General features: G+C 56.4%; 46 protein-coding genes, 2 tRNA genes, 1 other RNA gene and 2 pseudogenes. 13 read left to right on the forward strand and 38 right to left on the reverse strand.

Annotated elements, in window-relative coordinates; genetic code table 11:
• The first annotated feature begins 493 nt into the window (after positions 1 to 493).
• The 4 genes from cbiQ to H5U02_03035 all read left to right on the forward strand — a co-directional run bounded on the left by cbiQ (position 494) and on the right by H5U02_03035 (position 3,880).
• Positions 494 to 1,354 carry a cobalt ECF transporter T component CbiQ gene (gene cbiQ / locus H5U02_03020; protein MBC7341414.1) on the forward strand — a complete coding sequence of 287 codons (861 nt, stop codon included), beginning with the start codon at positions 494 to 496 and terminating at the stop codon, positions 1,352 to 1,354.
• Between the two features lie 8 nt (positions 1,355 to 1,362).
• Positions 1,363 to 2,265: an ATP-binding cassette domain-containing protein gene (locus H5U02_03025; GenBank protein MBC7341415.1), complete on the forward strand. Its 903-nt coding sequence runs from the start codon at positions 1,363 to 1,365 to the stop codon at positions 2,263 to 2,265.
• A 533-nt stretch (positions 2,266 to 2,798) separates the two neighbouring features.
• Entirely contained in the window at positions 2,799 to 3,440 is a 642-nt protein-coding gene (locus tag H5U02_03030) for an energy-coupling factor ABC transporter permease (protein MBC7341416.1), read from the forward strand.
• Between the two features lie 158 nt (positions 3,441 to 3,598).
• Positions 3,599 to 3,880, forward strand: a complete 282-nt coding sequence (locus H5U02_03035) for a PDGLE domain-containing protein (GenBank protein MBC7341417.1) — start codon at positions 3,599 to 3,601, stop codon at positions 3,878 to 3,880.
• 86 nt (positions 3,881 to 3,966) lie between these two features.
• Here H5U02_03035 and H5U02_03040 read toward each other — a convergent pair whose 3' ends face one another.
• From H5U02_03040 to H5U02_03110, 15 genes are all read right to left on the reverse strand, one after another.
• Positions 3,967 to 4,335: a NifB/NifX family molybdenum-iron cluster-binding protein gene (locus tag H5U02_03040; GenBank protein MBC7341418.1), complete on the reverse strand. Its 369-nt coding sequence runs from the start codon at positions 4,333 to 4,335 to the stop codon at positions 3,967 to 3,969.
• A gap of 62 nt (positions 4,336 to 4,397) precedes the next feature.
• Entirely contained in the window at positions 4,398 to 5,279 is an 882-nt protein-coding gene (locus H5U02_03045) for an Mrp/NBP35 family ATP-binding protein (protein ID MBC7341419.1), read from the reverse strand.
• Positions 5,280 to 5,410: 131 nt separating this feature from the next.
• Positions 5,411 to 6,280 carry an ATP-binding protein gene (locus tag H5U02_03050; protein ID MBC7341420.1) on the reverse strand — a complete coding sequence of 290 codons (870 nt, stop codon included), beginning with the start codon at positions 6,278 to 6,280 and terminating at the stop codon, positions 5,411 to 5,413.
• A complete protein-coding gene (locus H5U02_03055; protein MBC7341421.1) occupies positions 6,252 to 7,169 on the reverse strand; it encodes an ATP-binding protein in 918 nt (305 codons plus the stop codon). The genes H5U02_03050 and H5U02_03055 overlap by 29 nt, the downstream gene beginning before the upstream one ends.
• A 175-nt stretch (positions 7,170 to 7,344) precedes the next feature.
• Entirely contained in the window at positions 7,345 to 7,746 is a 402-nt protein-coding gene (locus H5U02_03060) for a DUF5320 domain-containing protein (protein ID MBC7341422.1), read from the reverse strand.
• A 92-nt stretch (positions 7,747 to 7,838) separates the two neighbouring features.
• Entirely contained in the window at positions 7,839 to 8,267 is a 429-nt protein-coding gene (locus H5U02_03065; protein ID MBC7341423.1) for a NifB/NifX family molybdenum-iron cluster-binding protein, read from the reverse strand.
• Positions 8,268 to 8,598: 331 nt separating this feature from the next.
• A complete protein-coding gene (locus tag H5U02_03070) occupies positions 8,599 to 9,522 on the reverse strand; it encodes a class I SAM-dependent methyltransferase (GenBank protein ID MBC7341424.1) in 924 nt (307 codons plus the stop codon).
• Between the two features lie 80 nt (positions 9,523 to 9,602).
• On the reverse strand, positions 9,603 to 10,145 hold the full coding sequence (locus tag H5U02_03075) for a cob(I)yrinic acid a,c-diamide adenosyltransferase (GenBank protein MBC7341425.1): 543 nt from the start codon (positions 10,143 to 10,145) through the stop codon (positions 9,603 to 9,605).
• A 417-nt stretch (positions 10,146 to 10,562) separates the two neighbouring features.
• Positions 10,563 to 11,402, reverse strand: a complete 840-nt coding sequence (locus H5U02_03080) for a formate dehydrogenase accessory sulfurtransferase FdhD (GenBank protein MBC7341426.1) — start codon at positions 11,400 to 11,402, stop codon at positions 10,563 to 10,565.
• A gap of 673 nt (positions 11,403 to 12,075) precedes the next feature.
• Positions 12,076 to 13,011, reverse strand: a complete 936-nt coding sequence (locus H5U02_03085) for a pyruvate ferredoxin oxidoreductase (protein MBC7341427.1) — start codon at positions 13,009 to 13,011, stop codon at positions 12,076 to 12,078.
• A gap of 11 nt (positions 13,012 to 13,022) precedes the next feature.
• Entirely contained in the window at positions 13,023 to 14,204 is a 1,182-nt protein-coding gene (porA, locus tag H5U02_03090) for a pyruvate ferredoxin oxidoreductase (GenBank protein MBC7341428.1), read from the reverse strand.
• A 25-nt stretch (positions 14,205 to 14,229) separates the two neighbouring features.
• Positions 14,230 to 14,535 carry a 4Fe-4S binding protein gene (locus tag H5U02_03095; protein ID MBC7341429.1) on the reverse strand — a complete coding sequence of 102 codons (306 nt, stop codon included), beginning with the start codon at positions 14,533 to 14,535 and terminating at the stop codon, positions 14,230 to 14,232.
• Between the two features lie 31 nt (positions 14,536 to 14,566).
• The gene (locus H5U02_03100; protein MBC7341430.1) at positions 14,567 to 15,154 is read right to left on the reverse strand and encodes a 2-oxoacid:acceptor oxidoreductase family protein; all 588 of its coding nucleotides are present in this window, start codon (positions 15,152 to 15,154) and stop codon (positions 14,567 to 14,569) included.
• A 686-nt stretch (positions 15,155 to 15,840) separates the two neighbouring features.
• Entirely contained in the window at positions 15,841 to 17,031 is a 1,191-nt protein-coding gene (locus tag H5U02_03105; GenBank protein MBC7341431.1) for a LysM peptidoglycan-binding domain-containing protein, read from the reverse strand.
• Between the two features lie 122 nt (positions 17,032 to 17,153).
• Complete coding sequence (locus H5U02_03110) at positions 17,154 to 17,474, reverse strand: carboxymuconolactone decarboxylase family protein (protein MBC7341432.1); 321 nt, start codon at positions 17,472 to 17,474, stop codon at positions 17,154 to 17,156.
• 85 nt (positions 17,475 to 17,559) lie between these two features.
• On the opposite strand from H5U02_03110, the gene H5U02_03115 reads away from it, so the two are divergent.
• The gene (locus H5U02_03115) at positions 17,560 to 18,078 is read left to right on the forward strand and encodes an AAA family ATPase (GenBank protein MBC7341433.1); all 519 of its coding nucleotides are present in this window, start codon (positions 17,560 to 17,562) and stop codon (positions 18,076 to 18,078) included.
• Between the two features lie 48 nt (positions 18,079 to 18,126).
• Here H5U02_03115 and H5U02_03120 read toward each other — a convergent pair whose 3' ends face one another.
• From H5U02_03120 to H5U02_03150, 7 genes are all read right to left on the reverse strand, one after another.
• Entirely contained in the window at positions 18,127 to 19,065 is a 939-nt protein-coding gene (locus H5U02_03120; GenBank protein ID MBC7341434.1) for a methylenetetrahydrofolate reductase, read from the reverse strand.
• On the reverse strand, positions 19,062 to 19,733 hold the full coding sequence (locus H5U02_03125) for a methylenetetrahydrofolate reductase C-terminal domain-containing protein (GenBank protein MBC7341435.1): 672 nt from the start codon (positions 19,731 to 19,733) through the stop codon (positions 19,062 to 19,064). The genes H5U02_03120 and H5U02_03125 overlap by 4 nt, the downstream gene beginning before the upstream one ends.
• 131 nt (positions 19,734 to 19,864) lie before the next feature.
• Positions 19,865 to 20,287, reverse strand: a complete 423-nt coding sequence (locus tag H5U02_03130; protein MBC7341436.1) for a hydrogenase iron-sulfur subunit — start codon at positions 20,285 to 20,287, stop codon at positions 19,865 to 19,867.
• 3 nt (positions 20,288 to 20,290) lie between these two features.
• Positions 20,291 to 24,874 (reverse strand): FAD-dependent oxidoreductase, encoded by a 4,584-nt coding sequence (locus H5U02_03135; protein MBC7341437.1) that lies wholly within the window; start codon positions 24,872 to 24,874, stop codon positions 20,291 to 20,293.
• A gap of 245 nt (positions 24,875 to 25,119) precedes the next feature.
• Positions 25,120 to 26,064, reverse strand: coding sequence for a CoB--CoM heterodisulfide reductase iron-sulfur subunit B family protein (locus H5U02_03140; protein ID MBC7341438.1), 945 nt, complete (start codon positions 26,062 to 26,064; stop codon positions 25,120 to 25,122).
• Positions 26,065 to 26,139: 75 nt separating this feature from the next.
• Positions 26,140 to 26,766 (reverse strand): 4Fe-4S dicluster domain-containing protein, encoded by a 627-nt coding sequence (locus H5U02_03145; protein MBC7341439.1) that lies wholly within the window; start codon positions 26,764 to 26,766, stop codon positions 26,140 to 26,142.
• A 283-nt stretch (positions 26,767 to 27,049) separates the two neighbouring features.
• Positions 27,050 to 27,334 carry a hypothetical protein gene (locus H5U02_03150; protein ID MBC7341440.1) on the reverse strand — a complete coding sequence of 95 codons (285 nt, stop codon included), beginning with the start codon at positions 27,332 to 27,334 and terminating at the stop codon, positions 27,050 to 27,052.
• Positions 27,335 to 27,743: 409 nt separating this feature from the next.
• On the opposite strand from H5U02_03150, the gene ccmA reads away from it, so the two are divergent.
• Both ccmA and H5U02_03160 read left to right on the forward strand, forming a co-directional pair.
• Complete coding sequence (gene ccmA, locus H5U02_03155) at positions 27,744 to 28,520, forward strand: heme ABC exporter ATP-binding protein CcmA (protein ID MBC7341441.1); 777 nt, start codon at positions 27,744 to 27,746, stop codon at positions 28,518 to 28,520.
• A 5-nt stretch (positions 28,521 to 28,525) separates the two neighbouring features.
• Positions 28,526 to 30,175 (forward strand): hypothetical protein, encoded by a 1,650-nt coding sequence (locus tag H5U02_03160; protein ID MBC7341442.1) that lies wholly within the window; start codon positions 28,526 to 28,528, stop codon positions 30,173 to 30,175.
• Between the two features lie 24 nt (positions 30,176 to 30,199).
• On the opposite strand, the gene H5U02_03165 is transcribed toward H5U02_03160, so the two are convergent.
• The 12 genes and pseudogenes from H5U02_03165 to hycI all read right to left on the reverse strand — a co-directional run bounded on the left by H5U02_03165 (position 30,200) and on the right by hycI (position 37,369).
• Positions 30,200 to 30,466, reverse strand: a complete 267-nt coding sequence (locus H5U02_03165; GenBank protein ID MBC7341443.1) for a pro-sigmaK processing inhibitor BofA family protein — start codon at positions 30,464 to 30,466, stop codon at positions 30,200 to 30,202.
• Positions 30,467 to 30,550: 84 nt separating this feature from the next.
• Positions 30,551 to 30,856 (reverse strand): YaaL family protein, encoded by a 306-nt coding sequence (locus tag H5U02_03170; protein ID MBC7341444.1) that lies wholly within the window; start codon positions 30,854 to 30,856, stop codon positions 30,551 to 30,553.
• A gap of 95 nt (positions 30,857 to 30,951) precedes the next feature.
• Positions 30,952 to 31,551, reverse strand: a complete 600-nt coding sequence (recR, locus tag H5U02_03175; protein ID MBC7341445.1) for a recombination protein RecR — start codon at positions 31,549 to 31,551, stop codon at positions 30,952 to 30,954.
• Positions 31,552 to 31,602: 51 nt separating this feature from the next.
• Positions 31,603 to 31,920, reverse strand: a complete 318-nt coding sequence (locus H5U02_03180) for a YbaB/EbfC family nucleoid-associated protein (protein MBC7341446.1) — start codon at positions 31,918 to 31,920, stop codon at positions 31,603 to 31,605.
• A 369-nt stretch (positions 31,921 to 32,289) separates the two neighbouring features.
• The gene (dnaX, locus tag H5U02_03185) at positions 32,290 to 34,206 is read right to left on the reverse strand and encodes a DNA polymerase III subunit gamma/tau (GenBank protein MBC7341447.1); all 1,917 of its coding nucleotides are present in this window, start codon (positions 34,204 to 34,206) and stop codon (positions 32,290 to 32,292) included.
• A gap of 114 nt (positions 34,207 to 34,320) precedes the next feature.
• Positions 34,321 to 34,586, reverse strand: an RNA gene (ffs, locus tag H5U02_03190) — signal recognition particle sRNA large type.
• A 14-nt stretch (positions 34,587 to 34,600) separates the two neighbouring features.
• A tRNA-Ser gene (locus H5U02_03195) sits at positions 34,601 to 34,692 on the reverse strand.
• Positions 34,693 to 34,875: 183 nt separating this feature from the next.
• Positions 34,876 to 34,968 (reverse strand) — tRNA-Ser (locus H5U02_03200).
• A gap of 31 nt (positions 34,969 to 34,999) precedes the next feature.
• Positions 35,000 to 35,473 carry a nucleoside deaminase gene (locus tag H5U02_03205; GenBank protein ID MBC7341448.1) on the reverse strand — a complete coding sequence of 158 codons (474 nt, stop codon included), beginning with the start codon at positions 35,471 to 35,473 and terminating at the stop codon, positions 35,000 to 35,002.
• Between the two features lie 324 nt (positions 35,474 to 35,797).
• Positions 35,798 to 35,992, reverse strand: a pseudogene (locus H5U02_03210) (transposase).
• A 50-nt stretch (positions 35,993 to 36,042) separates the two neighbouring features.
• The gene (locus H5U02_03215) at positions 36,043 to 36,585 is read right to left on the reverse strand and encodes a heme NO-binding domain-containing protein (GenBank protein MBC7341449.1); all 543 of its coding nucleotides are present in this window, start codon (positions 36,583 to 36,585) and stop codon (positions 36,043 to 36,045) included.
• A 331-nt stretch (positions 36,586 to 36,916) separates the two neighbouring features.
• Positions 36,917 to 37,369 (reverse strand): hydrogenase maturation peptidase HycI, encoded by a 453-nt coding sequence (hycI, locus tag H5U02_03220; protein MBC7341450.1) that lies wholly within the window; start codon positions 37,367 to 37,369, stop codon positions 36,917 to 36,919.
• A 67-nt stretch (positions 37,370 to 37,436) separates the two neighbouring features.
• Here hycI and groEL point away from each other — a divergent pair.
• Positions 37,437 to 38,282: pseudogene (groEL, locus tag H5U02_03225) on the forward strand (chaperonin GroEL).
• Positions 38,283 to 38,387: 105 nt separating this feature from the next.
• Here groEL and H5U02_03230 read toward each other — a convergent pair.
• Both H5U02_03230 and H5U02_03235 read right to left on the reverse strand, forming a co-directional pair.
• Positions 38,388 to 38,903 (reverse strand): 4Fe-4S dicluster domain-containing protein, encoded by a 516-nt coding sequence (locus H5U02_03230; protein MBC7341451.1) that lies wholly within the window; start codon positions 38,901 to 38,903, stop codon positions 38,388 to 38,390.
• 55 nt (positions 38,904 to 38,958) lie between these two features.
• On the reverse strand, positions 38,959 to 40,224 hold the full coding sequence (locus H5U02_03235; GenBank protein MBC7341452.1) for an NAD(P)/FAD-dependent oxidoreductase: 1,266 nt from the start codon (positions 40,222 to 40,224) through the stop codon (positions 38,959 to 38,961).
• 377 nt (positions 40,225 to 40,601) lie between these two features.
• Here H5U02_03235 and bioF point away from each other — a divergent pair, with 377 nt between their 5' ends.
• The 5 genes from bioF to bioB all read left to right on the forward strand — a co-directional run bounded on the left by bioF (position 40,602) and on the right by bioB (position 45,853).
• Positions 40,602 to 41,777, forward strand: coding sequence for an 8-amino-7-oxononanoate synthase (gene bioF, locus H5U02_03240; GenBank protein ID MBC7341453.1), 1,176 nt, complete (start codon positions 40,602 to 40,604; stop codon positions 41,775 to 41,777).
• Between the two features lie 117 nt (positions 41,778 to 41,894).
• Positions 41,895 to 42,755: a 6-carboxyhexanoate--CoA ligase gene (locus H5U02_03245; protein MBC7341454.1), complete on the forward strand. Its 861-nt coding sequence runs from the start codon at positions 41,895 to 41,897 to the stop codon at positions 42,753 to 42,755.
• The gene (gene bioD / locus H5U02_03250) at positions 42,725 to 43,462 is read left to right on the forward strand and encodes a dethiobiotin synthase (protein ID MBC7341455.1); all 738 of its coding nucleotides are present in this window, start codon (positions 42,725 to 42,727) and stop codon (positions 43,460 to 43,462) included. Before H5U02_03245 ends, bioD begins: the two co-directional genes overlap by 31 nt.
• Positions 43,463 to 43,488: 26 nt before the next feature.
• Positions 43,489 to 44,856 (forward strand): adenosylmethionine--8-amino-7-oxononanoate transaminase, encoded by a 1,368-nt coding sequence (bioA, locus tag H5U02_03255; GenBank protein ID MBC7341456.1) that lies wholly within the window; start codon positions 43,489 to 43,491, stop codon positions 44,854 to 44,856.
• A 31-nt stretch (positions 44,857 to 44,887) separates the two neighbouring features.
• Positions 44,888 to 45,853 carry a biotin synthase BioB gene (gene bioB, locus H5U02_03260; GenBank protein MBC7341457.1) on the forward strand — a complete coding sequence of 322 codons (966 nt, stop codon included), beginning with the start codon at positions 44,888 to 44,890 and terminating at the stop codon, positions 45,851 to 45,853.
• A 61-nt stretch (positions 45,854 to 45,914) separates the two neighbouring features.
• Here the strand turns inward: bioB and H5U02_03265 are convergent, their stop codons facing one another.
• Together H5U02_03265 and hypA are read right to left on the reverse strand one after the other, a co-directional pair.
• Positions 45,915 to 46,430, reverse strand: a complete 516-nt coding sequence (locus H5U02_03265) for a hypothetical protein (GenBank protein MBC7341458.1) — start codon at positions 46,428 to 46,430, stop codon at positions 45,915 to 45,917.
• Between the two features lie 19 nt (positions 46,431 to 46,449).
• Positions 46,450 to 46,791 carry a hydrogenase maturation nickel metallochaperone HypA gene (hypA, locus tag H5U02_03270; GenBank protein MBC7341459.1) on the reverse strand — a complete coding sequence of 114 codons (342 nt, stop codon included), beginning with the start codon at positions 46,789 to 46,791 and terminating at the stop codon, positions 46,450 to 46,452.
• Positions 46,792 to 47,048 lie beyond the last annotated feature (257 nt).

The following is a 47,048-nucleotide window of genomic DNA, read 5'->3' on the forward strand; positions in this document are numbered from 1 at the left end:
CCCCGGCCCGGTTGGCGCTCAGCCAGAGTCGAACCAGACAAGGCAGGTCGCTCCACCTTAACTTCCATGTTGATCATCTCGACCTAATTCGACTCAGATTGCTTACATGATTTTAACACAACCATTGAGCTTGAGAGCGACATCCAGCAGAAATTTCTTCGTAAAATGGCTGGCAGGCGGAAGGAATTTCAACCCAGCTGGAGAATATCATATTACCAAACCAGGCAAAGGGATTGCCTGAGAGCGGCTGAAGCCGCTAGAGTCAGGATCATGGGGCTTGAGAAACCGATAGTCAGCGCACCCGGAACATAGCTGCAAGGGCCGGCGGTAGCGGCTAGCTAATGCGCCAGGGTCCGCACACCGGGAGCATAGCTCAAAAGGGAGTTTTGGCAGACAATTACATAGGTTAGTACTCGGCAACCATGGAGGTGCCATTTTCCCGAAGGGAACGGGGCCACCATGGTTTTTGTTTACTCATCTGGAGGAATAGGCAATGGGTTATCCGACACTTGATCGCTATGCTGAATTGGATTCGCCCATCCACCGCCTTGACCCTAGGGTCAAGTGGGTAGCAGCATTGGCGCTGGTAGTAACCATCGTCACCTTGCGCTCATGGTCATCCCTGCTGACAGCCATTGTTGGGGTCGTGCTGATAGCCTGGGTTTCGCGCCTACCGGTAACCTATATACTCCGGCGCTTGCTTCTAATTCTCCCTTTTGCTGGAGTAGCTTGGCTGCTTTTGCCTTTCATTGAACCGGGAGCAATGGTCCTACGGGTATCTGTGCGGGGCCTCTTCAGTTTGGCTATTACTTACCAAGGGCTAGAGCACGCGGCCATCCTTTCCCTGCGAGCGGCCGGGGCCGTCATGGTCTTGACTATACTTACTTCTACTACTAAGTTCCAGGCGCTGGTCCGCGCCCTTCGGGACCTCAAGGTTCCCTCCTTAATGGTGTCCCTGCTGGAGTTTACGGTGCGCTACATTTTCGTGTTGGCAAGCGAGCTCCAGCGCATGCAGAGGGCGCGCAAGGCCCGCGGGTTTGTGCCCCAAAGCATCTTTCGTCCCCATACTTTCCGGACCCTGGGGCAAACCATCGGCCTGTTGCTATTGCGCTCGTTGGATCGAGCCGAAAGGGTGCACCAGGCCATGCTAGCTCGGAGTTTGGCCGGAAGCAAAGCTACGATGCCAAGATCTGAACTAGCTCCTCGCCCAGGCATGAGTGCTTCTTCGGTTCGGACCGCTGCACCGCTGGCAGCTTGGCAGCTGCTTAGCCGGCAGGACTTGCTCTGTATTCTGGTGGTTACTGGCTTGATATTCTTGTTGGTAGGTTGGGATCGAGGGGGCTTGATGCTGTGAGCGCCGCCATGCCCTCAACCAACCATGCTAAAGCCGACCAAGGCCAGGAAATTGCTATTCAGGTAAGGGACCTACACTACCGTTACCGGGGCGGGCACGAGGCTTTGCGGGGCGTATCCCTGACCATTAAAAAGGGTACTCGGGCCGTCTTCTTAGGCCCCAACGGAGCCGGGAAATCGACTTTGCTCCTACATTTCAACGGCACCTACTTGCCCTCTCAAGGTCAAGTGGAAGTATTCGGCCAGGAGATCAATACCCGCACGGAAAGCTGGGTCAAGAGCCAGGTGGGCTTGGTTTTCCAGGATCCCGACGACCAAGTATTCTGTTCCACCGTAGAAGAGGATATCGCTTTCGGACCCACCAACCTAGGCTGGACTCCTGAGGAGGTACAAAGGCGGGTACAAGAAGTGGTGGCGGCCTTGGGGCTAGAGAAGCTAGCCCCAAGGCCGCCCCACCAGCTGAGTTACGGCGAGAAAAAGCGGGTAGCCATTGCTGGCATCCTGGCCATGCAACCTCAAGTGATAGTCTTTGATGAGCCCACCGCTTTCCTGGATCCAAAGAGCCGGTTGGCTGTCTGGAAGATCATGGACAGCCTAAGCAACCAGGGAAAGACGGTGATCGTGGCTACCCACGACGTTGATTTGGCAGCCGAATGGGCCGAGCAGGTATTCGTGCTCAAGGAAGGGAGGTTGTTGGTAAGCGGAACCCCGGACATCCTTACCGATCGGGAGGTGGTCGAGGCAGCCGATTTATCTTTCCCCACCGTTACTGAGGTGTTCCGCCGGGCCGGGCAGCTAACTGCCAGCGCTCCCCAAGATCACGGGTTGAAAACCATGGGGGCAAAGAACCTCCCCAAAACCATTGCCGAAGCTGCCCAGTTGATTGCCGGCCTCTTGGCCTCGCTGCCATAGGTGCCAGCCAAGGGCTCGCCCGGGCTGAACTTGACAACCTCGTGCTCGTCCCAAGCCGGGCAGAGTTGACGGTGCTCGCCGATGACCAGCGGAACCAAGCGAAGGCCAAGTATCGCCAACGTAAAGAGTAAGGATACCCCGGTGGGGCGGAATGCCAACCTAGGAAGGCTCGGTTAGCGCTACCGGGCCAGCAGCCTAAACCGAATATAATCCGGACTGGTAACCATGGAGGTACCGCCCTTCCCGGGGAGGGAAGTCGCTTGCCCATGGTTTTTTTGTACACAGCCTGTGCGGCTACGATACCCCAGCCGCACAAGCGGAGAACGAAAAAGGCACGTAGGGGGCTGGTCCGGAAGTGACATTAAGGCGACAGCCACGCCCGGGTAACAGCGAAAACGGAGACGGGGCAAACCAGCTACGGACATAAAGGTCCAATTGGTCGGGAAGCTCGCCGGCAGTTGAGGCAGAGCGGAGGAACAGCGGACCGGCCAGCCGAGAGCAGACATATTCTTCTTAAGAGGAGGGCAAGAGAAATGCATATTCCCGATGGTTTTATTGATCCCAAGACCTGGATCTCATCAGCAGCTGTCAGCGCCGGGGTGTTAGGGTATGGGCTGAGAAAAACTAGGGAAAAGCTGGGGGACCGGCAAATCCCTACCATGGGAGTAATGGCCGCCTTCATCTTTGCGGCCCAGATGGTCAACTTCCCCATCATCGGTGGCACTTCCGGCCACCTCATTGGCGCCGTCCTAGCCGCCATAGTCTTAGGGCCATGGGCTGCTTCCATAGTCATGACCACCATTTTAGTGATTCAGTGCCTGGTTTTTCTCGATGGCGGGCTCACCGCCCTGGGAGCCAACGTGCTCAACATGGCCATAATCGCGGTCTTTGGAGGTTATTATACTTACCGGTGGCTAACCCGGCTCATCAAATGGGAGAGATCTTGGTTGCCCGCTACCTTCATCGCTTCCTGGCTCTCGGTACTCTTGGCCGCTAGTGCTTGCGCCCTGGAACTGGCTTGGTCAGGAACTGTTCCCCTGAACGTAGCCCTGGGAGCCATGCTCCTTTGGCACCTTTTCATTGGTTTGGGTGAGGCTATCATTACTACCGCCATCGTCGCCTATTTGGTCAACGCCCGCAAAGAACTGGTTTTGGACCATAGCGCTAAAGTTTGAGCAGGAGCACCGTTTGGTCTTCTTACCAACGACGCCGGCCGAGCTTTCGGGTAACCTGGCCAAAGCCAAAGGTCGACACAGCACCAATCTAGCGCTGAGCGGAGAAGGCGGGTGCCAGGCAGCGCGTTCAATTAACTTCTTTGCGAGAGGTGGTTAAGTTGAAAAGATATATCTGGATTTGGTTGGTGGTGGCTTTAGCCGTGGGCGCACTGCTTTCTCCCTTTGCTTCGCCCAACCCGGACGGGCTGGAGAAAGTAGCTGAAACCCACGGGTTCATCGATAAAGGCGTAAGCTTGATTGCCGCTCCCATCGCCGATTACCTGCTACCAGGAGTAGCGAACGAAAAAATTGCCACGGGATTGGCCGGCATAATCGGGGTACTGATAACCTTTGCAGCTGTATATGCCATCGGCAAGGTGGTGACCAAGCCTAAAGGTTGACGGAAAGGCCGCGGCCCTACCCACGGGGTGGGGTAGGGCCGCAGTCGATTGCACCGCGTCATCTGGCCAGCTAGGGGTGATGAGGCTTAGCAACCGTGCTGGCAGTTGTGGTGGTGGCTGCTGCCACCGTGGTCACAGCTACTCTCCCCAGGCTCTAAGGTTCCTTGAAGATAGGCACGAATGACATCGTCCACCGGCCCGGCTACGCCTAGGACAGTATCAATGTTGTGCTGGCTAAAAAGCTCCTGAGCACGCGGGCCCATACCCCCGGCAATAATGCAGGTGACCCCTAAATTGCTGAGGTACCCGGGCAGGAAACCTGGCTGATGCCCGGGGTTGGGGATTACCGTTTTGCTGATAATATTGCCGTTTTCCACTGTAAACAAGGTATACTCCGGGCAGTGGCCAAAATGCTGGGAAACCAGATTACCCTCCGATGCAACTGCTACTTTCATCCAACTAGCCTCCTCAGAGAAAACATTCATTTCTAGCCGGAGCCTGGCGTATGGGGTAACCCTCAGTGAACATTGTTTTCCAGCGCTTCCACGACCTCGGGCATTTGGCCCTGGTATTTCTCGATTTCCCCCTGGTCGCAGAGGGCAGCCAATTCAGGGTCCAAGGGGAGGCTACCTAGGAAAGGTACCCCGGCGGCCCGGGCCACTTCCTGGGCACGGGAAGGTCCAAATACGTGCAGTACCTCTCCACAGTGGGGGCAAGTAATGTAGCTCATGTTCTCCACCAAGCCTAAAATGGAGACCCCCATGGCCTCTGCCATCTTCATGGCCTTCTTGACCACCATCACCGCCAGCTCCTGGGGTGAAGAGACAATGACCACGCTGTCCAACGGCAGAGACTGCATTACCGTCAAGGGAGCATCCCCCGTGCCCGGGGGTAAGTCCACCAGCAGGTAATCCAATGGACCCCAAACCACATCGGTCCAAAATTGTTTTACGGCACTAGCAATCAGCGGTCCCCGCCAAATCACCGGGTCATCCTCGCGGGGCAGGAGCAGGTTTAAAGACATGATCTCGATGCCGCTCTTGCTCTTTACCGGAAGCAGGCCAAATTCAAAGGATTCGGGCCGGTCCTTGATCCCGAATATCTTGGGAATGCTAGGGCCAGTTATGTCGGCATCCAGCACCCCTACCTTGTAACCCTTACGGGCTAGGCTCACGGCGACAAGGGAGGTGACCGAGGATTTGCCTACCCCACCCTTGCCGCTCATGATGGCCACCACGTGGTGAATATCATTCATCTGGTTCTGGGGTAGTTTGCCCGGAGCTGCTTCTTGACTAGCCTGGTTATGGTCGGCCGCTTTGACCGAGCAGCCGCTTTCTCCACAAGTGTTGGAGTCGCAGCTGGTAGCGCTGCAAGCCGTGTTATTACCGTTGTCCGCCATTTCCTAGTCCCCTTTACGCCATCTGGTATTGGCAGAGCAGTACTAGTCTGTCCGTACCGTGCCTCTACTACTATAGCCAAGCTAATGAACATATGTCAAGATACAATAAACGGGCAAGCAGATGTCCCCGCTCAGGCCAAAAGCCGAGCTTGAACCTCCGCCCACATGGCCTTAATCTGGCGGGAAACCTCCCGATCTTGGTAGTCCTTATGAACTACCACCGGCTGGCCGGCTACCATGGCTTTGACCACTGCCAGATCCACCGCAATCTTCCCGACTACTTCTATCCCTTGCTCGCGGCAGTATGCTTCGATCCGCGCCGTATTTTCCAGGCAGAGATCGTAGCGATTAATACATACTAAAGCCCGCACCCCAAAGTGCCGACAGACGGCTAACACCCGTTCCAGATCGTGTATTCCCGACAGGGTCGGTTCGGTTACTATCAAAGCCATGGAAGCTCCTGAAAGCGATGAGATCACCGGGCAACCAATTCCTGGAGGACCATCGGTGATAATCAGGCTTTTTCCTTGGGCTTCTGCCAGCTCCCTGGCTTTCTGCCTTACTAAAGTAACCAGCTTGCCAGAGTTGGCCTCACCTATGCCCAGCCTTCCGTGCACTAAGGTGCCATAAGGAGTATCGGAGACCATGCACTGCCCGGATATGACTTCTTCCATGCTTATGGTTTCCGTTGGGCAGATGTGATAGCAAACCTGGCACCCTTCGCAAGCAGTAGGATCCACTTTAAAGTCTCTGATGGCTTCGAACCGGCAAAGGGAAACACACAGGCCGCATTGTAAGCAATCTTCTTCCTTGATAACTGCCACTCGCGAAGCCCGGAAAGGCTCCGCCTCCTTCAGCGTGGCCTCCAACAAAAGGTGTAAATTGGCCGCGTCCACGTCGCAGTCAGCCAGTACTGCTCCGGAGTTAAGCGCCGCCAGCGAGCCAACCATGGAAGTCTTTCCGGTTCCGCCTTTACCGCTTATGACTACCAGCTCTCTCACCTTTCCCACCCTGCTTTACCACCTTCTCATACAAGGCCACGAATTGGGATTCCCAGGCCCGGTTATGGAGGACTATAGCCTCTCCCCGAGCATAAAAACGGGCCAGCTCCTGGTCCCAGGGTATGCGCATTAGGATCGGCAGATCTTGCTCGTGGCAATAATGTTCCACTCGCTCATCTCCCAGGTCAGCTCGGTTAATCACTACTCCACAGGGAACAGCGAGCCTGCGGAGCATCTCCACCGCCAGGACTAAATCATTGAAACCAAAGGGCGTGGGCTCGGTAACCAAAATGCAAAAGTCCGCTCCCCTGACGGTTTCGATGACCGGGCAGGAAGTTCCCGGCGGAGCATCCAGAATAGATACCCCGTCCGGCTTCACCTGCTGCTTTACCGCCCGGATTGCCGGGACTGCCATGGCCTCCCCTGGGTTGAGCCGGCCCTGGATTAGTTCCAAAGGGTCCCCTCCCTTACTAGACCCAACCGGCGCTCCCTGGTCAACCAACCCCACCTCAAGGACTCCAATCGGCCGCTCAACCTCCTTTATGGCCCCCCGAGGGCAAAAGCGCGCGCAGCCGCCGCACCCGTGGCACAGCTGGTCAAATACCAACACTACCTCCTTGGCCACGGCTATGGCATTGAAAGCGCAAACTTGAGCGCAACGCCCGCAGTAATCGCATTTTTCCCGGTCGACCTCAGGCACCGGGATGGACACGGGCCAAGATTGCCTTACCTTCGGCTTGAGAAAGATGGCGGCGTTGGGTTCTTCTACGTCACAGTCCAATAATTGAATAGGCAACAAAGGCCGGGAGCGCCATAAGGACAGGGCTAGGTTGACAGCCACCGTCGTCTTGCCCGTGCCGCCCTTTCCGCTGGCAACCGCAATTCTCATGGGCTTTCCACTCCGCACCGCAAATAACCATCTGCTCCATCCATGCGTCTTTTGTAGGTAGTTAGGAGCCCAGGGCTCTTTAGTCTGCTTTCTCGGCTCGATACTCAGGCCTTTAGCTGCTGGCCCTGGTCTACTGGACTTTGGTCCCTCGCCCCAGGCCCCTAGCTAACCAGCTCTACTCTCCTTCTTCCTGGCCCTTGGTTTCTTCGGACAGCTCCCCCAGGCGCTTCTCCAAAGCCTTCATCTGCCGGCTTAGTGCCTGCATCTGGTCTTTCAAGAAAGCCTTTTCCTGCTCGGTATCAGGAACGGCACCTGGACCCGCATAGGGACCAGCGTAGGGCGAGTAGGGTCCGTAGGCGGGATACGGTGGATATGCCCAAACCCAGCCTGGCCAGGCACAGCGCAGACCTAAACCACGACCACGGCCTCGACCCATCCCTAGCCCTCGGCCGAACCCAAAACCCCAGCCAGCTACGGGGTTCGCGAAGCCTGGCACCGGATAACCGGAACAATATCCGGCTGCCCTGCCGGTTCTCGGTCCCATTCCCCAAGGACCAGTCCTATCTCCTCTAGGCATATTTATCACCTCCTCCAAAGCCACTTTCTCGTTGGCCACCATCCCGAGCGCTTGGCCCTGCCAGGCAGTTTGCCCAATTGGTCTCGCCTGGTTCAGCTTCGACCGAAGCCGGTCCTGCCCCGGCCCCTTTGTGCACCCCCGCCTCCAGAGCCCCGGCCACCCATGCCAAAATGGGTACCTACGGTAGATTCCGGAACTGGCCTCAGGCGACGCTCATTAAAGGCCACCGCCGTATCGCGGACTGAGCCATGACTGGCGTTATAAACTTGAATCCCCGCTGAATTCAGCACCGCCATGGCATTAGGACCAATGTTACCGGTGGCCACCGCATTGGCGCCCAGATCCACTACCAACTGGGCAGTTTGGATGCCAGCTCCCCCGCTGGCATTGGCCCCAGGATTGACAATGGCCTCCCAGGACCCAGTATCGAGATCTAGGACGACCAAATAGGCGCACCGGCCAAAGCGGGGATCAACCGGAGATTCAAGTTGACTGCCCTGAGACGTAACCGCTAGTCTCACCGTTTTTGTCCTCCCTTGCTTACCCGGCTGTTAGCCCAAACGGTTCCCAAGCCGGCCAAGATCAAGCCTAGCTTGCACTAGTTATTCTGTTCCTATGCCCAAAACCATTTTATTATGGTAGTGGACATATGTCAATAATGGAATTTAAAAATGTGGAAGGTGATAAAGGTTATAAGCCCATAAAGCTTATAATTACTAGGATTAGCTATAGACAGCGGTTACTAGATGCGGGTTTTGGTAAGCGCTCACGGTTGCCAGCACGCGCGACCGGATGGAGATAGTCTAGAACGTGAACCTGGTTTTGGTGAGTGCTTACGGTTGCCAGCACACCTCAGGTGCGGCGAAACTCTACGTTGCAGCTAACCTGGGCAAAGGTTTGCCGGCGCAGCCAGCTCACTTGGCCATTGCGGGCCAGTTCCTGCACCAGTTTGCGAATCTCCTGGTCGACTCTGGCATCGATTTCCATGAACGGCCACAAGAAATCTCTGAGTTCATTTTGGACCTCCTCTATGCTCTCCTCCCGATTCACATTCCACTCCTGGAATTCAATGGTCGGGTGATACCCCCAAGCATAAAGAAGATGGAAAACATAAAGGGCATCGCGGGAATAGGCAGGCATTTCCTTCCCTACTACCCGGCGCCAAAGCTCCTGGTGGATAGGATCCCGGCGCTCGCTGAAGCTAGCATAATAGATGGCATGCCGGCAGGCCTCCAGCATCTTTCTCAAGGTAGGCACGTCATGGATGGCAGGAGTCAGGGGAGCCAAAACCACATCGAAGCGCTTCCGCCAGCCCAGCTCATCCAGGTCTACCTCTTCCCAAGCCAAGGCCACTGGTTCAATATTACTCACCTGTTCAGCCGCCATTCGCTCCTTAAGAAAATGAAGCATCCTTACCGAAGGGTCAAGGGCCACCACTTGCTTAGCCCGCCGCGCCAACAGCAAGCTGTAATTCCCCGTTCCGCAGCCAATGTCTAGAATCTCAAGCTCATGGGCCGGCCTCAGTCCCTCCTGGTGACCTAGCCAATGGATAATATGGGCAGCCCGCTTTTTACCCTCCTCGCTGGCGGTCCGGCGGGCAAAGTGATCGGCTCGATGATCCCAGTAGGCTACCCCCGAGCGCTCGGGACGCTCAAGGCTAAAAAGGGTACGCGAGCGCTCCGCTTGCCAGGCCCGTTCCCAAAAGCCGGCGTCCATTAAGACATCACCACCAGCCAGCGCTACTTTCCCCACATGGTCTTTTTCTACTAACTGCATCGGCCTCACCCTTCCTACTTGGTGCTAACCCATTGCCGCTTGGTGAAAAGGTCGTGGTCCCCATTTGATCTGATCCCAGCTCAGCGTTCGATGCCAGGTCGAGCTTCTACCCCCTGGTGATAGTAATGTTTAATTTCCAGCATCTCCGTCACCAAGTCGGCCTTAGCCACCACCTCGGGCGGAGCGTACCGGCCAGTAAAGATTATTTCTACCCCATCGGGTTTAGCCTGCATGATTTCTAGCATCTCTTCAGTTGTAAGCAGGTGGAAGTAATGGGCAGTGTTGATTTCATCAAATATCACGATATCATATTCCCCGGAAAGCATTGCTTCCCGGGCTCGCCGCAGGCCTTCCTTAGCCATACGGACATCTTCTTCGGCAGGGGGATTCTTGACATGAATGAAAGTATCTTTGCCGTACTGCTCAATAACTATGTAGGGAGAAACCATGGCCGCCGCCTTAAGCTCGCCGTATTGCTGTCCCTTCATAAACTGCCCAATGTAGGTTTTTAGGCCTCGGCCCATGGCGCGAAAGGCCAGCCCCAATGCAGCCGTAGTTTTCCCCTTGGCGTTACCGGTGTACACCTGGACATAGCCTTTTCCCAAAGGGTTGTCCTTGACCATTGCACCTCCCACCTCACTATCTTTAGTCTCTCCGACTAACCCTTCCCCAACTCCCTAGACCTTCCGTCCCGGCTGCCTGAATCAGTTGGATTCCGGCTTAGGTCCTTTCAATAACAGAAAAACCACGTTAGGTTGTGCCAGCTCCTTACTGGGTGCAAACCTCCGTGGCCTGCTTCAGATACGCATATCATATTCGGCAGCCAATCTTAATCTCCTTCTTAAGTTAGATTTAAAATCGTAACCTTCGTAATTCGGTCCGCTCGTCTTCCTTGCCTTAACCTGCTGACCATATGGACGCTCTTGATCTGTAGTTCCGAAACCTCTCAGACGCTACGGTTTCCAATGTCGGCAGCCCCGCAAAGGTTCCAGCCACTATAATTACTACCACCCAAATGTAAGCTTGAATCAGTTCATCGTTTACCAATTGGGCCCGGGGAATAGGTTACTGGTCTCCGTAGCCAAGCGCCAGGGGTGGGTATGGATAATTAGGGATTGGCCCCGGAGATACCCACCAATAGTTAGGCGGCACGCTTGGGCGTATTCCACGGCCAAGGAAGTGGGCGACGAAAAGGATAAAAGGATGGGAATGCCCACCCGGGCCGCCTTGGTGACCATCTCATAGCTGGCCCGGCCGGTGGTGACAGCAATCAGCTGGTCCAACGGTAAACTCCAAATCAGGGCATGGCCGATGACCTTGTCCAGGGCATTGTGCCGGCCAATATCCTCGTGCAGTACCAACAGCTGGCCGCAGGCATCAAACAGGGCGGCGGCGTGCACTCCACCGCTCCCCCGCTTGACAGTCTGGTGGGTAGCTATTTCCCGGCGTAGGCCGGATAGAACCGCGGGGCGTACCTTGAGGTTGCTTTCCACCCACAGTCGCCGGGATCCCGCCTTTTCCACGCCGCTATCAGCATAGGTAGGCCCCTCCCCGCTTCCGGCCCCATCACCAGCTAGGGAACCATTCCTTGCTCTGAAACCAGCCTCAGCTTCTGCCTCGGGCCCAACCTCAGCTTGGTCCCCGGCGAGCGCCCCAGCCTTAGCCCCAACCTTACCTGAGGCCTCGGTCTCAGCTCCAATCTCCAGCCCTGGCCCAGCAAGAAGTCCAGTGGACGGCCCGCTCTCCCGGGCCCCATCCCCCAGGCCGCCCGGTCCTGACTTAAAGGTCTGGGTGCGCCCGCAGCCAGATCGCAAAAGCAGGGTCTGATAGTCTTCCACAACTTGCTGGCGGCCGGTGACCCGGCGTGCCAGCACCCGCACCCGGTTAGCGTCCTCAGCCAAAGTATCCTCAGCCAGAACATTCGCCTGCTCAGCCCCGAGAGCCGACCCCTGAGTCTCTGCCAAAGTAGCATCGGGGCTGACTTCGGCTGGAGGTTCCCCGCAGTGGTGCACCAACAGAATATCCTGGAAGCCCCCTACTAAACCCTCGCTCACGCAAAACCCTACCGCCAGCTCCTTGTCAGCCCCGGGAAGCCGCATCAAAATCGCTCGGATTTCTCCGTTTAGTTCCAAAGTCAAGGGTTCCTCCACGGGAATGGAAACTGTGGCCTCTTGAGCTCGCCCCAGCTCGATCTTTACTGCTCGGCAATCCACCAAGGTCCGAACCAGCATAAAACCACACCCATAATCTTTGTTTTCATTATACCGTTTTTGTTCCTTGAGGGCTTGCTGCGAGTGTCAGGAAACAGTTACAGATCCCCCGGCTAAGCTCCCGAGCTTCAGAATGGGCTCGCCTGCCATAGGCCTGGGCTCGCTTTTCCCAAGCCGTTCACCAGCCAAAAGTTTCGGGAAAAATCGCAATCCTCAACCTCAGCCACGGCTAGGTATTGCATGTCATAGGTTGGTTAACATAGCAACAAACAAAATAGGGAGCAGATGTGTTGCTGCTCCCCATTTTCATCTGTTCAAGCGGCAGAAGGCATCGCCAACCTCCCTAGACTTCGCCGCACCTTTGCATGAGCCGCTCCCAGTCCCGGTCTACCTGGGCCTGGATTTCCTTGATCACGTGCTCGTTCTCAGGTGTGAACAAGTGACGGAAACGCCCCTGGGGCTTCAGCCACTCCTCGATGGGCTTGGGCCGGGATACCTTTTGAGTGAGGCGCCACTCGCCCTTCTCCACCTCAAACAGCGGCCAGAACCGGGTCTGTACCGCCAGCCGCGCCATCTCAATGGTCTTCTCCATGGGAAAACGCCAACCGCGGTGGCAAGGAGCCAAGATGTTCAGGAATACCGGCCCTTCCTTGGAGTACTCCCAGGCCTTCTCCGCCTTGGCGATGGTATCGCTGTAGTGGGAGATGGACATCTGGGCGGCATAGACCACGTTGTGCTCAGCGGCGATGAAGGTCAGGTTCTTACGGGCCTGAGCCTTGCCGAAGCTGGCTTTCCCCACCGGGCTGGTAGTGGTCCAAGCGCCCATGGGAGTGGAACCGCTTCTCTGAATGCCGGTGTTCATATAGGCTTCGTTGTCGTAGCAAACGGCGATGAAGTGGTGGCCCCGCTCCAGAGCCCCGGAAAGGGATTGGAAGCCGATATCGTAGGTCCCACCGTCGCCACCAAAGGCAATGAAGCGGATATCCCGGTCGATCTCTCCCTTAGCCTTTTTCACCTGATACATGGTCTCTAAGCCGCTGGCGGTAGCCGCTGCGTTTTCAAAAGCATTATGCAGGTAGCCGCACCGCCAGGAGCTATACGGATAAATAGTAGTGGAAACCTCCAAGCACCCGGTAGCGCAGGTAACCACCGCCTCGGCCTCAGGAGGTAAAGCCAGCATGATCTGACGCACCGCGGTAGGAGCGCCGCATCCGGCGCACAGGCGGTGGCCGGGAGCCAGAAGTTCCCTGCGGGTTGCCAATTCCTTGAGATTTGCCATTTTGCTCCCCCCTATTCCCTGAGCCCCAGGTATTTGATTGGCTGTTCCACCTGACGTTTCTCGGCCATGGCCCCTACTTCTGCCAGCGCCTGCTCCACCAAATGGACACTTAAGTCGCGGCCGCCTAGGCCATAGATGTAGTCCACTAACAGCGGCCGAGCTGGGCTGTCGTAAAGGGTAGCCCGAATCTCGTGGTAGAGGTGGCCGCCGTAGCCGCCGTTGAACATCATGGAGCGGTCAAAAACCGCGATTACCGGGAAGCGGGACAGAACCTGGGCTAGTTCTTTGCCCGGCCAAGGTCTAAACACCCGAGGCTTAAGGAGCCCAATCTTACGCCCTTGGGCCCGCAGGCGGTCAATCACCGATTTGATGGTGCCAGCAGCGGAGTTTAGGGCTACGACGCATTCCTCGGCATCTTCTAGCCGGTACTCTTCCCAGAGGCCATAGGTCCGGCCAGAGAGCTGGCTGAATTCCTGGCTAACCTCTTGGATCACCCCTAGGGCGTCCTGCATAGCCTCTTCTTGAGCCCGTTTAGCTTCAAAGTAATAGCCGTAAAGACCATCGAACATCCCCATACCCATGGGCTGGGTTAAAAGCGGCTGGCCCGGCACATACTCGCCGATGAACTGTCGCACTTTGTCATCATCTTCGATCTGTACCCGGTCCACAGCATGGGAAATGATGAACCCATCCAGGCAAACCATCACCGGCAGCCGCACAGCTGGGTTCTCAGCGATCCGCACCGCCTGAATGACGTTGTCATAGGCCTCCTGGGCGTTCTCGGAATAGAGCTGGATCCACCCCGAATCCCTGGCCCCCATGCTATCGGAATGATCGCAGTGGATGTTGATGGGCGCCGATAAAGCCCGATTGACATTGGTAAGAACTATAGGCAGCCGTAGGCCGGAAGCCACGTAAAGCTCCTCCCACATCAGAGCCAACCCCTGTGAAGAGGTGCAGGTCATTACCCGACCGCCCCCGGCGGCAGCCCCTATGCAGGCGCTCATGGCGCTGTGCTCGCTCTCCACATTGATCAGGCCGGTGTCTACTTCGCCGTCAGCTACAAACTCGGAAAACTTCTCCACGATGGCGGTCTGGGGAGTGATCGGGTAAACCGCTACCACATCGGGATTGATTTGGCGCATGGCTTCGGCAACGGCATCGGTCCCTACTACAGCAACTGTTTTTGGCATGGCTCTTCCTCCTTCCCCAGACTAATTAGGCGCTACAAGCTTGGTTTGACTGGCGTCGGGCATTTTTCTCTTCAGCCTGAGCTTGGGCCTCCTCGACTAGCTCCAGCGCCCCCACATTGCACTCCTCGGCGCAAATGCCGCAGCCTTTACAGTGGAAGTAATCGATCCCCACCATCTTGCCCTCCTGTACTTGAATGCAGGCATCGGGGCAATAAATAAAGCACCGCAGACAATGGGTGCACTTATCGTGATTCCAGATGGGCCGACGAGATCTCCAGCTACCGGTGTTGACAGCTACCGAGTTTCCAGGCTCGAGACTAGCCAATCCCATCGGGTGCCTATGCCAGGGCCACTTGTCTATATCACGCACATCCCATTTCACTGCTCTTTACCTCCTTGTAGGCTCGCTCCAAAGCAGCTAAGTTGCCCTCAGTAACCTTGGCGCTGAATCGCTTACCAAAGGACTCCCGCACGTAAGCCAAGGCCTCATCCAAGGGCATGAGATCCAGGATCTTCACCAAAGCCCCCAACATGGGGATATTAGGCATGGCCCGTCCTAATGTAGTCATGGAGATGGCCGTGGCATCCACAGTGTAGACTCTGTCCGAGCTAAGGCCAAGCTGGGAAGCTACCTCCTGGGGAGCCGCAGGCGTATTTACCAGCACCACCCCATCCGGGGTTAAACCCTCGGTAACGTCAACTACCCCGATTAGAGTTGGATCTACTACCACCACCACATTGGGGTCGGAAACGCTGGTATAAATGGAAATGGGCCGCGCGCTCAGGCGGTTGAAGCATTGAATGGGCGCGCCCATCCGTTCCGGCCCGTACTCGGGAAAAGCTTGAAAGTACATATTGCGGGTTAACGCCATTTCCGCCAGAAGCTTAGAAGCAGTAACTGCTCCTTGGCCGCCCCTGGCATGCCACCGAATCTCTTCCAGCTCTCTCACCCTACGCACCTCCTAGACAATCAGCTTTAACCCTTACCCACCAACAACAATACGGCCCCAAAATTATACAGCCGCCAACGGCGGCACGAACTACGCGCCGGCCTGTTCTTATCAGGCAAGAAAGCCCGGCACCTACCGGCCTATCAAGTGCCCTGGGCACAAAAAAACCTAACCCCTTTGTGCCGCTCCCTAGTCGCCTGGTCGCCAGGCCAATTGAAAAAGATTCATATGGCTTGGATCAGACAGGTAGCAGCTACTCGCCGGGCCCACGCTCACTTATGCCCTAGCGTCTCTAGCCACGCTTAAGTATAGAATAGTGGATTATTAGCGTCAAGGACAAGCTCCCCCGACACTTCACTAGATTGGCCGTAGGAGCGATGACCCCGGAACAACTACCCAACAACTAGTGTGGCTGCTACGGCCGAGCCCAGCGCTTAACCGCTTGGCAACTACGGCCTGGCAAGGCGCCTAGCTGAAGCTCTTGGTTGAGGGCGAGATGGGTCGAGATGGGTAAGTTAGCAAGCTAAGGCCTAGGATTGGGACTAGGCGCTCTTGGGATTGCCCAGGCTAAAAAGAAAGGGGCAGCATCAGCTGCCATACTCCCATGATACTTTACTCCTCTTCTGTTAAAGCCACACAATACCTGGTATTTGCGGTTTCACACCGGCGAGGTTAGGGCCGGCCCCCTAGGGGATTATCAACACCTGGCCGGGGTAGATGGTGGTGCTGGTCAGGCCGTTGGCGGCCATGATGGCTTCAGCGGTGGCGCCAAACCTTTGGGCAATCAAGTAAAGGGTATCTCCTGGCTGCACCGTATAACGGGTGGACCTGGGGCTCGGTGAAGCCGGCGCTCCCACCGGGATGTTTAGGGTCTGGCCCACGTAGATGGTGGTAGTGGTGAGCCGGTTGGCGGCCATGATCGCCTCCACGGTGGTACCGTAGCGCTGGGCCAGGGAAAATAGGGTCTCTCCAGCTTGTACTACGTGCCGAATCGTTCCTGGCACTGGCGGGGGCGGTGGAAGCGCCTCGGCAACCGCAGGTATGATTAAGACTTGGCCGGGATAAATGGCGGTAGAGGTAAGGTTGTTAGCAGTAATGATGGCACCGACGGGAACTCCAAATCGCTGCCCGATCAACCACAAGGTGTCGCCAGGCTGGACCACGTAGGTGCGGCTCACCTGTCCAGGTACGTAACCATCCGCAGCAATCACTACCCGCATTCCCACCCATACCTGGTCAAACAAAGCTTCCACATCGGAATTGTACATGCGGATGCAGCCATTGGATACTTCCCCGCCAATGCTCCAAGGGGCATTGGTGCCATGAATGCCGATCCCGTTTTCGGTAACCCCGAGCCACCTGGTACCAAACGGCCCGCCCGGATCCATGGCCGCATTTAAAATGGAAAAGGTGCCCGTGGGGGTAGGGGTAGCCGGCTTACCGATACCCACCGGCCAAGCTCCCAGCTGGGTGGTATTCTCCAGAAGTTGCAGCTGCCTCCGTCCTAAGCTCACTCTAATGTACCGCTCCACCTGGCGCATTTCTGGCAGGCTGCTGTCGCTTCCACCACTACTGGCGCCCGCGCCGGCATCGGCGCCGGCGCCGTTATCCGCCTCAGCTCCAGAAACCACATAAGGTACAGGCAAGGGAGGCAAAGGCCGCCCTCCAAACAGGCGGCGCCAGGTCCGGAACTCAATCTCTCCCGTCTGCGGTAGGCCAACAAAAGCTTGAAACCGTCTCACCGCCTCAGCGGTCCGATTGCCGTAAACGTTGTCAACGTACCCGGCATCATAGCCCAGCATGTTGAGCTGCTCCTGGACCAGCCCCACGTAGTAATTTCGCATAGTCGGGCGCAAGACTACAAAACCGTTGCTCATACTTTCACCCTCTTCGAGATGTCGGCAAAACACTTAGCCTGAGCAAGTTCGAGCATTATATGTTATGCCAACCGAAAGAGGGTTGTTAGCTGGCTCCTAGCTGGCAACTGAATCCGGATGCCTTACTCGGGGCTAGAGCCGCTGACTGGATAAGCGGCAACCGCAGTGGCCAGGGTGCCATTTCCGGCTACGTAGTAGGCAATGCGCAACGCTTCCCGGATTTCAGCTTCGGAAGCCCCCAAGATCCGGGCTCGACCAGCCAGCGCCTCCACTACTTCCCTGGCACCGTGGGCAGCATCCAGGGCCATGGCAATCAGCACCTTGGTCTTGGCATCCAAAGCTCCTGGTGCCATGGCCAGCTCGGCCAACTGACTGGTCACCTTATAAAGCTCCGGGTCCTTTTCTTCCAACAGTTTTATGAAACCTGGAAGTGCATTGGCCATATTCATTCCTCCTTGGAACTAAAAGGATGTGAACGTAAATCATGTTAGCACGGTTAAAGTCTTAAGTCTACATGTTCAGGCGCCAATGCATGAACCTAGGCTTCTGATCTTGGATGAACTCACCAGCGGCCTCGACCCGCTGGTGCAGAAGCGCCTGTATGAGCTCTTACTAGAGGAAAACCGCAAAGGCGTGACTGTCTTCTTCTCCTCCCATGTACTCTCCGAGGTTCAGAAGCTCTGCCACCGGGTCGCCCCTCTCAAAGAAGGCCGGGTGTTGCGTATAGAGGAAATTGAGGCGCTTCGAAGCCGGCAGTTTAAGAAAGTGCAAGTGACCTTCAAGAGCCCGGCCGGCTCGTTGCCGGAAAACCTGGAAGGTATAGTCAACCCCAAGGAGGAGAACGGCGCCATCAGGTTATTGTTTAATGGCGGCATCGATGCCCTCGTCGCCATCAGCGCCTTCGTGGCCTATATGATGTCGGTATACCAGTCTTCGTTTGCCGGGGCCGGCAGCGGTGTGGAGCAATTTACGACCATGCTATTTATGCTACCCTTACAAGCTCCAGCCTCCTCTGCTATTGGTGAATTCGGCGAAAAAGGTTGCTAAAGGATAAGCCCCTGCTAGCCCAGCCAGGCTGTTCGCCTTCTCTATAATTTAGGTTTGGGTCTGCAGCTTGGGGCGGGGGTAGAGCCCGGCCTCCTTGACGATGGTGGGGACGATGTCCTCCCACATCACCGCCATGATGTGCACTCCGGCCACCCCAGGGATGGTCCGTAAGTGCTTAATCTGCTCGATGCAGATAGCTACTCCCTCAGCTTTAGGATCTTTGGCCGCCTGCATCCGCTGGACGATAGCGTCCGGCACTATCATTCCTGCCACCGACTGCTGCATGTACTTGGCCGCGCCAACCGATTTGATGGGCATCACTCCGGCCAGGATAGCTACCCGCTTATCCAACCCTCGCTCCCGCACCATGGCCATCCACTTTTCAAACCGCTCCATATCAAAGATAGCTTGGGTCTGGATGAAATCGGCCCCAGCATTAACCTTTTTTTCTAAACGCAGTACCCGAAACTCAAAGGGATCGGCAAAGGGATTGGCAGCAGCGCCAATGAAGAAACGGGGCTCGGGCCCTTTTATTTCCTCTCCGCATTGGAACTGCCGCTGGTCCCGCAGGTTCTTCACCATCTGTACTAGCTGGATGGAGTCTAGGTCATGGACATTTTTGCTCTGGGGATGGTTGCCAAAGGACTGGTGATCCCCGGATAAGCAAAGGACGTTGCGCAAGCCCAAGCTATAGGCGCCCAACAGGTCGCTCTGGAGGGCGATGCGGTTGCGATCACGGGTGGTCATCTGGATAATGGGTTCGGCTCCACAACTTTTGACGTGTACCCCGGCAGCAATGCTGGAAAGCCGGACGATGGCGGTCTGATTGTCGGTAAGATTGATCCCGTCCACGTAGTCCTTGAGCAGGTTGGCATACTTAATAATGCCATCGGGGGAAGCATGCTTGGGCGGGCCTACCTCGGCCGTGACCACAAACTCTCCTTGGGCCAATAGCCTTTCTAGATTGCTTTCGGTCTTGAGCGTCATCCCAGCACCACATCCTCCCGGACCACACGGCGCGGTCCCCCATCCCGAGACTGGGACCAGTCCTTAGGCGGTTGGATCTCTAAAAGCAGGTCTAACTTGCCTAAACTTTGCATGCGGTCATAGATTAGCTGCCACGCACAAGGGACATCCTTTTTAACCTCGCACTTGCCGTTTTGGGACCCGCCACAGGGACCGTTGAGAATGCTCTTGGAGCAACGGATGATGGGGCAGATGCCGCCAGTCTTGTAAAGAATGCATTGTCCGCAAAGGCCGCAGCGCTCCTCCCACCGACCGTGTTCCACTGTACCCCCGGCAAACTTGGTATCCAGCGCTGGTACCACCCATTTGGGATAGCGCTCGGCCAAAAACTGTACTCCCACTCCGCACCCTAAAGAAAGGACAGCATCCACATCATCGGTGACGTAGGGTGCCAGCTCCTCCACATACTCGGGATCGCACTGGCGCGTGAGGGTAACTTCCACCGTTTCCAAGGAATCCCCGTCCTTTTTGCGCTCGATGCGCAGGGCGCTGGCCAAGATCCCCACTTCTTTTTCCCCGCCGGCCAAGCAAACGGTCACGCAGCCGCCGCAGCCTACCACCAGGATCTTGTGGCATCCAGCAATGAGGTCGACTATTTCGGCTATGGGCTTCGGCTCAGCAACGATCATTTTCTCCCCACCCATTTCTGTAGTAACATCGATTAATTTCCAAACTTAAGCGCTCAAGCTGGCTCCATGGCTCCACTAGGACCAAGCCAGCTTGCATCAAGCCCGCCTGCACCGCCTAAAACCAGCTCCCATTAAGCGCTCTTGACTCGGCCGTTTACCGGGCTGGGGCCGAGCTTCTTGATGCGCTCGGTAAACTCTCGGGCCACTTCGGCAAAGCGAGAACCCATGGAGGCAGAAAGGTTATACATCTCCAGCCTTTCGCCGCCGACCCCAATGGCATCGAGCAGCTTCTTGGTATACTCCACCCGCTTCCTAGCCCGCAAGTTGCCTACTAGGAAATGGCAGTCCCCTTCCAAGCATCCCACCACGTAGACGCCATCGGCCCCGTCCTCAAACGCCTCCAGAATTACCCGGACATCGGTTTTCCCCGAGCAGGGGATTTCGATCAGCCGGACGTTGGCCGGATACTGCAGACGCATGGATCCGGCTAGGTCAGCTGCCGAATAGGCGCAATAATAACAGCAAAACGCTACGATCTTGGGCTCAAAAGCCACCTTTTACACCTCCTCAAACAATCCCGCCGCCTTGGCCAAAAGCTGGTTATCCTTATAATGCTGAAGCTGAATGGCCTTGGCCGGGCATTCGCCGGCGCAAGTCCCGCAGCCTTGACACTGAACCGGATCAATCTCCGCCACGTGGTTGTCGTTGATGCGAGGCACGTGATAAGGGCAAATCCGAACGCAAGTAAGGCAAGCCGCGCACTTAGTAGGATCGACCACCGCTACTACCCCGCCCACCAGCAGCTGATCGCGGGAAAGGATGGTGCTAGCTCGCGATACCGCCCCTAAGGCCTGGGAGATGGCCTCCCCTAGGAACTTGGGAGAATGGGCCGATCCGGCCATAAAGATTCCCGCCGAGGGAAAATCAATGGGCGCCAGCTTAGCGTGGGTTTCCACATAAAAACCATCTTCATTGACCGGAAGCTTGAGCAGCGAGGCTAGCTTAGCCGCCTCCGGCGGTGCCACCGCCCCGGTGGCCAGGACCACCAGGTCGGGCACAAGCTCCAGCACCCGACCCGAGGCGGGATCATAAACTTCCACCTCCAGAGCGCCCCACTCTTTCCGGCGCTGGGCGGCATGATTGCCTGCGTTAGCCCCTTCTGCCGCCAGATCAGTCGATTGGGCCAGCCTGACCTGGGGCTTATGCTCGGGATCATAATTAATGAAAATGATGCCCTCTTCCCTAGCCTTTCGGTAGTAATCCTCCATGAAAGCGTAGGTGCGAATATCCCGGTAGAGGATGAATACCTGGGCGTCAGGGTTAGCCTCCTTGAGCTTCAAGGCGTTCTTAATGCTTTGGGCGCAGCAGGTGCGGCTGCAGTAGAGCCGGCCTGGCTCCCTAGAGCCTACGCACTGGATAAAAACAGCGCAATTAAGGCCATTGCCACCTTCATAGCCAGCCAGGAATTCCTCCAGCTCCAAATTGGTAAGGATGCGAGGATCCTGCCCATAGCCATATTCTTCGGGCTGGTATTCTTGGGTACCTATAGCCACAATAATGGCTCCGTGCTCTAGTTTTACCGTGCGCCGCGCCGTTTCTTTGCCAGAGCGAGACCAGGCAATGGTGGTAACAAAATGCCCTTGGTGGCCGCTACAGTCCTCTATCTCGGCTCCCGTGTAAATCTCAATCCGGGGATCAGCCTGGGCTCGGGCAATGAGATGGTTCAAATAGCTTCGCACATCGGTGCCCTCAAGAGTGGTACGCAGCCGCCGGGCCATGCCTCCCAGCTCCGGCTCCTTCTCAATTATATAGGAGCCAAAGCCCTGTTCCGCAAGGGCCAAAGCCGCCACCAATCCGGCCGGTCCGCCGCCGATGATCAAAGCCCGGGGTACCACGCTGACGGCCTTTAGGTGCAAGGCCTCATGGGTCTTCACCTTGGCCACCGCCATGTGCACCAGATCCTTAGCCTTCTCGGTGGCACTTTGAGGCTCGGCCCGGTGCACCCAAGAGCACTGGTCCCGGATGTTAGCCATCTCAAAATAGAACTGATTAAGCCCAACTTCCTGCAGTGCTTCCCGGAAGAGGGGCTGGTGGGTGCGGATGGTACAAGAGGCTACCACCACCCGATTGAGGTGATAATCCTTAATAGCCTGCTGGATCTTTTTGATGGTATCTTGAGAGCAGGTATAGAGGTTGTCTTCGGCATGGACCACGCCCGGCAGGCGGCGGGCATAGTCTACCACCTCGGGCACATCCACTACCCCGGCAATATTGATCCCGCAGTGGCAGATGAACACCCCCACCCGCGGCTCCTCCCGGGACACATCCCGTTCGGGAGGGTAACGCTTGGGTGTTACCAGGGAGTGGCGGGCGGGCGCCCCCCCCCCGCCCGGGCGGGGGGCCGCCGCGCAGGCGTTGATCACCGTCTCGGGTATATCCCGCGGGCCCTGGAAAGCACCGGCCACATATACCCCCTCCCGCGTAGTCTGAACCGGATTCAGGGGTGAGACCTGAGCAAACCCGTACTGATTGAGCTCGATCCCGCAGGCCTTGGCAATGGCTTGGGCTTCCGCCGGCGGGCGTACCCCCACTGCCAAAACCACCAGCTCAAATTCTTCCTCCACTACCTTGTCCCCATCAAAATACTTGATGAGCAGATTCTTGGTCTCAGGGTCCTCGGCTACCCTGGAGATCATGCTGCGGACATAGCGAACGCCGGCTTCTCGGGCCGACTCCACGTATTTATCGAAGTTCTTGCCGTAGGAGCGCATATCCAGGTAAAAGATGGTGGGCTGAATGTTGCCGTCGTGCTCCCGGGCAATGATCGCTTCTTTGGTGGAGTACATGCAACAGATGGAAGAACAGTAGGGGCTGCCATCCCGCTCACAGTCCCGCGAGCCCACGCATTGGATGAAGGCCACCCGCCGGGGCGGCTGACCGTCGGAAGGCCGGGTTACATGTCCGGCAGTAGGTCCAGTGGAGCTGAGCAAGCGCTCGAACTCCAGGCTGGTCATAACATTGGCATAATAGCCGTAGCCATACTCCCCGGCCAGGGAGGCATCGAAGAGCTCGAACCCGGGAGCCAGAATCACCGCTCCCACCTTCAGCTCTTGGATGCTTTCCTGCTGCCAATGCTCCACCGCCTTCTTCTGGCAGGCAGCTTCGCACTGCAGGCATTCGGAGCAAACGCCGCAGTTTAGGCAGCGCTTGGCCTCCTCGATGGCTTCTTCGCGGCTGTAGCCCTGGTAAACTTCCCGAAAGTCCCTAACCCGCTCCCCGGCCGCCGCCATGGCCTGGGCATGGCGAGGAGCCGCATAAGGTACTACGCCGGCAGGAGGGGTAAGCTTTTCTTGTTGGGCTCCAGGGCGCACCCGATCGGCAGCCAAGTCCTCGCCGCGCAGGTAGCGCAATACTGATTCCGCCGCCTCGTGTCCCGAAGCTACCGCCTCTACTACTGACTTAGGACCGCTGACGATGTCGCCGCAGGCAAAAACCCCTGGCACCGACGTAGCCAGGGTGAGGTCATCAGCCCATATTAAACCCCGCTCCACTCGCACGGCCGGCTGGGAATCGGCCAGAAAATCCAAGTCCGCCGCCTGGCCAATGGCTACGATCACCTGATCGGCAGCCAAAGTCTGGGTAGTCTGGGGATCGTATTCAGGATCAAAACGACCGGCCTCATCAAATACGCGTAGGCAGCGCATGAATTCTACCCCGGTAACCCGAGCAATACCTGGGCCAGCTGCATCGCCCAGGCTACCCTCCGCCCCCGGGCTCGCCGGGGAGTTGATAAAGCGCTTGGGACCCCAGCCTGGGTGGAGAATTACCCCTTCTTCCACTGCTTCCTCAATCTCCCAAGGGTGCGCGGGCATCTCTTCCCGTGACTCCAACGAGACCATATGCACTTCCTTGGCCCCTAGCCTTCTGGCGGTGCGGGCCGCATCTATGGCCACGTTGCCGCCGCCAATCACCACTACCTTATCCCTGCTACCAACTGGTGGGCCTTGGGGCAGCTGGCCCAAGGCGGCCTGGCGCAAGAACTCCAAGGCGGGTACGATGCCCTGAGATGCCGAACCTTCGATGGCCAGCATCCGGCTCTGCTGGAGGCCGGTGGCCAGGATCACCGCCGCGTACTGCCGGCGCAGCTCCTCTAAGGTTACATCTCGGCCTACTCGGGTATTGCCAATGAACTCGATTCCCAGGGAAAGGATGCGCCTCGTCTCCCGCTCGACTACCTCCTGGGGAAGGCGATAGCGAGGTATCCCTGCCCGCAACATCCCCCCGGGCTCAGGCAAGGCATCATAAACGGTAACATCTACACTTTCCAAGGCCAAGTCCTGGGCTGCCGTCAGCCCGGCCGGTCCGGCGCCGACGATGGCTACCCGGGGCCGGACCGGAGCCCCAGTTTGGGTCTCGGTCTGGGCACAGGCTTGGGTCTTGGCCTCGGGCTGGGTCTGGGTCCGGTCTTCAGCCTTCAGCCTAGCTTCCAGTTCCTGAAAACCTAAGTCATAGGCTGCCCGTTTCAGCCAAGCGATGGCCACCGGGGCATCGATCTCCCCCCGATTGCATTGCTCCTCGCAAGGGTGGTGGCAAATCCGGCCGCAGATGCCGGCAAAGGGCAGCCTCCGGTAGATTACCTCCAAAGCCTCGGCAAACTTACCTTGGGAGATTAAAGCCACATAGCCCTGCACGTTGGTGCCGGCGGGGCAAGTCTGGCGGCAAGGAGGAATACCACGCTTTTCAATTAAGTACTTATTGGGAACCGCCTGGGGAAAGAGTTTATAGACCGCATGGCGCTGGTCCATGCCCTGGTTAAAACTGTTGGGCACCCGCACCGGGCAAACCTGCTCGCAATCGCCGCAAGCGGTGCACTCATCAATGTTGATATAGCGGGGCTTAACCCGTACCCGGGCGGTAAAGTTACCCTTTTGCCCTTCAAGCTTCTCTAAAGTGGAGCAGGTGTGGATCCGAATGTTGGGGTGGTTTAGGGTATCGGTCATGCGCGGCCCTAGAAGGCACATGGCGCACTCATTGGTGGGAAAAGTCTTGTCCAAGAGGGCCATCTTCCCACCAATGGAAGGAGACTCGGTCACCAAGTGCACCAAATAGCCGGCATTGGCCAAATCCAGGGCCGACTGCATCCCGGCTATTCCCGCCCCCAGCACCAATACCGAGCCCGCAACCTGCTTAGCCTCAGCATCATGAAGTCCCTCAGAACTCACCCCAGCGGTCCTCCCTTCTCCCAATCCTTGCGGAATCCCTTGCCTTGTCAAGTTGGCTTACGCCTTTTCATAATGCCGCCTGGGCTGGCGGCTTCTCCCTCTCTACCTTTGCACAGGGCACCTTGGCCGGCCCGAGCTCCGCCCTCCTTGCTAGGGCACTCGGGCTAGGTACCCGCAGCCGCGGCCACCAGCCTCTCCACGCTAACTAGGTGTCTCCTCCACCATCCGCCCCCGGGAAGGCCCAAGGCTAAGCCTACCAACTCGGTTAGATAGAATACCGGTAAGGCGGAGCTTAGGCCCGGAACCTGCTTTTGGCGCGAGTCCAAATTGCTTTGACACAAGGGACAGGCGGTCACTATGGCTAACGCTCCGGCCCGGCGGGCGGCGGCAACGATGCGCCCCACCAGCTCTTCCACCAGCCCAGGATTGGATATGGCCAAGCTGGCTCCGCAACATTCAGTCTTATGGGTCCACGGCAAAGCTTTAGCCCCTAGAACTGCCAAGATTTCATCCATAAGCCGAGGTTGTTCGGGATTGGCTTCAAAGCTAACTACCCGCGGTGGTCGAGTCAAGAGACAACCATAATAAGCCACCACCGGTAAGCCATCCAGTGGCCGGAGAATCCGCCGCGAGAGGCGATCTTTGATTTCTGGTTGAGCCAGGAGATCGACGATATGATATACCTTGACTTTTCCCTGGTAGGTTTCGCCCATGACCGCCTGCATTTCTTCCTGGAGGCGTTGAGCCAGGCCTGAGCTCGCGTCCCCAACTCCCAGCGCCGCCTGAGCCGACCGGAGAGCATGGTAGCAAGCAGCACAGGGAGCTAGTAGGTCCCGTCCCTCTCTTTGGGCCAGGATGAGGTTGCGCAAAGGCAAAGCATAGGCCAAAAATGGATCCAGGGCGTGGCCAGAACTGGCCCCGCAGCAATTCCAGTCTTCCAATTCTGTCAACTCTACTCCCAAAGCGGCGCTAATGGCCCGGGTGGACAGAGAGAATTCAGCTGCGGTGGAGTGCAGCGAACACCCTGGATAATAAGCTAACCCCCTCGAGAGCTCTCCTTGAGTCTCAGCTCTAGATGGCGTCCTAGCGCTAAGGCTGCTGGCAGTCAAAGCTTCTTCATCTCCTTGGCCTGGCAGTTGGATAAACGGCCTGACCCCTTTTCATTGGCGGGCAAGGCGACCTGCTTATGGTAGAGCGGCCGGCCCGCCAGGTGGCTTTAGGCGGCTACGCTTAAACAATTCCTTGATCTCCCCCCGCCCGCGTATCCGTTGGGGCCAAATCCGGAGCTTTCCCCGGCGCAACATGGCCAGCCCTAAAGACACATCCTGCCAAAGGTTGCGAGTTTTGAGCTTATAGGTAAGCAGCATGAAAAGCTCGTTTACCCTACCGCTGCCGCGAATAGAATCCAGGAAAGTCTGGTGGAAGGTGGCCACTGCCTGGGATTGGCCGTCCAAGGCGGGTTTTTGGGCCAAGGCCCTAACCTTTAGGGCATCGTTCAGGGCAGAGATATCAATCCCATTGGGGCACCTGGACTTGCAGGTCTGGCAACCGGTGCAATTCCAAATGCTTTGGCTGGACAAAAGCTCTGATCCCAACCCTAGCTGGAGGTAACGGATAATCTGGTGGGGCAAAATATCCATGGAGAAAGCCACCGGGCAGCCACCGCTGCACTTACGGCACTGGTAGCAGCGCCAAAACGGCTGGCCGGTCTGGGCTTCAACCCAACTGGCAAGAGACAACAGGGATCCAGACCCTACTCCCGGCGTTATCTTTTCTGGCGTCGCCGGTGAGGAGGTAATTGCGGTCGCCATCCCCTCACCTCCAGGTTCTCTAGGAACTCTACATGGTCGATTTATTCTTTTATTGAGATTATAATTTCGCTATCAATGCGTCAATACCTTCTCGCTTGTAATTTTAAGATTCTGATTTTGCTGGCAAGCATTTCTTATTATACTATGCAGGCAGAAGGGTAAGTGCACAGCCATTCATAGCCAGCCGTGGGCGGTAAGCCAGTCCAGCATATCTTGAAACACCTTGCCCTTACCTGGATCGTTAAATAGCTCGTGATAGTAGCCTGGGTATATCCGTAGGCTCTTATCGGGGTTCTTCACCCGATTGTACACCGCCACCGTCTGGTTCCGGGTCCACCAACAGGTCCGCATCGCCTTGCAAGAACAGGCTCGGCACCGCTAGATCGGCCGCCTTTTGACTGGCTTGTTGCATGGCCCGCTGGAACTGTACCAACACTATCGCCAGCACGGGTTTCTCTGGGACCCAACCTTGATAGTAGATCCGCAGCCCTCCCTGGCCAAGAAAGAAGCCAGAACTATGATGCAACTTTTCCACCACCGTCTCCTCCCCCTTTCTGTCCCTACCCATATTAACTACTTACCCCGCCTAGCTATAGCTATGCATTCCCCCGGCACCTGCGAAACCAGCCATCTAGCCCCCTACCGTTTATCCTACTGCCTGACCTGACAATTCCCGCTCTCATGGAGCGGCAAAGCTCCTTTCTCTAGTCCTCTCTATCATATGCCACCGCCCATCCAAGATCAATCGGTACCAGCACTGGCGTATCACCACTTTTCAGCCTGCTTTGGCTTACGCTCGCTCGGGTTTAGTCGCTCGGCTTTCAAGCCAGAGCAGGCCTCCCCAGCGAAACTACGGATAACCCAGGTACAAGCACTGGCATATCCCCTCGGGCAAATGACTGCAAACTGGGAAAACTCGGAGACAACTATGTTAGAATACGGTGAGTAGCGCTTAAGGCTGGAGGCAGATAAAGGCTATGTCCGAACCGGTAGCTCTGGAAGTCGACCATTTGTCTAAACGTTATGGGAAGAGTATGGTTTTAAGGGCAATTACCTTTCGAGTTGCAGTGGGAGAAGCGGTAGCCATCCTCGGCCCCAACGGCTCTGGGAAGACCACTTTGCTTCGTTGCCTAGCTGGGTTGCTCCGCCCCAACCATGGGAGGATTAGGGTTTTCGGCTACGACCTCCACCAAGAAGAGCTTAAGGCCAAGCAGGCGTTAGCTTTCGTTCCCGACACTCCCAGCCCTTTCCAAGAGTTGACGGTCTTTGAACACCTGAAGTTCGTAGCCCTGGCCTGCGGCCTAGACCAGGCTGACTTTAAGAGTAAGGCCCAGCGCCTGCTCGAGCTCTACGGACTCGACCAGCACCAGGCCTTGCCTTTTCAGTTATCCCGAGGTATGGCCCAGAAATTGGCAATCTGCTGCGCTTTGATCCGCCCCTGGAAGCTTATGCTCCTGGACGAACCAACCGCCAACCTGGACCGCCAGGCTTTTGACATATTAAAAGCCACTTTGGCCGAGGCCGCTGGCCAAGGCAAATCGGTTCTTCTTTCTACCCACCAGGCAGCTCTAGCCGAAGAAGTATGCACTCGCTTTTTGATCCTATCTGGGGGAGAAATCAAGTTTTCCGGAAGTGCCAGAGAGCTGCGGAGGGCTGCTGGCGTGGGCCCAGAGGTAGACCTGGGAGTAGCCTACAGGGCGCTCCTAACTGAGCCCCAGCAATATGAAGATGATAACGATTCCGGGGAGGAATAGTCCTTATGGCTGATTCCACGATAAAAGCCTTAGCCTTCCGGGAAAAAATGCGCTGGCGGGAGCGCTGGCATTGGTTTGAAACTTTAGTAGGGCAAGATCCTAGCGACCATAGCCTTCTATCTACCGTTTATCTCATTTATGTGGCTCTCATCCTTACCGGCGTGCTGATGGTGGCCCTGGTGCTCTTTTTTGGCACCTTGCGCCTCTATGCCGGCCAAGTGTCGCTACCACCGGCAAACTTGATGTCCATCCTCTGGCTGGGCGGCTGCGGAACCCTTTCCTGCCACCTTTACCGCTCAGCAACCAGCCCAGCTTTTACCTTGTCCAGCTCCGAGCTTTACTTGGCTGCACCCGGTCCTTTTTCCCTGTCCACCTACGCAGTAGCCAGGCTGATCCTGGATTGGTTGCGCTACGGCTGGGTTATCTGGCTAGCCGGCATCGGGTTAGCAACGGTTACCGGCACCATGGGAGGGTGGTTTACTACCGCCCGGGCGGTTGGGGCTGGCACCACCCTTGGCCTAGCTCATTTAGTATTGTATACCTGGTCCCGGCTGCTAAACCTTCCCCGCCTCAAGCAAGGATCTGCCCCGGTAGCTCCTAGGATCTTAGTTTGGCTACCCCTAGCGCTCAGCCTGGCTGGCTTCTACCCGCCCTGGACCAACTATATTTATTCGACCCTAAGAATCCTAGTCTGGCCCTTGGCAGCGGCTGTGGTCACCATGCTCTACCCACCCGCTGGTTGGGCCGCCATGGCCATGCGGCTGGGAGCGCTGTTGGCTTTGTTCCTGACCTCTTCTTGGCTTACCCACAGGCTGTACAGGCGCTTGCCCTTGGCTTGGGTAGCTGAAGAAAGCTGGATGGCCGCTGCCGTAGCTCAAATCCGCCAGTGGCACAATCGGGCCGCAGCCACCGAACTTCTGAGCGCTTACCGCCTGTCCCGCAAAAACCTGGCCTGGTCGCACCGTTTTCTGGGCGGGCGGGGTGCCTGGGCCCTGCTGGCCAAAACTGTGCTGGTACGTTGGCGGCGAGGCTGGATCTCCGGGCTCATACAAGGGCTGTATTTCAGCGGGCTATTGATTTCCCTGGCAACCGTGGGAATGGTCCAACCCCAAAATTTGCCGCTAATTCTCTTAGCAACCTTGGTACTGGGCGGGCAAATGCTCACCGGGCCCTTTAAAGGTGATATTGGCCATGAGGAATACCTTTTTGGTCTGCCCATCCGGGCCAGATGGGCCATTCTGGCTGAGCTTGCTCTTCCCTACCTATCCGTGCTCATTTGGGCTTGGCCCTTGAGTTTGGTTCTAACCCGGGCCCAATTTGGGCTTGCCCATTCGGGAACATGGGCGGGGGCCATGCCGGCCTTAAGCTTGGCCTTGCCAGGTTTGCTGGCCATCTTGGCCCTGGCCTGGGCGCTGGATCTGCTTTTAAACCAAAACGGAGTGGAGTTCTGGCGGCTGGCCTTACCCTCAGGCGGAGCCGGCACCATCCTAACAGGTGGGTCCTGGTTTCTCATCTATACCGTTGCCACCACCCTAAGCCGGGCCGGCTACCCTGAACTTCTGACCGGCACCATATCCTTAGCCTTGGCGGGGGGAATAAGCGGGGTTCTTCTTAAATATTGCATCCAGCTTTACCGGTCGGGAAGTACTGAATAATATGAAAACGCTGCTCCAGGACCTTTAAGCTACGAGGAGCCTAAGGGCTACCAAAAGACCAAGGCCAGGGAGGCCTCCTAGGCCGGCGATAGCGGTAGTGACCAGGTTCAGGGGCAAAAACAGACTGAGTCCCAAAGCGGCCCCCAACAGGTCAAACCCTCCGACCAGTATGGCTCCATAGAGGAGAACTCTAAGGGCGCGAAATACCCAGCGCCGATAAATGTAGAGCAGTTGTCCCAAGATGTAGACCAAAATCAAGACCAGGGCCACACCAAATACTGCCTGCGCCATGCCCTATCACCCTTTAACCTTTCTCCCTTTGCCCTGTCCTGATACCAACTGCAAAGCTTATCCTTTGCCACCGGGGTCATGCACCTAGGGCTGCCGCTTCAACCAATCCAGGCTGAACCATTTGCCCAAACCTGCTTTGGTGCCCTCAGAGCTAACTACTGGGCGCGACCACCCCGAAACCCCTTCCTCTCGCGCCCGGCGCAATAGGTGCATATAACGCCGCTCGGCTGCTTCCATTTGGTAAATGGCAAAATCAATTAATTCCGGCTCGGTAACTTCCCGGAACAGCATTTTGGCCGCCTCCCAATCCTGCTTGGCCCGGCTAATGGCCTCCACCAGGGAAAACGGCTCTTCCTCGCCAAAAAATTCTTGAGCCATCATAATTCCCACCTCACCCGCCCCTAGGCCCAACCCCAAAAAGCTATTGGCCCTGCGGAGTAACCTTGGTAGATCTTATGATGGCCTCGTCCAAAAATTTCCTAATTCTATAGTTCCCGGCGACCGGCTAATGCCCTGGCAATGGTAACCGCATCGGTGTACTCCAAGTCGCCACCTATAGGCAGACCATGGGCTAAGCGGCTTACCTTGGGGCCTAAGGGTTTTAAGAGCTTGGCCAAGTACATGGCGGTGGCCTCCCCCTCCACCGTGGGGTTAGTGGCCAGCACTACCTCTTGGACCTGCCCCTGGGCGATGCGGTCCAACAATTCCTTGATTCTAAGCTCCTCGGGTCCAATCCCGTCCATGGGAGAAATGGCCCCTTGCAAGACGTGGTAGACCCCCTTGAACTCCCGGCTCCGCTCCAAAGCAGCCAGATCCTGAGAATCCTCCACCACGCAGATGACGCCATGATCCCGGCGGGGATCAGCGCAGATGCGGCAGGGGTCAACGTCAGTCAGATCCCCACAAATGGAGCAGTACTTCACCTCTTCCCGAGCAGCAATAATTGCTCGCGCCAAGGACCGGGCCTCCTCAACTGGGATCTTGAGAAGATAGAAGGCCAGCCGCTGGGCGGTTTTTGGTCCTACCCCGGGAAGCTTATTGAGTTCGTTAATTAGCCTTTCAATTGGACCCGCAAAACTAGACATGTTGTATCGAGCACTCCCAAACGCCGTCAAGGTGAAACCTTAAGCCAGGATCTAAAAGCCGGGCAGGTTGAGGTTGAGCCCACCGGTAATCTTGGCCATCTCCTTAGTCACCATCTCTTGGGCCTGCCGCAAAGCTTCATTGACTGCTGCTACCACCAAATCCTGGAGCATCTCCACATCTTCGGGGTCCACCGCCTCCGGTTGAATGGTGATGGAAACCAATTCTTGCTTACCGTTGACCACCGCCTTTACCACCCCGCCCCCAGCAGTAGCTTCCACCTGCCTTTGGGCTAGCTCCTCCTGGAGCTTGGCAATCTGGGCCTGCATCTTCTGGACCTGCTTCATCATTTTGCCCATGTTCATACCCATGCCAACCATACCTCCCCTTATGAAATACGATGCTTCCGCAACATTTGCCATGCCAGGGCGCTGGCGCTGGCGAAAGACTGGCCTCGCCAGCGATCCGTATGGCTCCCCCTCGCCCTTCGGCGGGGTTCCCGGCCAATTCGACATCCTGTCTCAAGAGGCCGGCCTCGGACGTCCTGTCCTCGGCCCCGCCTCCGGTCTCGGTCTCGCCAACGGCTCGCAAGGCTCGCCCAAAGTCGCCTTACGCCAGCATCCCCGGCCATTTTCATACTTCTTTCGGATGCACCTGAAATACCATCTACTTCCATGTGCTGGCCCGCTAATCCTCCGCTCCGTAATCCTTCGCGTGGTACCGCCCACAGAGCACGGGTTTTATGGCTTTTCTGCAGGTTTCCACCCTTTGGGCGGCCATGAGACTATGGTACCGCCAAAAATCCTCTGGGCCTCTTCCAACCAAATATCCTCCAAGTTGCGCTGGGAAGCGCCGCTCCGAAGAGGTCTGGGGCTAGGAGCGGAAGCTTCGGCCAAGCGTTCAAATGCAAACTGCTTTGGAACCGTCTTCTCCCCCCACACCCGGGACCAGGCTTGCCGCCAAGCTAAATGAAAGTCTTTGTCCTCCAGCCATTTCTCGGCCAGGGCACCCCCGCCACGATAGCCAATCCGGCAGAGATCAGGACTATAATCCAACGGCTCACTGCCCTCTAAAATCGCGATCAACCCCCGCCGCAGCTTGGCATCTTGTTCCAGGATGGCAATCAGCTCCGGCCACTTGGACCTTAGATCTTCAACTCCTTGCGGCAACTGGTAAGCCCCAGCTAGGGGGTAGGCTGCAGCCTCAGCGCCAGTTTGAGCCTCAGCTTCAGTCTCATCTTCGGCTGCAGCCAAAGGCCAAGCCGCTACTGCAGTTGCAGCGTCCCGGGGAGCGGCCGCGGTTGGCTCAGCGCTCACCCCCGAGCCCGAGGCAGCAGCCGCTGTTTCCTCACGACCTATCATGGCTGGCGGTGGTGCCGGAACGGTGCCCGTCGCCGCCCGGACTTTTGGTTTAGCTTGGGTTTCGGCCCGCTCCCCAGGCGGACCACCGGCCTTGTCGCCACCGTCTTGACGCAGCCCCGAACGGGCCAACAGCCGCTCCAAAGCCTCCACCCGCTTCTCCAGATCCCGAATGCGGTTAAACAGCTCTAAGGATCCCCCCTGGGTCCCCATCTCCGGCGAGGGTCGACAACAGGCGGTCAGCGCCACTTCCAAAATCACCTGGGGCTGGGCGGACCAGCGCATCTCGCTTTCGGCGGCGCTAACCGAGCGCATAATGGCGATTATACGATCGGGGGTAAAGAGCCGGGCCTGCTCCCGAAAGGCACCGGGTGATCCGCCCCTCCTTTTGTCGGTCAAATTGAGCTGCAATAGAAAGCGAAAGTAGCTAACGATGTCCTTGGCCATTTGGCGGGGATCCTTGCCCGCTTCGGCAGCTTCGTCCAGGACCTCCAACACCCTGGCCCCATCCCCCTCGGCCAGGGCTTGGCCCAAAGCCAAAAGCCTCTCTTCATCTAGCATCCCCAAGACTTCGGTTACTTGCTTTTCGTCTAGAGCCTCCCCCGACCCACCGCCCACGTAGGCTAAGCACTGGTCCAGCATGCTCAACCCATCCCGTAGACTGCCCCCCGCCGCTCGCGCCAGGACCTTCAAAGCGCCATCAGTTACCTTGACGCCGCTGGCCAAGGCTACGTCCTTCAAGCGGGAACGGATAGCGCCGAACCCCAAGCGGCGAAAATCAAAGCGCTGGCAGCGCGAGAGAATGGTGGCGGGAACCTTATGGGGCTCAGTAGTGGCCAATACAAAGATCACGTGCTGGGGAGGTTCCTCCAGGGTCTTGAGAAAAGCGTTGAAAGCTTCGGTAGTCAGCATATGCACTTCGTCGATGATATAAACCTTGAACCGCTCTTGGGCCGGAGCCAAGCGCACTTTTTCTCTCAGGTCCCGCATCTCATCGATGCCGCGGTTGGAAGCCGCGTCAATCTCAATTACATCCATGGAAGCGCCATCGTTAATGCGCCGGCAAGAAGGGCACTGGTTGCAAGGTTCTCCGCCCTTCGGTGCATGGCAGTTGACGCTCTTAGCTAGGATACGGGCAGTGCTAGTTTTCCCGGTTCCCCGGGGGCCGCAAAAGATGTACCCGTGGGCCACTTTCCCCTGGGCTAAGGCATTTTTTAAGGTACGGCTAATGTGTTCCTGGCCCACCAATTGGCTAAAAGTTTGGGGCCGCCAGCTACGGTAAAGGGCAGTATAGCTCATGTGCACACCTCGCAAGCCAGCCTCGCAGCCTTTTAGCGGCCGGCTGCTTGTACCTAAATTATACATAAAGCGGGGAACTCCCCGCTTGATAAAGATTTCTCAAGTAAAACTTGACCGTGCACCCGTCTCCGAATATAGACTTCCAGGCGTTACCCGGGCAGTTGGCTCCGGCCAGGCGCTCCTACGGCGCCCGAAGCTTGCCACTTACCGCTGCTTCCTCCCGGACCTGACGGGGTTCATGGGGCTTCGCCGCGTAGGACCCAGCCATCTTCACTACTTACCCGAGGCAGACCCTACAAGCCATACCCTCGGACGGGAATTCGACCCCGCTATAGCGGGTTGCGGGTTACAGGGCACCGCTACCTCCCCGTCTAGCACGGCCAAAAATAAAAGGCGGAGAGAGTGGGATTCGAACCCACGAGGCAGGGTTTAACCCGCCTACTCGCTCTCCAGGCGAGCGCCTTCGACCAACTCAGCCATCTCTCCGTCTGGTCTACCTACTTAACAATATACCAAAAACAATTACTTAACACAACCGGGTATTGGCCTAGCGCATCCCCACTTTTCAGCCCGCTTTGGCTTACGCTGGCTCCGGAAACCCTCGCGGGCCAAACTAGCGCTCAGTTCTCAAGCTCCGGCGGACTTCCCGGCTTACCACCCTGAGTCGGGCGGAGAGAGTGGGATTCGAACCCACGAGGCAGGGTTTAACCCGCCTACTCGATTTCGAGTCGAGCGCTTTCAACCGGACTCAGCCATCTCTCCGCTCTTATTGTAGCATCCTTTTGGCCAGTTGTCACACGTTTTTAACCGATCGCGAGGGTTCTGACCGCAAGCCCCTGTCTCGCAAGTGGGCAAAGAACTGGTCCATCAGCCCCTGGCACTCCTCTTCGCATATGCCGCCGATCACTTCCATGCGGTGGTTCAGGGCCGGGCTCTGTACCAGGTTAAGCACCGAGCCGGCCGCTCCAGCCTTGGGATCCATGGCCCCAAACACCAGCACCGGCACCCGGGCTTGGACTAGGGCACCAGCGCACATGGGGCATGGCTCCAGGGTGACATACATGGTAGTATCGGAGAGGCGCCATCTGCCCAGGATCATTGCCGCTCGCTTCAGAGCCAGGATCTCCGCATGGGCGGTAGGGTCCTTGATGGTCTCCCTCAGGTTATAAGCTCGGGCAAGAATGTCGTCTCCAGAGACTAATATGGCTCCGACTGGAACTTCCCCTAGCGCTAGCGCCCTTTCCGCTTCCAGCAGAGCCTGTTTCATAAAGTACTCATGATTCAATCGCTTCACTCGCGGTCCCTGATCTACAAAGCATCTTACTTAAAAGGGGTGCGCCCGAGAGGACTCGAACCTAATCTGCTCCCAAAAGTGATCCCCATCAAAAAACCAGCTTCGCTGCTAAAAGCATGACCAAACCGGGAGCCCTGCCGGAGCAATAGTTATAATACCACGCCAGCGCGGGCAGCGCAAGAGAATTTGATGCCTGGGGCAGCCGGCGAATCCCAACCGGTGGGCCGCCTTCTTCCTGGGGGCAGCCCTGGCGCTCCCGGTCGTCGAGCCAAGCGAGCAGGCTCGCGCGCCAGAGTCTAACTTGATGCTGGTCCCTTCGAGCAGCTTCTGGATGCGGTTAGCCTCCCGGGACTCTTCCTCAATGAGGCTCCGGCGGTAGCGCAAAAGTTCCCTTAATTTCCGCTGCGCACGCGATGGGACAAAGCTACCACGCAGCAACCCATGCCGCAAAAGGTCAGCGATCCACTCGTCCTTGACTTCGGTCTTGCGCCCCAGAACGGTATCGCCCTCTGGCAGTTAGGTGAGTCCGCCGCAGGATCCGCCTAGAACCTCACGACCACGCGGCAGGCCTTGGCCCCGCGCAGCATGCAGGCCTCCTCGCGCCAGGACAGCGGCCTGCCGTCGTACCGCAGCCCTATGCCCTCGATCAGGCCCTTCAGCAGCGGGCAGAGCTTCCTCTCGCTGCGGTAGACGACCACCAGTTCGTTGCCCCGGTCTTCGTACTCGAACCGCGGGGGCGCGGCGCCCGGCAGGGTCTTGGTGGCCTGGACATGGACCGAGTCCATCTTCAGCAGGAAATCCCTAGCATCCCTGGCATTCTTATAATATGCCGCGTAGGTCTTTTGCACTAATGGTGATTCCGCCACGAAGTAGCGGCCGAAATCGGCCAGCACCTCCTCAGGCTTCTTGCCAGAAAGCTCGGCCAGCGCCCCCACGGCCGCCGCCACTTTCTGGTCGGGGTAGTCGGAAGTGGCGAGCGGCGCCGTCAGCCCGGTCGCCCTCCTGAAGGCTTCCCTTCCCCCGTCGCCGTGCCGGTTGCCGGCGTACTCCTTGAGCACGGAAAAGATAATGCCTTTCATCTTCACCCTTCCCCCTCCTGAAGTTTGTCAAAACTGTCCTTTGGCCCAGGTCCCGGCAGCCTTATGCCTGGCCCTCCAGGTTGTCCACGGACTTGCGCCCTTCCCTACAGCCGCCGCGATCTCCACGCGGCTGGAGCCCCAGACCAGCATGAAGACCGCCCGGCCCTCGATCCCCGTGAACCTTTTTGGGATTTTACCCAGTTTTACCCAGGGTCTACCTGGCTAACACCGCGTCCTCCAGGCCTGGGAACCCGCCGGAGAGGACATCGGCAATCCTCAGATCCCCGTTTTCCTGCTCCCGAACCGGAGCCTCGAGCAGGCACTCCTTACTCCCTAATCACCCGAGGTACGGAAAATCGAGCTTTCCCGTTTGCAACTTCTGATACACAGTCTCAACAGCTCGCCTTACTTCGGGAGACACCGGCAAACCAAAGGCAACTACCGCAGGCTGGATACCGACAAAATAGACTTCCGGAACTAGTTGTTTCAAGGCTGAGATGAAGAATGACAAAGGTAACCGATGGGTGGACAAAATAAACTCACAAGCAATATCACTTTCACAAAGGAGCCGTATGCTCCCGGCCTGCAAGTTCATTTCGCAAGCATCTACTACCACCACCGCTTCTGGTTTAAGATCGCGCACTTGGTGCAGGCAATTCTCCGGCACCGACCCGCCGTTAATTACCTCCCAGCCGGGGAGGCATTTTTGTTCTAGGAGTCGGGCCAGCAACGGGCCGGCTCCATCATCGCCCATCAGCTCGTTGCCCACAGTAATCACTAGCCCCTTCACTTAGCCTCACCACCAGGTATATGGCCGGTTCTTTTCCTATGGCTTGGAGAAGCTGGAGCAGGCAGCCGTAGAAGTAGTGGAAGGTATGGAATTCGACCGGGGTTATGTTTCTCCTTACTTTGTGACCAACCCCGAAGCCATGGAATGTGAACTAGAGGAGCCTTACATCCTTATCCACGAGAAGAAGATCTCGGCCATCAATGACCTTCTCCCCTTGCTAGAGAAGGTAGTCCGCACCGGTAAGCCGCTCCTCATCATTGCGGAAGATGTGGAAGGCGAAGCCCTGGCCACGCTAGTCGTGAACAAGCTCCGGGGTACCTTAGCTTGCGCGGCTGTCAAAGCCCCTGGGTTCGGCGATCGCCGGAAGGCCATGATGGAGGATATCGCAATACTCACTGGCGGTACCTTCATCTCCGAGGACCTGGGTGTTAAGCTGGAGAACGTAGAGCTAAATATGCTCGGCCGGGCCAAGAAGGTCAAGATCGGCAAAGAGAAGACCACTATCGTGGAAGGTTATGGCAGCAAAGATGCGGTGGCTGGCCGCATAGCCCAGATCAAGAAACAGATCGAAGAGACAGATTCTGACTATGATCGGGAGAAGCTGCAGGAGCGCCTGGCCAAGCTCGCCGGTGGTGTGGCCGTAATTAAAGTAGGTGCAGCTACAGAAACCGAGCTCAAAGAGAAGAAACACCGTGTCGAGGATGCCCTGGCAGCTACCCGGGCTGCGGTAGAAGAGGGTATCGTCCTTGGCGGCGGTGCCACACTAGTGCACTGTATCCCGGTGTTGGACACCCTCAAGGCCGAGGGCGACGAGGCTGTGGGGATCAAGATCGTTAAGAGGGCGCTGGAAGAACCCCTGCGGCAGATCTGCGCCAACGCAGGGCTTGAAGGTTCTGTTATCGTGGACCGGATGCCCCGACGGGTATCCTCCTTTACTTTTTTCTTTTTTCACGGCGTAAGTTTATGGCGCCGGCTTAAGTATTAGGGTGCGCTGTGTTCTAAAGTTAGAACACTTAGTTTAAAAAGTTAGAACACTTGGCTTTAAGGCTTGCTTAAGAAAACTTTTTCGCCGCCGGCTGCTAAATTCATCCACTTCAGTATAAAGTAAGGCGCCGGTGGGGCAGGCCTTTACACAGGCAGGGATCCCTTCCTCGTCCAGGCATTCCCGGTCGCATTTCAAAGCTTTAAACCCTTCTTCATCGCTTTTTATTGCGCCGTAAGGGCAAACCATGACGCACATCCAACACCCGATACATTCTTGTTCTCCGCCCATATTAGTCACTGTGCCGTCCTCTTTCCTGTACATGGCCCCGGCAATGCAGGCATCGATACAAGGTGCGTCCTGGCAGTGGCGGCAGTTTAAGGGGAACTTTATCTTTCCTGCTTGGTGTACGAATACGCGACCTTGGGGTCTTTCACCTGCCAATACCGCCTTAAAGATATCGCCTTCCCGGGAATGGGCCACAGCACAAGCTAGCTTGCAGGATAGACAGCCCAGGCACCGGTCAAAGTTGGTCAGTACTTCTTTTGGCATTTTCTTTGCCCCCTATATCCCTATACTGTACTGTGAGTATTTTCTTTCTAGGAGTTTACAGCAACGCCGCGGCCCTTAAGCGCTCTACCGGCCTCCCATTTAACACCAGGCCACCTACTTGGCCTTCCAATAGCTGGTGACGCAAACTCCAGGCCGGACGGCCTGATTTTATAAGAGCAGTGTAGATACCCGCGCCCTCAACTTTTCCGGCTAAGATAAAGCCCACCAGCCAGTCGCCCTCAAAGACTAGCCGACGGTAAGAGAGGTTTAAAGGGTCATACTTGGACAGCACCTCTGGCCCTTCTAGCTGTCCCACGGAGATGACACCTAAAGTCCCAAAACGGACGCTGTTAAGCCGGGTAAGGGGAAGGGGATAAGGGCGTAAGATCCCCAGCATATTGGCCGCAGCATACCGGCCTTGCTCAGAGGCCAGGGTCCAAAGGGCAGAATTTACTTTTTCCCTGGTTAACCGGTCGGTTACCTGGATACAGTCTCCTGCCGCGTAAACATTCTCGAGCGAGGTTTTCAGGTAGCTGTCTACCGCTATCCCTCGCTCCACTCTGCCACCGGCTTTCTCTACCAGTTCGGTATTGGGGCGCACCCCCTTACCTATTACAGCCAAATCAGCGGGTAGCTCACGGCCGTCCTTTAATACGACGCCCTTAAGGTGGCCGTAAGAGTCGGTGGCAAAGGAAGTTACTTGGCAATTATAAATAAACTCAATACCTAGCTGGGATAGTTCCGCTTCTACCAAGCTTGCTGCTTCGTTATCCAACTGGCGGCTTAAAAGGCGAGAACTAGTTATTAACACTGTAACCTGCGGGACACCGGCCTTTTTCAAGGCGTAAGCAGCCTTAAGCCCCACTAACCCCCCGCCAGCTACTATGGCCCTTTTAATACCGGGAGTAAGAGCCAGGATCTTTTGCGCATCATCCAAGTTGCGCAAAGTAAAAACGCCTTGGGCTTCTTCGTTGGGGACTCCCAGGCCCACCGGGCTAGCTCCGGTAGCTACTAAAAGGTAATCGTAGGCGAGTTCGCGGCCATCTTCCAGGACTATCCTTTTTTCCCGGGGCTTTAACTCAACTGCTGCTAAGCCGGAGAAAACCTCTACGCCCAGTTTATGGTAAATACCTGACGGGCGAATACGTAAAGAGTTTTCTGTCTTATGTCCTGCTATCAGGTCAGGTAAAAGGCAGCGGGAATAGGGTTCTCCCGGATCCCGGGTGACTAGGCTAATCTTCGCCTTTGGCCCGCCCAAGGAGCGCAAGGTTTCTAGAGCAGCTATTCCTGCTGCACTACTGCCTATCACTACATAGCGCAAGCTGTCCCACCTCCTCAAGGTTCTATCTCCCGAATTTTTTGATAGAATTTTAGCAAAAAGCGTGCCAAAGGGGGAAGGCCGCCAGAGCTAGGCGGCCTAAGGACTCTATATATCAATTTAGGTTTACACGTCACGTTAAAAAGAGTTGACATTATTTTTTAAGCAGCCCATGCGGGACATTTTAGCCTAAAGGGCTTCTCCAAGTAAATTTTTCCAAATTAGGGCCCTAAATAGTGCTGCGGGTATAGGTTTAAACAGGTTAAAGAGTTAGTGGCCTGCGATTTTCATACGCGAAAAATGTTAACCTAAGAAGGAACATAGGTTTACAATAGAGAATAATATATCCCATAGAATAATACCCCAGGAGAGGAACAGATTTGGTTTGTTTTCTAGAAAAAGAACTAGAGCTACTAAAGGAAAGCCATCTTTATCGCCAGTTACCCGGACCCCTGGAGGGGCCCGCTGGCTCCAGAACAGGCATAAACGGGCAGGAAGTGCTGCTCTTTTCCTCCAACAATTACCTGGGCCTGGCTCATCACCCCCGGGTTAAGGCTGCGGCCGTAGAGGCCGTGGAAAGGTGGGGGACGGGAAGCGGAGGTTCTCGCCTGACCGCCGGAAATTTTATTTTACACCGCCAGTTGGAGGAGCGCATTGCCCGGTTTAAGGGCACAGAAGATGCCGTTGTGTTTAGTTCTGGTTACCTGGCCAACCTGGGAGCGATTTCGGCCCTGGTGGGTCGGGGAGACCTGGTGTTAAGCGACGAGCTAAACCATGCCAGCATAATCGACGGGTGCCGCTTAAGCCGGGCCACGGTTAAGGTTTTCCGCCATAGGGACGTAGCCCATGCAAGGGATATTCTCTTGGCGGAACGCAACTCATACCGCAGGTGCCTTATCGTTACCGACGGAGTTTTTAGTATGGACGGGGATATAGCTCCCTTGCCCCACCTGTTGCAGTTGGCCGAGGAGTTCCAGGCCCTTCTCATGGTGGACGATGCCCATGCTACCGGGGTTTTGGGCAAGAGGGGGGCAGGAACGGTGGAACATTTTGGTCTGGAAGGCCGGAGCATCATCCAAATGGGCACTTTAAGCAAGGCCTTAGGCAGTGAGGGCGGGTACGTAACTGGCGATACCCTTTTAATTGATTACCTGCGCAACCGCGCCCGCAGCTTTATCTTTTCCACCGCTCCTTCCCCGCCGGTAGTTGCTGCGGCCCTGGCGGCCCTGGACGTCCTGGAAGAAGAACCGCACCTTATCGACCAGCTTCACGCCAACGTCGGCCAGCTTTACAGGGGCTTAAAAGAAATGGGCTTTGAGGTGTTGCCTACGGAAACAGCCATTATTCCCCTGATGGTAGGGGAAGCCCGCCGGGCTCTGGCCCTTTCGGCAGCCCTGGCGGAAAAGGGCGTGTTTGTGCCGGCCATTCGCCCGCCTACAGTGCCGGAAGGCACCAGCCGTTTAAGGATTACCGTCATGGCCACCCACAAACCGGAAGATATTCAAAGGGCCCTGGAGGCCTTCCTGGGGGCCGGAAAAAGGGTGGGCCTCATTTAAAAATAATTGTTCTACTGGTTGCCGCCTGGCCCGGGATACTCTATACGGCTTTAACGGCCTGGCCTTTAACCAGACTTATGGCCAAGGCTAAGGAGCAAATTGAGGGAGGGACTTCTTTTGGAGGAAGCGGTATATAGCGTCCGCATGAGGGCTGCCCGGGGAGCTCCCCACGAAAAAGGAGGGCAACACATATCGGGGGCGGAAAGGATTGTTTCCTCGCAGCAGGTGGCCTCCACCGTCCAGCAAATGCTTTCTCGGGCCAAGAACCATGCCCTGGGAGAACCTGATTTTATAAATATCAGCATCGAGCGCTTGAAAGCTTCTAAGATAAAGCAGATTACCGCTCTGCCGCTGGTAACGGTAAAAGCCAGTGATCACGAGCAGGCGCTCTTCTGTGCCCGCCAGCTTCTTTTGGTCAACGGGGTGCAAGGGCAGGTTATAGAAGAGGCTATAAGGCTACTCGCCCGGGGGCCTGCGCCTGGCGGAGGGAACATGAGAGGGGCGGTGATTATGGAGGCCCAAAGAGGCCAGCGTCTGGAACCCGACCCTTGGCGGGGAGTGCGTGTCTCCCGCCTGGATTATACTCCCCAGGCGGCTAAGGAGTTATCGCGCCTGCTGGGGCCGCTGGGGTTAGATCATTTCCGGGTCAAGGAAGCCCTGGCCCTGGCCTCCAAGGTTATCTGGGCCGGGACCCTGGCCGAAATATGCTGTTCGGACGACCCCCATTATACCACCGGTTATGTTTCCTCCCGGCGCTTGGGCTATGTGCGCATTCCCTATTTGAAGCACCCTTCCTTTAAAGGAGGGCGGGTATTCTTTGTCCATCTCCAGGAAGTAAATCTTACGGAATACATAGCCAGGCTCCAGGAGGAACCGGTTTTGATAGCTCAGATCAGCGCCGTGCAAGGAGCAACAGACCTTATGACAATACTGGAGGAGAAATACCCATGGACTATGCCAGAAAGGGCTACTTCGTAACCGGAACAGATACCGGAGTAGGAAAAACAGTAGTTACCGCTGGTCTAGTGGGCGTTCTCCGCCACCAGGGCATTGACGCCGTGGCCCTCAAACCGGTGCAGACCGGGGCGGCTGTTAGAAACGGGGAACTAGTACCCGAAGATGCGTTCTTTTACCGCCTGGCAGCTGGCCTTACCCAGCCCCTTGACCAATTAAACCTTTACCGCTTTGCCCCGGCGTTATCTCCTCACCTGGCGGCCAAACTTTGTGGGGAAAAGGTTGAGCCCCAAAAATTAATAGATTTTTGCCGGCGGGCCCTTCTGCGCCACCAGTTAACCGTCATCGAAGGGGCAGGGGGCTTGTGTGTGCCCCTCTCTGGCCCTGACTTTACTGTGGCCCATCTGGCCCGGGAACTTTCCTTGCCCTTAATTGTGGTGGCTAGAATCGGCTTGGGAACCATTAACCATACGGTGCTCACGGTGGCTTACGCCCAAAGCCTTGGGCTAGAAGTGGCAGGGATAGTTTTTAATAACTTAAAGCAGCAGGAATTAGGTCCCGCTGAAAGGGACAACCCCGAAGTTATTGCCCGGATGACCGGCGTGCCGGTGCTGGGTATCCTGCCCCACCTTACGGGGGTGAGCGTGGAAGGCGGGGTCGCGGAAGGACTTTTGGAAGCGGTGGAGGAATCCGTTTCCTGGCGTCAGTTGATTCCCTGGCTTAAACCTTAAGCATAGACGATGGGGAGGTGCTTAAGTTGAATAGCTACGATCCCTCGCTTCTAGAACAATGGGACAAGCAGTACGTTTGGCATCCCTTTACCCAAATGCAGCAATACCTTCGGGAAAAACCCGTGATCATCAAGCAGGGAGAAGGCAGCTACCTCATTGATGTGGAGGGGAACCGCTATTTGGACGGTGTATCCTCCCTCTGGGTTACCCTCCACGGCCACTGCCATCCGGAGTTAAACCGGGCCATCAAGGAGCAGTTGGATCGTATTGCCCACTCCACCCTTTTAGGCCTGGCCAATGTACCCTCTATCTTGCTGGCCCAAAAATTGGTGGAAATTACCCCACCAGGGTTAAATAAAGTCTTTTACTCCGATAACGGGGCCACAGCGGTGGAAATTGCCCTCAAAATAGCCTTTCAGTACTGGCAACAAAAGGATGGCGGTCGCTATCGTAGAAAAACCAAGTTCATCTCTTTTGTTAACGCCTACCACGGAGACACTATTGGCTCCGTAAGCGTCGGGGGCATACCTCTTTTCCACGGCATTTTCAAGCCCCTACTTTTTGAGTGCTTGCACGCCCCGGCACCATTTTGTTACCGGTGCCCCTTGGGCCTGGAAAGAGAAAGCTGTGGGATGGCTTGCCTTAACCAGCTGGAAGGGTTGCTGGAAAAGCACCGGGAGGAGGTCGCTGCCCTCATCATCGAGCCTTTAGTCCAGGGGGCGGCGGGCATGATCACCGCTCCAGACGGTTTCCTTCGCCGGGTGCGGGAGTTGTGCTCAAAGTACAACGTCCTGCTCATTGCCGATGAGGTGGCGGTGGGTTTTGGCCGCACGGGCCGTCTCTTCGCCTGCGAGCACGAAGACGTAACTCCCGACTTAATGTGTCTGGCCAAGGGGATCACGGGAGGATACCTTCCCCTGGCTGCCACCCTGGCCACCGACGAGATCTACGAGGCCTTTTTGGGCGAGCCGGAGGAATGTAAGACCTTTTACCACGGACACACCTACACGGGCAACCCCCTAGCCTGCGCTGCCGCCCTGGCCAGCATTGAGCTCTTTGAAAAAACAGACCTGCTGGCTTCCTTACAACCTAAGATCGATCTTTTACGCCGGGGTCTGGAGAACTTTCGGGATTTACCCCACGTAGGAGATATCCGCCAGCGAGGTATGATGGTAGGTATTGAGCTGGTGGTGGATAAAGATACCAAGGAGCCTTATGCTATGAAGGAGCAGATAGGTCACCGGGTTATCCTGGAGGCCCGTGGGAGAGGGCTCATCCTTCGTCCCTTGGGCAATGTCATTGTCCTCATGCCCGTGCTGTCCATGTCTAACGAAGAGCTAAACCGGGTTCTAGAGATTACCTATGAATCTATAGCCGTAGTAACCGGTAAATGAGCGGAGGGGTAGGTATATGGGGAAGAATCTAATGTGGGAGAAGATCAGAGAAAAGGTCCTTTTGGGAGAAGGCTTATCCCGGGAAGAAGCGTATTACCTGGCTGGATGGCCACAGGAAAAATGGGGGGACCTTCTTTATCTTTCTCGCCAAGTCCGGGAACGTTTCGGAGGCAGGGAGGTGGAGCTGTGCGCCATCATCAACGCCCGTTCGGGCTTGTGCAGCGAGGATTGCTGTTTTTGCGCCCAGTCTTCCCGTTATAAAACTGGCGTGGAGGTGTACCCCCTCATTGATGCGCCCAAAGCCCTGGAAAAGGCCCGGCGCATAGAAGCCCTTGGAGTGAAACGTTTTGCCCTGGTTACCAGCGGTAAGGGCCTTGGGGAAAGGGACTTTAAGAAGGTGCTGGAAATATACCGGGTCCTGCGGGCCGAGACGCGCCTTGAGCTGTGCGCTTCCCTGGGTATCATTGACGAAGGGAAGGCCCGGCGTTTGAAGGAGGTAGGGGTCACCACCTACCACCATAACCTGGAAACCGGCCGGAGCTACTTCCCCCAGATCTGTACCACCCATACCTTTGAAGAAAGGGTGGCTACTATCCGGGCGGCCCGGGCCGCGGGGTTAAATGTATGCTCCGGCGGGATCATCGGGCTGGGGGAAACTATGGCCCATAGGCTGGAAATGATCTTTGAGCTACGGGAACTGGGAGTACGGTCGGTGCCGGTCAATATCTTAAACCCCATTCCCGGCACACCCTTGGCCGATCAAGAGCGCCTCCCGGTGGAGGAGATCCTCAAAACCCTGGCTCTTTTCCGCCTCATCATTCCCCAGGCCGTTTTCCGCCTCTGCGGTGGGCGGGAGCCAGGGCTGGGAGAGAAGCAAAAGGAAGCCTTGGCGGTGGCTATAAACGGTTTGATGGTGGGCAACTATCTTACCACCCGGGGCAACGAGATCCGGGAAGATCTGGACATGATTGCCGCGGCGGGGTTGAGGGTGGGCTGAGGCGGAGAACCTGTCAGGTTGACAGTTAGTCTTTGGGATAGAGGCTTTCGGTTTAGCTGAGCTATCTCTTCGGTTGGCCTGAAGAATTTGGGGAGCCAGTATTACTTTCCTCGATATTCCCTCCGCTCTTTTTTAAAACGTTCAAACTATACCCCTTCTGCCACAAATAGAAAGAAGCCATTAAGATTAAAATTACGATAGCATTTACTCCCAATTCACCGAAATAAATAAACGGGTCCACTTTCTCCGTGGATTTTTGGGCTTCAACATAGAGCATCTGCCGGATACTTGATACCACGCCGAGATGGACAAAGGGGATGATACTGACATCCTGGGTTTTTAGAAACCTGATGATGGTCCATAGTACCTCTCTTATAATCAGTATGAGGAGCGAGTTGCTGATAAGGGTAAGCATAGTAACCATGGAAAACTTTTTAATTTCGATAAGTGACTGAAAAGAGATCCCCACTGCCGCTATAATGAGCAGGAGCGCTGCTAAAATATGAATTATATGTTCTGCCACCATTAATAATCGAGTAATGACTGTGGCGGTATCCTTCCAGGGTGATCCCTTCAAGGGTAATCCCTCCCAGGGTTCATTCGCCCTCATAGAAATCAATATAAAGCTCTCTTCCTTGATCTATAGAAACCCTCCTCGACCCGCAGGAAGGGCACATAATATACCAGTTATCCAGAACAACTTCCGCCAGGCAATCCTGGCAATGTCCCCGCCCGGGCCTTTCCTCTATCTCCAATTGGGCTCCCTCAAACAACGGTCCTTCTTTAAGCGCGTAAAAAGAAAACTCCAGGGCAGACGGTAAAACCGAGGTCATGGCCCCTATCACCAGCTTAACTTTCCGTATGCGCTTTATATCTTTCTGTTGGGCATCGCGTTTCAATAGCTTTAATAACTCAGCCGTAAGGGACAGTTCATGCATCCTATCCCTCTCCTTAATCACCAGAGGCCAGATCAAGCTTTCCCGTTTGTAACTTTAAAGAACCTGTAGCAGGTAGCCGCCTTTTTTACTCTCCAGATTTTCCCGCCCAGGCTCCACGATCCGCCATAGGATTCCGCCTAGAACCTCACGACCACGCGGCAGGCCTTGGCCCCGCGCAGCATGCAGGCCTCCTCGCGCCAGGACAGCGGCCTGCCGTCGTACCGCAGCCCTATGCCCTCGATCAGGCCCTTCAGCAG

The sequence above is a fragment of the Clostridia bacterium genome, assembly GCA_014360065.1.
Lineage (GTDB): Bacteria > Bacillota > DSM-521 > Neomoorellales > JACIYF01 > JACIYF01.

Excerpts from the sequence above, each read along its gene's own strand:
- cbiQ (MBC7341414.1), top strand. The coding sequence starts at position 494 with ATGGGTTATCCGACACTTGATCGCTATGCTGAATTGGATTCGCCCATC.
- H5U02_03025 (MBC7341415.1), top strand. The coding sequence starts at position 1,363 with ATGCCCTCAACCAACCATGCTAAAGCCGACCAAGGCCAGGAAATTGCT.
- H5U02_03030 (MBC7341416.1), top strand. The coding sequence starts at position 2,799 with ATGCATATTCCCGATGGTTTTATTGATCCCAAGACCTGGATCTCATCA.
- H5U02_03040 (MBC7341418.1), bottom strand. The coding sequence starts at position 4,335 with ATGAAAGTAGCAGTTGCATCGGAGGGTAATCTGGTTTCCCAGCATTTT.
- H5U02_03045 (MBC7341419.1), bottom strand. The coding sequence starts at position 5,279 with ATGGCGGACAACGGTAATAACACGGCTTGCAGCGCTACCAGCTGCGAC.
- H5U02_03055 (MBC7341421.1), bottom strand. The coding sequence starts at position 7,169 with ATGAGAATTGCGGTTGCCAGCGGAAAGGGCGGCACGGGCAAGACGACG.
- H5U02_03060 (MBC7341422.1), bottom strand. The coding sequence starts at position 7,746 with ATGCCTAGAGGAGATAGGACTGGTCCTTGGGGAATGGGACCGAGAACC.
- H5U02_03070 (MBC7341424.1), bottom strand. The coding sequence starts at position 9,522 with ATGCAGTTAGTAGAAAAAGACCATGTGGGGAAAGTAGCGCTGGCTGGT.
- H5U02_03075 (MBC7341425.1), bottom strand. The coding sequence starts at position 10,145 with ATGGTCAAGGACAACCCTTTGGGAAAAGGCTATGTCCAGGTGTACACC.
- H5U02_03085 (MBC7341427.1), bottom strand. The coding sequence starts at position 13,011 with ATGGCAAATCTCAAGGAATTGGCAACCCGCAGGGAACTTCTGGCTCCC.
- porA (MBC7341428.1), bottom strand. The coding sequence starts at position 14,204 with ATGCCAAAAACAGTTGCTGTAGTAGGGACCGATGCCGTTGCCGAAGCC.
- H5U02_03095 (MBC7341429.1), bottom strand. The coding sequence starts at position 14,535 with ATGGGATTGGCTAGTCTCGAGCCTGGAAACTCGGTAGCTGTCAACACC.
- H5U02_03105 (MBC7341431.1), bottom strand. The coding sequence starts at position 17,031 with ATGAGCAACGGTTTTGTAGTCTTGCGCCCGACTATGCGAAATTACTAC.
- H5U02_03110 (MBC7341432.1), bottom strand. The coding sequence starts at position 17,474 with ATGGCCAATGCACTTCCAGGTTTCATAAAACTGTTGGAAGAAAAGGAC.
- H5U02_03115 (MBC7341433.1), top strand. The coding sequence starts at position 17,560 with ATGCATGAACCTAGGCTTCTGATCTTGGATGAACTCACCAGCGGCCTC.
- H5U02_03120 (MBC7341434.1), bottom strand. The coding sequence starts at position 19,065 with ATGACGCTCAAGACCGAAAGCAATCTAGAAAGGCTATTGGCCCAAGGA.
- H5U02_03125 (MBC7341435.1), bottom strand. The coding sequence starts at position 19,733 with ATGATCGTTGCTGAGCCGAAGCCCATAGCCGAAATAGTCGACCTCATT.
- H5U02_03135 (MBC7341437.1), bottom strand. The coding sequence starts at position 24,874 with ATGCAGTCGGCCCTGGATTTGGCCAATGCCGGCTATTTGGTGCACTTG.
- H5U02_03145 (MBC7341439.1), bottom strand. The coding sequence starts at position 26,766 with ATGGCGACCGCAATTACCTCCTCACCGGCGACGCCAGAAAAGATAACG.
- H5U02_03150 (MBC7341440.1), bottom strand. The coding sequence starts at position 27,334 with ATGGGTAGGGACAGAAAGGGGGAGGAGACGGTGGTGGAAAAGTTGCAT.
- ccmA (MBC7341441.1), top strand. The coding sequence starts at position 27,744 with ATGTCCGAACCGGTAGCTCTGGAAGTCGACCATTTGTCTAAACGTTAT.
- H5U02_03160 (MBC7341442.1), top strand. The coding sequence starts at position 28,526 with ATGGCTGATTCCACGATAAAAGCCTTAGCCTTCCGGGAAAAAATGCGC.
- H5U02_03165 (MBC7341443.1), bottom strand. The coding sequence starts at position 30,466 with ATGGCGCAGGCAGTATTTGGTGTGGCCCTGGTCTTGATTTTGGTCTAC.
- recR (MBC7341445.1), bottom strand. The coding sequence starts at position 31,551 with ATGTCTAGTTTTGCGGGTCCAATTGAAAGGCTAATTAACGAACTCAAT.
- H5U02_03180 (MBC7341446.1), bottom strand. The coding sequence starts at position 31,920 with ATGGGTATGAACATGGGCAAAATGATGAAGCAGGTCCAGAAGATGCAG.
- dnaX (MBC7341447.1), bottom strand. The coding sequence starts at position 34,206 with ATGAGCTATACTGCCCTTTACCGTAGCTGGCGGCCCCAAACTTTTAGC.
- H5U02_03205 (MBC7341448.1), bottom strand. The coding sequence starts at position 35,473 with ATGAAACAGGCTCTGCTGGAAGCGGAAAGGGCGCTAGCGCTAGGGGAA.
- H5U02_03230 (MBC7341451.1), bottom strand. The coding sequence starts at position 38,903 with ATGCCAAAAGAAGTACTGACCAACTTTGACCGGTGCCTGGGCTGTCTA.
- bioD (MBC7341455.1), top strand. The coding sequence starts at position 42,725 with ATGGACTATGCCAGAAAGGGCTACTTCGTAACCGGAACAGATACCGGA.
- bioB (MBC7341457.1), top strand. The coding sequence starts at position 44,888 with ATGTGGGAGAAGATCAGAGAAAAGGTCCTTTTGGGAGAAGGCTTATCC.
- hypA (MBC7341459.1), bottom strand. The coding sequence starts at position 46,791 with ATGCATGAACTGTCCCTTACGGCTGAGTTATTAAAGCTATTGAAACGC.